This is a genomic window from Actinokineospora terrae, from assembly GCF_900111175.1.
Classification (GTDB): domain Bacteria; phylum Actinomycetota; class Actinomycetes; order Mycobacteriales; family Pseudonocardiaceae; genus Actinokineospora; species Actinokineospora terrae.
Window position 1 is genome coordinate 287150 of the sequence record NZ_FOGI01000009.1, and the last position, 55264, is coordinate 342413.

Below are 55264 nucleotides of genomic sequence, written 5' to 3' on the forward strand. Positions count from 1 at the left end.
CCGACGGCGTGGTGGTCGGCGCCGATCGCGCTCGTAGGCATCGCCGTGCTGTGGGCAGCAGGTCGCCCTATCGCGCAGAGGCTGCGCCAACAGGCTTAGAACGCAAGAAGGCCCTCTCCTGGAACGAGGAGAGGGCCTTTCGCCGAGGGTCAGCCCGCGATCATGCGGCCTGCCGACTTGAGGTGCTCGCACGCCTGCGTGATGCGCGCGGCCATCGCCTGCTCGGCCACCTTGAGGTAGCTGCGCGGGTCGTAGACCTTCTTGTTGCCCACCTCGCCGTCGACCTTGAGCACACCGTCGTAGTTGGCGAACATGTGCGCCGCGATCGGCCGGGTGAAGGCGTACTGGGTGTCGGTGTCGATGTTCATCTTGATGACGCCGTAGGTCAGCGCCTCGTGGATCTCCTCCAGCAGCGAGCCGGAGCCGCCGTGGAAGACCAGGTCGAACGGCTTGGCGTCGGCGCCGAGGCCGAGCTTCTGCGCGACGACGTCCTGGCCCTGCTTGAGGATCTCCGGGCGCAGCTTGACGTTGCCCGGCTTGTAGACGCCGTGCACGTTGCCGAAGGTCGCCGCGAGCAGGTAGCGCCCCTTCTCGCCGACGCCGAGCGCGTCGACGGTCTTGAGGTAGTCCTCGGCGGAGGTGTAGAGCTTGTCGTTGATCTCGTTGGCGACGCCGTCCTCCTCGCCGCCGACGACGCCGACCTCGATCTCCAGCACGATCCGCGCCGCGGCCGCCTTCGCCAGCAGCTCGGCGGCGATCTGCAGGTTCTCCTCCAGCGGCACCGCGGAGCCGTCCCACATGTGCGACTGGAACAGCGGGTTCTCGCCCTTGTCGACCCGCTCCTGGCTGATCGCGATCAGCGGGCGGACGAAGCCGTCGAGCTTGTCCTTGGGGCAGTGGTCGGTGTGCAGCGCGACGTTGACCGGGTACTTGGCCGCGACCACGTGCGCGAACTCGGCGAGCGCCACCGCGCCGGTGACCATGTCCTTGACCTTGGTGCCGGAGGCGAACTCGGCGCCGCCGGTCGAGACCTGGATGATCCCGTCACTCTCGGCCTCGGCGAACCCGCGCAGCGCGGCGTTCAGCGTCTCCGACGAGGTCACGTTGATGGCGGGGTAAGCGAACTCGTTCGCCTTGGCCCGGTCCAGCATCTCCGCGTAGACCTCGGGTGTGGCGATGGGCATCGTGCTCCTCCTCGGGGTGGCCTGCGCCGTTCTGGCGCATCCTACGAGCAGCGGGGCCCTCCCGTGTTGGGCAGACTGGTGCCATGGCCACGGCTACCTGGAACGGCGAGGTCATCGCCGAGAGCGATGACACCGTCGTCGTCGAAGACAACCACTACTTCCCCGTCGAGTCGGTGCACCAGCACTTCCTGCGCCCTTCGGAGACCACGACCGAGTGCGGTTGGAAGGGAACCGCCAACTACTACACCTTGCACGTCAACGGTGAGGACAACCCGGACGCGGTCTGGTATTACGCCGAGCCCAAGCCGGAGGCGGCGCAGATCAAGGGCCGGGTGGCGTTCTGGAAGGGCGTCGAGATCACCGGCTGAGATAGTTCGCTGACCGGCGAACCGATCCGGGGTAGGTTCGCCGCATGACGCGAATCGGCACCACGGAACTCGAGGTCTACCCGCTCAACCTGGGCACGAACGTGTTCGGGTGGACCGCGGACAAGGCGGCGTCCTTCGCCGTCCTGGACGCTTACGCGGCGGCGGGCGGCAACTTCGTCGACACCGCCGACATGTACTCGCAGTGGGCGCCAGGCAACTCCGGTGGCGAGTCGGAGACCATCATCGGCGAGTGGCTCGCCTCCCGGGGCAAGCGCGACGAGTTCGTGGTGGCGACGAAGCTGTCGGCACTTGAGGGCTTCAAAGGGCTTTCCGCGGCGAACGTCAAGGCCGCCGCGGAAGGCTCCCTCAAGCGGCTGGGGACCGACCACATCGACCTGTACTACTCGCACTACGACGACGAGAGCACTCCGATCGAGGAGACCCTGACCGCGTTCGACGCGCTCGTGCGCGAGGGCAAGGTCCGCCACATCGCCGCGTCGAACCTCTCCGCGGCGCGCATCGAGGAGTCGCTGGCGATCTCCGACCGCGAGGGCCTGGCGCGGTACGTGGCGGTGCAGCCGCACTACAGCCTGATCGAGCGCGCGGGCTACGAGACCGAGTACGCCGCTCTCGCCGCCAAGGAGAACCTGGCCGTCCTGCCGTACTGGTCACTGGCGCGCGGCTTCCTCACCGGCAAGTACCGCGACGGCGGGTCCGCGGTCGACAGCCCCCGCGCGGGTGCGGCCTCCGCCTACCTCGACGACCGCGGCCGCCGGGTCCTCGCGGCACTGGACGAGGTCGCCGCCGCGCACCAGACCTCGGTGGCGGCTGTGGCGCTGGCGTGGCTGACGGCCCAGCCGAACGTGGTGGCACCCATTGCGAGCGCCCGCACGCCGGAGCAGCTGACCGACCTGATCGCCTCGGTCGACCTGAAGCTCGCCTCGGACGAGGTCGACACGCTGACCGCCGCCGCCGAGGCCTGACAGGTCCGAGACCCTGCTCGCCGGAGACGCCTGCTCGATGGGGCGGACTTGTTTTGCGCGGGGTGGCACCCTCCGTAAGTTCGCCGCGCGTGGGGAGGGCCGCTTTTCAGGCCCCGCCTTTGTGCTCTTCCCAGGAGGGTGCAGGGGCCCCGCGCAAAACAAGTTCGCCCCATCGAGCTGACCCGCCCGGGCCTGACCAGCTCAGTCGGCGATCTCGAGCATCGAGCGGTACCCCAGTACGACGAGTAAGTCGCGGGCGCGGATGAGGACCTCCGGGTCGTCGCCCGCGCCCGTTGCCGTCAGGGTGGCGGTCAGGTCTGCGCGTTGTTCGGGCACGTGGACGTCTTCGGCGACCTCGGCGTCGACCACGAAGTCCTCCTCGCGTCGGCGCAGCACCCGTCTGATCTCGGTGGTCAGCGCGGCGTAAGCGTCCACCGCCGCCGTCGTAGTGTTCGACGTGCTCGCTGCGGCACCAGCCAACAACGCCGTCACGACCAACTCCACCGACACCGGTATCACTCCTCCCGCCACCCGCCCCCTCGTCCCCGCCCGGCATCGTGCCCGGCTTGGCAGGTGAGCCAGCCGCTCACTCTCAGCGCATCGACCATCACATCGACGGACCCCGGTCGGGGGTTACCGGCATGGCGAAATACCTGTTACTCGCGGTAGCTTACTCCGGGTAGGGTGCGGTACGGTCGCTGCCGGAACCCGGTCTTGGAGGCACCCATGGGCGTGACGAACCTGTTTGCCCGCACGCAGAGCGTCGCGGGGAAGGTCATCCTGATCACCGGCGCCGCCCGGGGCTTCGGCGCCGGTCTGGCCCGCCGGTTCGCCGCGGCGGGGGCCGAGGTCGCCCTGGTCGGGCTGGAACCCGAGGAGCTCGCCGAGGTCGCGGCCGACTGCGGGCCCAACGCCGCGGTGTTCGAGGCCGACGTGACCGACTGGGCCGCGCTCGAGGCGGCGGTCAAGGGCACCGTCGAGCGCTTCGGCGGGATCGACATCGTCATCGCCAACGCGGGCATCGCCGCGGCCGGGTTCGTCCGCTCGATCGACCCGGCCGCCTTCGAGCGCACGATCGAGGTCGACCTGCTGGGCGTCTGGCGCACCGTCCGGGTGACCCTGCCGCACGTCATCGAGCGCAAGGGCTACGTGCTGGTGGTGTCGTCCATGGCCGCGATCGCGCACGCACCGGCGATGGCCGCCTACGCCGCCGCCAAGGCCGGGGTGGAGGCGTTCACCAACAGCCTGCGCGCCGAGGTGCGCCACCTGGGCGTCAAGGTCGGCGTCGCGCACCCGAGCTGGATCGCGACCGACCTGGTCAACGGCGCCGACGAGCACCCGGTGTTCGGCCCGCTGCGCGCGGCGATGCCCGGCCCGATCGGCAAGACCTACCCGGTGTCGGTGGCGCTTGACGCGCTGGCGGCCGGGGTGCTGCGCCGGGACCGGACCGTGCACGTGCCCGGCTGGGTCGGCCTGCTCAAGCTGGTCCGCGCGTTCCTGCCACCGATCATCGAGATCGGCGGGCGGCTCACCGGCAACATGGTCGCCAAGGCGGACAAGGCGGCGCTGGCCGACATCGCCGCGCGCGGGGCGGAGGTCTCGTCGCGGCCGGTCGGCGCGGGCGGCGCGGCGGCGGTCCGGGCCGGGTAGTCAGCCGGCAGAGTGGCCGCCGTGTCCAGGCGCGAGCAGATCACGATGACCCCGGCCGAGATCGCCGAGTTCCTCGACGGGCAGCGGACCGCGAACGTGGCGACGATCGGGCGCAACAACCGGCCGCACGTGGTGCCGCTGTGGTTCGTGCCCGAGGGCGGCGCGCTGCTGTCGTGGACCTACGAGAGTTCGCAGAAGGTCGCCAACCTGCGCAGACTCGCCCAGGCGAGCGTGCTGGTGGAGGCGGGCGAGTCCTATGAGGAGCTGCGCGGCGTGCTGATGGAGTGCGACGTCGAGGTGATCACCGACGCCGACGGGGTCGTGCGGATCGGCGCCGCCATCACCGAGCGGTACGCCGGGAACCCGGAGGTCGCGGTCGCGGCGGGCCAGTTCATCCGGACCCAGGCCGCCAAGCGGGTGGGGCTGCGGTTCACCCCCACCCACGTGACGTCCTGGGACCACCGCAAGCTCGGCGGCACGTACTAGCTAGTCGAGCGCGGCGGGCGTCCCGAGCACGATGTTCCACTCCCGGATGACCCGCGACTCGGCCACGTCCTGGAGCGTGTACGGGTCGGCGGCGAGCAGTTCGTCCAGCTCAGCGCGGTCGGCGGCGCGCAGCACCACGAACCCGCCGGTGCCGTCGGCCCACGGTCCCGCCGCCAGCACCCGCCCGGACTCGACCATCGGCCGCAGGTAGTCGCGGTGGGCTGGGCGGGCCGCGGCGAGCCGGTCGGCGTCGTCGGCGTAGCGGGTGTCCACGGTGAACCAGGTCATGGCGCCATCATCGCAAGCGCAGGTCGGACGGTGTGCCCGCGGGTCTCGGCCCGGTAAGGTCAGCCCGTGGCAGGGGAAGACAACCAGGCAGGTGCCCCGCAGTCGACGGGGCAAGGCGGCGCGGAGCAGACGGTCGAACAGACCCTGACGCGGCTGCGGGCGATCGACACCAAGGGCACGCCGCCACCGCGGCCGGACGCCCCGCTGACGCTGGAGGACCTGTACCGCACGCACCGGATGCGGTTGATCCGGCTGGCGCTGCTGCTGGTCGACGAGCCCGCGACGGCCGAGGACGTGGTGCAGGAGGCGTTCACCGGGCTGCACCGCAACTGGGGCGGCCTGCGCGACTCGGCCGCCGCGGTGGGCTACCTGCGCACGGCGGTGGTCAACGGTTCGCGCAGCGTGCTGCGCAGGCGCAAGACGGCGCGCGAGTACACCCCGCCGCACGCGGTCAACGCGCGGTCGGCGGAGAGCCTTGCGATGCTGACCGCGGAGCACCAGAGCGTCGTGCGGGCGCTGTCCCAACTGCCGCCGCGGCAGCGCGAGGTCCTGGTGCTGCGCTACTACGGGAACCTCACCGAGGCGGAGATCGCCGAGGCGGCCGGTATCTCCAAGGGCACCGTGAAGTCGACCGCCAGCCGGGCGTTGGAGGCGCTGCAGAAGATCATGAACACGCCGTAGGCGTACTCCTACTGGGCGAAGTTGGTTTAGACCATTGCGGTATAGACCAATACACTGCCACTGTGCACTGTCGCGTGCACGGACGCTCGGAGGACCATCAAATGGCAGGACGGCTCATCGCAGGAGGCAGACTCGTCACCGCGGAAGGCGTGGTGGACGACGGCTGGCTGCTGGTCGAAGACGGCTACATCTCCGCCCTCGGCAGCGGTGAGCGTCCGCGCGCCGACGAGACGGTCGAGGCGGACGGTGCCTGGGTGGTCCCCGGTTTCGTCGACATCCACTGCCACGGCGGCGGCGGCGAGCCGTTCATGAGCACCGACCCGGCCAGGGCCAGGGTCGCGGTCGACACGCACGCCCGCAGGGGCACCACCACGCTGCTGGCCAGCCTGGTCTCCCGCCCGGTCGACGAGCTGGTCGAGCAGATCTCCGCGCTGCGCGAGCTGGTCGAGGACGGGCTGCTGGCGGGCGTGCACCTGGAGGGCCCGTTCCTGTCCGCGGCCCGCTGCGGCGCGCACGACCCGAACATCCTGCGCGCGCCGGACACCGACTCGGTCGCGACCCTGCTGCGCGCTGGCCGGGGCGCGGTCCGGATGGTCACCCTCGCCCCCGAGCTGGAGAACTCCGTCAACGCGGTCCGCCAGCTCGTCGACGCGGGCTCGATCGCGGCGATCGGGCACACCGACGCCACCGAGGCCCAGGTCATGCCCGCGGTCGACGCCGGGGCCACCGTCGCCACCCACCTGTTCAACGGCATGCGCCCGCTGCACCACCGCGAACCCGGCCCGATCGGGGCGCTGCTCGACGACGAGCGGGTGACCGTCGAGCTGATCTGCGACCTGGTGCACCTGAGCCCGACCATCGTGCGGCTGGCCGCCAAGCACGCGGGCCTCGGCCGGACCGTGCTGGTCACCGACGCCATCGCCGCTGCGGGCGTCGGCGACGGGTCCTACGACATCGGCGGCCTGGAGGTCGTGGTCAAGGACGGCGTGCCGACGCTGGCGGGCGGGACCTCGCTGGCGGGCAGCACGCTCACCATGGACGTCGCTTTCCGCAACCTCGTGCAGGGCTGCGGCCTGTCGGTCCCCGAGGCCGTCGCCGCGACCTCGACCCGCCCCGCGGCGCTGCTCGGCCTGGCCGACACCACCGGCAAGCTCGCCAAGGGCATGTCCGCCGACCTGGTCGTGCTCAACGCGGGACTGCACGTCGACTCGGTCATGCGCAGGGGCTCCTGGGTGGGTTAACGTCGCGGCATGACCGCGGCCGACCCGGAACGCCTGCTCACCGACGCGCTGCGCGCGCAGGCGGCCAGGACGCCGATGGCCGACCTGGTCGACGACGACACCGAGGTCCTCGCCGCCGCCCGGGCCGAGCAGGACCTGCCGCCCCGGGCGTGGTGGGTGCTGGGGCTCGCGCTGCTGCTCGGGCTCGCCGCCGGATCGCTGGTCGGGTTCCTCACCCTGCTGCGCTGACCCCGCGGGGGGCCGAGCCCGCGAACGACACTGTGTGTGATCGGCGGCACTGCCAGCACAAACCCGGCACAGCCTGGTCAAAGGCCTGCCCTGTACCGTTGCCGAGTGCGCGCGGACCTTCCTGTGAACCAGGCCCTCCTGCCGGAGTGGTTGAACCCCGAGACCCTGCTCCACGGCCTGGGTCCCTATCTGCTGCCGGTCGTCTGCCTGATCATCTTCGCCGAGTGCGGGCTGCTGCTCGGGTTCTTCCTGCCCGGCGACTCGCTGCTGTTCACCGCGGGCCTGTTCGTGGCCAAGGGCTACATCTCCACCCCGCTGTGGGTGATCTGCGTCCTGCTCACCATCTGCGCGTTCGTCGGCAACGTGGTCGGCTACTACATCGGCCTCAAGGCCGGTCCGGCGATGTTCAACAAACCGGACTCCAAGCTGTTCAAGCGCGACCACGTGGACAAGACGCACGCCTTCTTCGAGAAGTACGGCCCGCGCGCCATCGTGCTCGCCCGGTTCGTGCCGATCGTGCGCACCTTCATCACCGCGATCGCCGGTGTCGGCCGCATGGACCAGCGCAAGTTCTTCACCTTCTCGGCCATCGGCGCCGTGCTGTGGGCGACCGGCCTGACCGTGCTCGGCTACTTCCTCGGTCAGATCGACTTCATCCACAACAACCTGGAGGCGATGCTCATCCTCATCGTCTTCATCTCGGTGCTGCCGATCATCTTCGAGGTGCTCAAGGCCCGCCGCGAGCGCAAGCACGCGGCAGGCCCCGGCAACTAGCCATTCACACCGCCGCCCACACGTGCTGGGCGGCGGTCACCGCGGCGGCCTGGTAGGGCGGCAGCGGCCTGCCCTCCGGGACCACCTCGATCGGCCACTTCTCCTGCCGCGACACCCACAGCCGCGAGCTGATCGCGCTGTGCGCCCGCAGCTCGTCCGCGCCGGGCGGCACCTGCACCAGGTACACCCAGGTCGCCGGGTTCGCGGCGTCGGGCAGCGGCTCCCGCCACACCCGGCGCACCCCGCGCCCGCCGGTGCCCGCGGCCTCACCCGCGATGACCCGGTCGGCGCCCGTGGGGTCCGGGGCGTCGGCCGGTCCGGTGGGGCTGAACCGGTAGGCCGGTGGCGGTGCGGTCGCCACCACGGCGACCTCGGCCAGTTCCGGGTCGTTGGGGTCGACGAGCAGGCGGCGGATCAGCCCGGCTTCCTCCTCGGTGATGCCGACCCCCTCGTACTGCAGGTTCAGCAGCAGCGCGGAGAGCGCCATCTCGTCCTCGCCTGCGAAGAACTGCGACTGGACGATGCTGACGACGTCGTCGGTGAGCCTGCCGGAGAGGCGTCGGCACACCTCGGTGGCGGTGGCGTGTTGCGGTTGGTCCATCGTGTCGAACCGTCACTTCTCGTTGTCCGGGCCGTGGTCGAACTCGGTCACCTGCCCCCCGAGGTGAGACGCCGAGGTCCGGACAACTGTAGTGAGACCGGCCGCCGCGCAGGGCGGTTACCGGCCGCCGTCAGCCCTTCAGCCCAAGTCGAACATCGAGCCGGGGTTGAACAGGTTCCCCGGGTCGAGCGCGGCCTTGATGGCCCGGTGCGCGCGCAGGCCGACCGGGCCGATCTCGCGGGCCAGCCACTCGCGCTTGATCTTGCCGACGCCGTGCTCGCCGGTGATGGTGCCGCCCAGGCGCAGGCCGAGGTCGAGGATGTCGGCGAAGGCGCGCTCGGCGCGGGCGAACTCGTCGGCCGAGGCGGGGTCGTAGACGATCGTGGGGTGCATGTTGCCGTCGCCCGCGTGGCCGACGACGGCGATGCGCAGGTCGACCTCGGCGCTGATCCGCTCGCAGCCCGCGATCAGGTCGGTGATCCTGGTGCGCGGCACGCAGACGTCGTCGGTGAGCCAGGCGCCGTAGGTCTCCAGGGCGGTGAGCACGGCCCGCCGCGCGGTCAGCAGCAGCGCGCCCTCGGCCAGGTCGACCGTGGTGTGCGCGAGGGTGGCGCCCGCGTCGAGGCAGATCCGCTCGATGGCCGACAGCTCCTTGGCCGCCGCCTCGCCACCGGCGTCGGACTGGCAGATCAGCAGGGCCGCGCTGCCCCGGCCCGCGCCGAGTTCGGTCTTGAGGTGCGCCTCGACGGCGGCGATGGAGGTCGCGTCCATGATCTCCATCAGCGACGGGACGATCCCCTCCCGCACGACCTGGGTGACGGCGGCGCCCGCGGCCGAGGTGGTGCCGAAGGCCGCGACCAGGGTGCCAGGGGCCTGCGGCAGCGGGCGCAGCGCGAGGGTGGCCCGGGTGATCACGCCGAGGGTGCCCTCGCTGCCGACGAACAGCTTGGTCAGGTCGTAGCCCGCGACGCCCTTGACCGTGCGGCGGCCGGTGTCGAGGACCTCGCCATCGGCGAGCACCACCCGCAGGCCGAGCACGGAGTCGGTGGTGACCCCGTACTTCACGCAGCACAGGCCGCCCGCGTTGGTGGACACGTTGCCGCCGATGGTGCACCAGTCGTAGCTCGACGGGTCTGGTGGGTAGAACAGCCCGTGCTTCTCGACCGCGGCCCGCAGGTCCAGGTTGACCACGCCGGGCTCGACGACCGCGAGCCGGTTGTCCGGGTCGACCTCCAGGATCGCGTCCATCCGGGTCGTCACCAGCACGACGCAGCCCTCGATGGCGTTGGCCGCGCCGGAGAGCCCGCTGCCCGCGCCGCGCGGGACGATCGGCACGCCGTGCGCGGCGCACGCCCGGACCACGGCCTGGACCTGCTCGGTCGTCCTGGGCAGTACCACCGCCAGCGGCGTCCCGAAGGGGGCGAGCGGCATCATGTCCCGCTGGTAGCCGGGCAGCACGTCGGCGTCGGTGATCACCCCGTCGTGGTCGAGGGCCGACCGGAGCCGGGCCAGCAACTCCGTGGATGTCACCGAGGCGTGCACACCGGCAACCGTAGGCGATCGTCCTACCGCTGACCTACAGTTGATGTGTTGGGTGTCACTGTCGATGCCGGGTCGGGGGTGTGGGATGACCGAGCTACCGGGGCCGAGTGTGCAGGCCAGGGCGCTGGCGCGGTACCTGCGCACCTGCGCGCGCCCGGTCGCCGAGCGGCTGCGGCTGCGGGGCGGTCAGCTGCGCGTGGTGCGGGAGGCCTTCGACACCGTCGGCCTGACCCCGCTGCCCAGGGGCACCCGGGTCCGCGCGGTGTCCGAGCCGCACGGCTACGGCGACGTGACCGGCCTGATGCTGACCGCGCGCGACGCCGACGAGCGGGCCGGGGTGGTGCTGTACCTGCACGGCGGCGGGTTCGTGCTCGGGTCGCTGCGCAGCCACCGGCACATCGCGGCGGCGTTGTCGCAGACCAGCGGCCTGCCGGTGCTGCTGCTGGACTACCGGCGCGCCCCGGAGCACCCGTACCCCGCCGCGGCCGACGACGCGCTCGCCGCGTTCCACTGGCTGCTCGACCAGGGCTACTCGGCGGACCGGATCGTGCTGGCAGGCGACTCGGCGGGCGGTCACCTGACCGCGGGCCTGCTCGCGGCGCTGACCAGGCAACGCGCGGCGATGCCCGGCGCGGTCGTGCTGTTCTCCCCGTTCCTGGACCTGACCTGCGCGCGGCTCGACGAGCAGGACGCGCTGTGCCGCGACCCGTACATCCCGCCGGACCGGGCGCGCGAGGTCGCCGCGATCTACGCGGGCGAGCTCGGGGTCGACCACCCGCGGCTGGACGTGCTGCGGGGGTCGATGCGGCGCTGGCCGCCGACGCTGGTGCACGTGGGGGACGCGGAGTGCCTCTTAGCCGACGCGCGCCGCCTCGCCGACGCGATGGCCTCGGCGGGCGCCCACTGCGACCTGCGGGTGTGGCCGGGCCAGGTGCACGTGTTCCCGGCGTTCTACCCGATCGTCCCGGAGGGCCGGGTGGCGCTGCGGCAGGCGGGCGAGTTCCTGCGCGGGGCCCTGGTCAGGACCCTCGCCGCCTGAGAGTTGCACCTCGGGCCGAGCAGGAACATGCTTGGCCACCGCAACCAGTTGTGTCGATCAGGGCTGCCCGCGCCCGGCGGGCCCACCAGCAGCACACCAGCTAGGGGATCCAGCATGACCGCAGCGACGGCCGAGAACACCCCGGCCAAGCACGCCGCGCCGACCGAGGCAGGCCTGACCCACCGGCAGATTCTGGTGATCATGTCGGGGCTGATGCTCGGCATGTTCCTCGCCGCGCTGGACCAGACCATCGTCGGCACCTCGATCAGGACGATCGCCGACGACCTCAACGGGCTGAGCCTGCAGGCGTGGGCGACCACGGCGTACCTGATCACCTCGACCGTCTCCACCCCGCTCTACGGCAAGCTGTCCGACATCTACGGCCGCAAGCCGTTCTTCCTCACCGCGATCTCGCTGTTCATCATCGGGTCGCTGGCCTGCACCCTGGCCACCTCGATGTACGAGCTCGCGGCGTACCGGGCGTTCCAGGGCCTCGGCGCCGGTGGCCTGATGTCGCTGGCGCTGACGATCATCGCCGACATCGTGCCGCCGCGGGAGCGGGCCAAGTACCAGGGCTTCTTCCTGGCGGTGTTCGGCACCTCCAGCGTGCTCGGCCCGGTCATCGGCGGCTTCTTCGCAGGCCAGGGCGAGATCCTGGGCATCACCGGCTGGCGCTGGGTGTTCCTGGTGAACGTCCCGATCGGCATCATCGCGCTGTTCGTGGTGATGAAGGTGCTCAACGTCCCGCACGAGCGCCACGACCACCGCATCGACTACTTCGGTGCGGTGTTCCTGTCGATCGCGGTGGTGCCGCTGCTGATCGTCGCCGAGCAGGGCAGGGAGTGGGGTTGGGACTCGCAGCGCTCGCTGGTCTGCTACGGCATCGGCTTCGTCGGCCTGGTCGGGTTCCTGCTCGTGGAGCGGGCGATGAAGGACGAGGCGCTGATCCCGCTGCGGCTGTTCCGCACCTCCACCTTCGCCATGACGATCATCGCGGGCACCATCCTGGGCATCGGCATGTTCGGCGGGATCACCATGATCCCGCAGTACCTGCAGATCGTGCGCGGGTTCACCCCGACCGAGGCCGGGCTGATGATGGTGCCGCTGATGCTGGGCATCATGTTCGCCTCGGTGGTGTCCGGGCAGATCACCTCCAAGACCGGCCGCTACAAGGTCTTCCCGATCATCGGGTCGCTGCTGCTGATCGGCGGGCTGCTGCTGTTCCACCTGGTCGACGTGGAGACGCCGATGTGGCAGCCGATCGTCTACATGGTGGTGTTCGGCCTCGGCCTCGGTTTCTGCATGCAGACGCTGACGGTGGCCGCGCAGAACTCGGTGGAGATGCGCGACATGGGCGTCGCGACCGCCGCGATCACGTTCTTCCGCCAGCTCGGTGGCACGCTCGGTGTCGCGGTGTTCCTGTCGCTGCTGTTCAGCACGGTCGCCGACAACATCGCCAACGCGTTCCGGTCCGCGGCGGGCAACCCGCAGTTCCAGGCGGCGCTGGCCGACCCGGCGGTGCGGGCGAACCCGGTCAACGACCCAGTGTTCTCGGCGCTGCGCGGCGGGGGCGGCGGTGTCCTGCAGGACTCGTCGTTCCTGCAGCAGATCGACCCCCGGCTGGCGCGGCCGTTCCAGGAGGGCTTCGTCGAGTCGATCCAGCTGGTGTTCCTGGTCGGCGCGGGCGTGATGGTGCTGGCGTTCCTGGTGTCGCTGTTCATCAAGGAGATCCCGCTGCGCAGCGGCGCGTCCCCCGCAGCGATCATGGAGGGCGGCGAGGCGCTGCTGCCGGACGAGGCCAAGGAGAGCCTCGCCGGGGACGAGCGGCCCGCCGACGACGAGCCCGCGGCCGAGGGCAAGCCGGAGACCAACGGGAACGCGGAGTCCAACGGGCACAACGGGTACCACGCGTCCGAGCCGACCGCGCTGCGCGGTGAGCTGGTCGGGTTGCGCGGGCAGGTCCGCCACCCGGACGGGACGGTGGTGCCGGGTGCGGCGCTGACGCTGCTCGACCCGGGCGGCAGGCAGGTCAGCCGGGTCGGGTCGGACGGCACGGGGGAGTACCTGCTGGACGCGCCGAACCCGGGGTCGTACGTGCTGATCGCCTCGGCGCCGGAGCACCAGCCGAAGGCGACCACCGTCAAAGTCCGATCCGGACAGTCCACTTTGGATGTCGTGCTGGCCGGGGCGACGGTGGTGCACGGGTTCGTGATGACCGCGGACGGGCACACCGCGGTCGGACTGGCCCAGGTGACGCTGACCGACCCGCTCGGCGAGGTCGTGGAGACCCAGTCGACGGCGTCGGACGGCAGCTTCCGGTTCGTCGGCGTGCGCCAGGGCGAGGTGACCCTGGTCGTGGTGGCGGAGGAGTTCCAGCCCGCCGCGATCCCGCTGGCCGTCCCGGACTCCGGACCGCTGCGCCAGGACGTGGAGCTCGTCGGTGCCGCGGCGCTGGAGGGCATGGCGCGCACCGGTGACGGCGCCGTGGTGCCGAACGCGCGGATCACCGTGCTCGACTCGTCCGGCGAGGTGGTCGCGGTGACCAACACCGACGAGACCGGCTGGTACTCGATCGACGCGCTGGCCGAGGGCGACTACACGGTGATCGCCAGCGGGTACTCGCCCTCGGCGCACGAGGTGAGCCTGCGCCGCGGCGACGCGGGCACCCGCGACGTGGTTCTCGGCTACGACGAGTGGAAGTAGCCGAGCACGAGCAGTCCGAACAGCAGCAGGTCGGGACCGCGCAGCACTTGGAACACGAGCCCGACCGGCAGGTAGAGCCCACCGACGTCGGTTGAGACACCCGCCGTGTAGTCGATGTCGGGTCGCGACACGGTCCGCACGACGGCCCACGCGACCAGTGGGACGGCGAGCGGGACGAACGGGAATCCGAGCAGCACGACCGTGGCCCCCCACAGCGCGGCGGCCACGGTCAGCACGGCGAACGCGGCGAGTTTGAGCACCCTGGTGCTCGTGGGCACCCATCGCCGCAAGCCCGCTGTCCGGACCACCTCGGCCAAGCCGCCCGCGAACGGGACGGTCGAGAGGTACGCGCCGAGGCCGACCCACCAGATCGAGCCGACGACCGGGAAGGCGTGCCGCAGCACCGGGATGGCCAGCAGGACGAGCCCCGCGAAGGGCAGTGCTGAGCGTCGGGCCAGCGCCCCGGCGACGGCGAACCTGAGCGGGTTGGTCGGACGAACGCGGATCGGACGTGCGGGCGGCAAGAGGGCCAGGGCATCACCGAAGGCGGCTGAGACTGACCGCAAGATCCGCGCGTTCCAGCCACGGACAAGGACATCGCGCCGGACTGGTCGTCCGCTCGGGACTGCGGCGACGACAAGAACCGCCACAACAGCCCACAGCACTACCGGTCCCGCGAACAGGACTCCGGCTAGAGCCAGTAAGAACGGTCCGCCTAGCTCGACCCAGCTTTGTGGACGGTTGGACCATCGGTAGCCGAAGAGGGCGGAGGCGGCGATAAGAGCACCCGCCAGCGGCAGGTTGTCCGGCCACCCCAGGATCAAGCCCGCCGACACGAAGACGTAGGCGACGGCAGCGAACCGCGCGACCACGGCCGTCCACAACCGGCGACGGAGCAGTCGATCACGATCGTGGTGGTCGTCCCACGTGAGCTGGGCGGGATTGGTCCAGACGTGGTTCCGGCGCAGCAGCGAGAAGACCGCGATGGCCAGGCTGACCAGCAGGACCGCCGTGGTCGAGCCCGGCGCGATGGCGTGCGCGCCGACGAACCGCTCGCGCAGGGCATCGGCCTTGTAGAACGGCAACGCCGCCAGGCCGAGCAGCACGAACAGGACCAGCGCGGAGTCGGACAGGCGGGAGAGCCACCGCCTCACAGGTCGATGACCTCGTCGGCGACCGCGTCGACCAGCGGCGGGAAGTGGCTCGCCAGCACCACCGCCGACCCGGCGCCCTTGGCGGCGTTGACCATCTGCTTGAGCCAGTCCCGGCCCGCGGCGTCCACCGCCCGCTCCGGCTCGTCGAGCAGCAACACCTTGTGCGGCTTGGTGAGCGCGCCGAGCAGCAGCAACCGCCTGCGCTGGCCTGCCGACAGCCCTCTAGCGGGTACCTCGGGCAGGTCGTGGGCGGGCTGGCCGCCGCCGAGCAGGTCGAAGTGCTGGCCCGGGGTGAACTCGTCGAACACCGCCGAGTCGTCGAACAGGACCGAGACGTCCCGGCGGAACGCGGCGTCGGTCTCATCCGGGGTGCGGCCCGCGACTTCGACCGTGCCCTCGGTCGGGTCCTGGACGCCGTAGAGGCACCGCAGCAGCGTCGACTTGCCCGAACCGTTCTCCCCGGTCAGCGCCAGGCAGCGGCCCCGGGCGACGGCCAGGTCGAGGTCGCGGAACAGCCACCGCTCGTCGCCGACGAGCACGCCGATCCCCTCGGCGGAAACGATCACATCCGACACACCGGGCCAACGTCCGGGCGCACCGCGGGGTTCCGCACCGTCGGGTGAGCACCACTGGCGTTTCGCCTCAGCCAAGGGTCGGTGAATACGGCGTGGATCGTCTGCGCGGTGGCCGTTCACCGCCGTACCCTACGGCCGTGAACACCGCACTCGGCGTGCTCGAATCGGCAGGCCCACTGCTGGTGTGGGCCATCGTGCTCGGATTCGTCTTCGCCGAGTGCGCCTTCATCGTCGGCCTCTTCCTGCCCGGCGACTCGCTGCTGTTCGCCGCGGGCGTGGTGCTCGCCCAGCACGACCACGAGCACCAGGCGTGGTGGCTGTCCGGCACGGCCACCGTTGTCGCGGTCGCGGGCAACCAGCTCGGCTACTACATCGGCGCCAAGGCGGGCCACGCGATCATCACCAGGGTCGGCGGCCGGGTGCTCACCCAGCACAACCTCGACCGCGCCCGCGACTTCCTGGACCGGCGCGGCTTCTTCGCCATCGTGGTCGCCCGCTGGATCCCGTGGATCCGCACGCTGGCCCCGCTGGTGGCGGGCGCGGCGAAGATGGACGCGCGCCGCTTCGCCCTCGCCACCACGGTCGGCGGCCTCGCCTGGGTACCGACCCTCGTGCTGCTCGGCTACTACGCGGCAGGCCTGCTGGAAGACCTGCCCTGGCTGCAAACGGTGGCGGTGGTCGGCAGCATCGCGTTCTTCGTCGGCGGGACCGTGTGGGGGATCTGGCGCTACCGGCAGGAGATGCGCAGGCCGGTGGACACGGTGTCGGTCACGGAATAGCCGGTTACCCCACCGCGGCCGGGCAGGCCAAGACGAGGCGGATGCCATCCGGGTCGCGCAGGGCGACGCCGTCCGGCGTGTCGGAGTAGGGGACGCCGTACTCGGTGAGGCGCGCGGGCCAGGTCCCGGCGTCCGGCACCGAGAAGGTCAGGTGGTCGAGGCCGGGGCGGCACTCGTCGAACGGGGCGTGCGCGCCGTGCGGGTGCTGGACCAGGGTGAGGGTGACGCCGAGACCCCGCAGCCGGACCGTGCTCTGCCCGCCGTCGTGGTCGGTGCGGCTCTCGGTGGCGAACCCGAGCACGCGCTCGTACCAGGGGACGCTGCGGTCCACATCGGTGACGGTCAGGGCGATGTGGTGGACGCCGGTCAACGCGGACATCGACTATCCGTCCTTCCTTGACCCGTTCGGGGGCGGGCCGTCCGCCATAGTGCCCCAGCCGGGTGACGCCTTGGCTACTGCTTAGTCGACCTTTCGAACAACGAGGTTTGCCAACGAGGTGGTCCCGGCGACGAGCCGCGCGTTGCGCTCGTCCGAACCGTCCGTGCGCGCCGTCGCCTCCGCCGGGGTCCGGCCGTAGGCCATGTGGCGTGCTCGGAGCCGGTCCCGGCGAACGTCCTCGCCCGGGTCGACGAACCAGCTGTCGGCCAGCAGCGGCCGCACCCCCGGCCACAGCAGCAGGTAGTTCCCCTCGGTCACCACGAGGGGAACATCACACCCGATCGGGACCGCGTTGGCGATCGGTTCCTCGATCTCGCGGCGGAACTCGGGGGCGTAGACGACCGGGTCGGTGTTGGCCCGCAACCGGCGCAGCAGGTGGACGTATCCGTCGGCGTCGAAGGTATCCGGGGCGCCCTTGCGGTCGGCGCGGCCCAGGCGCTCCAGCTCGGCCTGGGCCAGGTGGAAGCCGTCCATGCCGACCAGCGCGGCCCGCCAGCCGAGCGCGTCGACCAGCCGTCGCGCCAGGGTCGACTTGCCCGCGCCCGGTCCACCGGCGATACCGAGGATCCTGCGGTGGCCGGGCACCGCCAGAGCGGTGGCACGGGCCACTAGCGCATCCCAGTGCATGGGCGCTACCTCCCGGTATGTAGTGTGCCCGCAAGCGTTTGCCACCCGAGCTGGAGCGTGCACGCAGTGGCCACTATGGAGGACGTCGCCAAGCTGGCGGGGGTCTCGATCAGCACCGTCTCACACGTGGTCAACGAGACCAGACCGGTGGCGGGGGCGACCCGCGAGCGGGTGCTCGCCGCCATCGAGTCGACCGGGTACACCGGCAACGCCATCGCCCGCTCCCTGGTCACCGGCGGCACCAAGTCCATCGGGGTGGCGATGTCGCTGCTGGCCAACCCGCACCTGCCGCAGCTCATGCACGCCATCGACGCCGAGGCCACCGCGGCCGGGTACACCGTGCTGCTCGGCGACACCCTCGACGCCGAGGACGGCGAGCGCGCGGCGGTGCGCAAGCTGCAGGCCCGCCGGGTGGACGGCATGCTGCTCACCCCGGCACCGGGCGACACGTCCACCCTGGAGCAACTGGCCCGCACCGGGGTGCCCGCGGTGCTGGTCGACCGGGTGTCGCACAAGATCAAACTGGACCAGGTCGGCCCGGAGAACATCCAGTCCACCTCCACCCTCGTCCAGCACCTGGCCACCGCGGGGCACCGCAGGATCGCCTTCATCAGCGGCGTCGAGTGGATGAGCGCCAGCGAGGAGCGCACCCTCGGCTACCGCCTCGGCCTTGGCCGCGCGGGCCTGCGCTGGGACTCCAACCTCGTCGCGGGCGGCGGCGCCACGCACGAGGACGGCGTGCTCGCCATGCGCCGCCTGCTGACCGTGCCCGAGCGCCCCACCGCCGTCATCACCGGCAACGGCGCCATGACCGCGGGCGCGTACCGGGAGGCCCGCGCGCACGGCCTCACCATCGGCACCGACCTCGCGATCACCGGCCACGACGAGGTCGACTGGGCCGAGCTGGTCAGCCCGGCCATCACGACCATGACGCACCCGGTCGACGAGATCGGCCGCACGGCCGTCCGCCTCCTGCTGGCCCGCCTCCAGGACCCCACCAGGGCGCCGGAGACGATCCTGCTGGCGCCCACCCTCAACCACCGGTCGTCCTGCGGCTGCCGGGCGGCCTGACCGGTCCGCGGAGCCGGTCAGTCCAGGGTGAACGGGTCGTAGGTGATGTGGTCGAGCGGGGTGCCCGCCACCAGCATCCGCGACACCGTCGAGCGGATCATGGTCGGCGAGCCCGCCACCAGGACCTCGCGGTCCTCCCAGGTGCCGTGCTTGGTCACGATGTCGGCCAGCGTGCCCTGCTCGAACCCGACCGCCTGCTCCTGCTCGAGCACCGGGGTCACCGTCAACCACGGGTTGGACGCGGCGATGTTCTGCAGGTGCGGCAGGTCGTAGAGGTCGCTGCGGACCCGGCCGCCGTTGAACAGGTGGACCCGGGGGTTGTCGCCCCACTGGGCCAGGTCCTCGATGATGGCGCGCATCGGCGCGATGCCGGTGCCACCCGCGATCATCAGCACGTCCCGGCCCGCCTTGCGGTCCACGCTGATGCGGCCCATCGGCGGCCCGATCCGCCAGGTGTCGCCGACCTTGGCGTGCGCCACGATCGAGCGGCTGACCCAGCCGTTCTCCACACCGCGGATGTGGAACTCGAGGATGCCGTCCGAGCGCGGGGCGTTGGCCGGGGTGAAGTAGCGCCACAGCCGGGGCCGTTGCGGCACCTCGACGCTCACGTACTGCCCCGGGTGGTACGGCACGGGGAAGTCCGGTTGCACGCGCACCACGGCGAGGTCCCAGCCGAGGCGCTCGTGGTCGACGATGCGGGCGGGCCACGACGCGGGGCCGTCGTCGGCCGCCGCGGCGTCGAGCATGGCGCGGGCCATGATCGTGTACGCCTCGGCCCACGCGCGCTCGACCTCGTCGGTCCACGCCTCACCGGAGAAGCGCTTCACCGCGCCGATCAGCGCGCTGCCGACCGCCTCGTAATGGGAGCTGATCACACCGAACTTGCGGTGGTCGCGTCCGAGTTGGTTCAGGAACGGCGCGAGGTCGTCCGGGCGGTCGACCATCTGCACCACGTGCACCAAGGCGCGCAGCAGCCTGGAGCGCTGCACCTGCATGTTCGCCGGGAACATCTCCCGCGCGCTTGGCTCGATGCTGAACAGCATCCCGTAGAAGAACTGGGCCACCTGATCGGCCTGCGGTTCCACCGCCGCGAAGCTCTGCCGCACCAACCGCACCATGTGGCTGACGGCGGTGGGCGACTCGATTCGGTACTGCGAGGCCGGAATGGGGCTCACCACTGCGTTGGCTGTCATGATCGGGGTGTCGACTCCACCTCTCGGGCTTTCACCGTGCGCTCGACGGTACTCGTGCATCCCATCCCCCGACGGTGTCGACAGTAGACCGGATTTGGCTTGGTGAATGCGTAGATCACACCTTCGTGTCATTCTCGCTGACTCCCCGTACAGGGCTCTCCTTCCAATGGGGTACATCGTCCGAGCGCTCTACGCATTGCCGCGCGGGCGTGCCACCGTGGTGCCCTGTGTCCACCGACCAGCACCCCACCGACCTGCTCCGGCTCGGGTTCGCCGAACCGCCGCCCGCGACCCCGCCGGAGGACCGACCGCGCGAGCCGGTCCGGCCGCGGCAACCGGTGCTCGACCGGCTCACCACCCCGATGGTGGAGTTGATCACCCGGATGGACCGCGCGTTCCTGGCCACCGCCGACGCCGACGGCGAGTGCGACTTCGCGCTGTGCGCCGGGCCGCCGGGGTTCGTGCACGTGCTCGACGACCGGCGGCTGGCCTGCGCGCTGCTCGACCCGGCGCCGCGGCTGGCCACCCTCGCCGCCAACCCCCGGATCAGCGTCGTGCTGGTGGACGGGCGGCGCGGGCTGCACGTGAACGGGCACGCCGGGGTGGTCGACGACACGTGGCTGCGCGCGGCGCACTCCTGCCTCCCGCCGCGCTTCGCGGGCTCGCGGTGGGTCGTGGTGCTGGTCGATGAGGCCTACCTGCACACCGGCCCGTTCGCTGGATGAGACCCTTGAGCCACGCGGCCCCGGTGCCGGGGATGTCCGGTTAGCGATCCGCTGGCCGGTTCGAAGGAGGAACGCGCGTGGCGGAGGTAGGTGCGGGTACCGAGGGGCGGGAAACCGCTGCCCAGGACCTGGAGCGCGAGCTGTCGAAGCTGTTCGGCCGGGCGCGCAGCCTCTCGCTGACCTTCGCGGCCCGGGTGCACCCGGGGTTGGACAGCGCCTCGTACGCGCTGCTGGTGCACCTGAGCGGGATCGCGCCGGTGCGGGCCGCCGACGTGGTGGAGCTGACCGGGCTCGACAAGTCGACCGTCAGCAGGCAGATCGCGCGGCTGGAGGAGCTGGCCCTGGTCGAGCGGGTGGCCGACCCGTCCGACGGCAGGGCGCGGCTGGTGCAGCTGACCGGGACCGGCGCGGCCCGGCTGGCCGAGGTGCGCGAGGACCGGCGCAGGCAGCTGCGGGCGACGCTGGCCGACTGGTCGACGGTGGACATCGAGGAGTTCTCCCGGCTGCTCGGCAGGCTCAACAGCGACCTGTGACCGCCGTCTCGTAGCCCGTTGTTAACCCGGCTTGACCGACCGCACTCGGTGATCGAATAGCCGCTGGTCACCACCCGCGCGGCCGCCGCCCCGGCGGGGTGAGCCGCGGTGTGGACCGATCCGGTGATCGCCTGTGGACAAGCACCTGGGGATTGTGGATAAGTGGATTACTTGTGTGGATAGCCGCACTGCGACATGTGGGTGACGGCCCTACCGGGCGACGCGGGTGCGCGTTCGGGTTGTCGTACGCCTGGCGTTCACCCGCGCGGGGTGATCTGGGTCAAGATGTACTTGAGCGGAACTGGCTCAACTTTTCTGACGTTGTGCACGGTGACAGCAACAGGCGTTGGTGAAGACCCTGAGGTGGGAGATGGACGCGTTCAACCCGACGACGAAGACCCAGCAGGCGATCTCGAGCTCCGCGCAGGCGGCGTCGGCGGCGGGCAACCCCGACATCCGGCCGGTGCACCTGCTCACCGCCCTGCTCGACCAGGGCGACGGCCTGACCACCCCGCTGCTCATCGCGGTGGGCGTCGACCCGAACGTGGTCCGCAAGGAGCTCGAGCCGCTCACCAGGTCCCTCCCGTCGGCCACCGGCGCCACGGTGTCCTCGCCGGGGCTCTCGCAGCAGGCGCTGCGCGCGATCACGCACGCGCAGAAGCTGGCCACCGAGATGGGCGACGAGTACGTCTCCACGGAGCACCTGCTGGTCGGCCTGGCCGCCGAGGGCGGTGACGTCGCCCAGCTGCTGAGCAGGCACGGCGCCACCCCGGACGCGCTGCGCGAGGCGTTCGCGAAGGTCCGCGGCTCGGCCAGGGTGTCGAGCCCCGACCCGGAGGGCACCTACCAGGCGCTGGAGAAGTACGGGGTCGACCTGACCGCGCGGGCCCGCAAGGGCGAGCTGGACCCGGTGATCGGCCGCGACGCCGAGATCCGCCGGGTCGTGCAGGTGCTCTCCCGGCGCACCAAGAACAACCCGGTGCTCATCGGCGAGCCCGGCGTCGGCAAGACCGCCATCGTCGAGGGCCTCGCCCAGCGGATCATCGCCGGTGACGTGCCGGAGTCGCTGCGCGGCAAGCGGGTGGTCTCGCTCGACCTGGGCTCGATGGTCGCCGGGGCCAAGTTCCGCGGCGAGTTCGAGGAGCGGCTCAAGGCGGTGCTCAAGGAGATCACCGACTCGGCTGGCCAGGTGGTCACCTTCATCGACGAGCTGCACACCATCGTCGGCGCTGGCGCGACCGGCGAGGGCGCGATGGACGCGGGCAACATGATCAAGCCGATGCTGGCCCGCGGCGAGCTGCGGATGGTCGGCGCGACCACCCTCGACGAGTACCGCCAGCACATCGAGAAGGACGCCGCGCTGGAGCGCCGCTTCCAGCAGGTGCTGGTCGGCGAGCCGTCGGTGGAGGACACCGTGGGCATCCTGCGCGGGCTCAAGGAGCGCTACGAGGTGCACCACGGCGTGCGGATCACCGACAGCGCCCTGGTCGCCGCCGCCACGCTGTCCGACCGCTACATCACCGCCAGGTTCCTGCCGGACAAGGCCATCGACCTGGTCGACGAGGCCGCCTCCCGGCTGCGGATGGAGATCGACTCGCGGCCGGTGGAGATCGACGAGGTCGAGCGGGCGGTGCGCAGGCTCGAGATCGAGGAGATGGCACTGTCCAAGGAGGACGACCTCGCCTCCAAGGAGCGGCTGTCCGCGCTGCGCGCCGAGCTGGCCGAGAAGCGCGAGGTGCTCTCCGCGCTGACCGCCCGCTGGCAGAACGAGAAGGGCTCCATCGACCGGGTCCGCCAGCTCAAGGAGCAGCTGGAGGCGCTGCGCGGCGAGTCGGAGCGGGCCGAGCGCGACGGCGACCTCGGCAGGGCCGCCGAGCTGCGCTACGGCCGGATCCCGGCGCTGGAGAAGGACCTCGACGCCGCCACCGCGGCGACCGCGGCCGCCGACCAGGCGGTGATGCTCAAGGAGGAGGTCGGGCCGGACGACGTCGCCGAGGTCGTGTCCGCGTGGACCGGCATCCCGGCCGGGCGGCTGCTGGAGGGCGAGACGCAGAAGCTGCTGCGGATGGAGGAGGAGCTCGGCGCGCGGGTCATCGGCCAGGCCGAGGCGGTGCGCGTGGTGTCCGACGCGGTGCGCAGGGCCCGCGCCGGGGTGTCCGACCCGGACCGCCCGACCGGGGCGTTCCTGTTCCTCGGCCCCACCGGCGTCGGCAAGACCGAGCTGGCCAAGGCGCTGGCCGAGTACCTGTTCGACGACGAGCGGGCGATGGTCCGGGTCGACATGAGCGAGTACTCGGAGAAGCACTCGGTGGCCAGGCTGGTCGGCGCCCCGCCCGGGTACGTCGGCTACGACCAGGGCGGCCAGCTCACCGAGTCGGTCCGCCGCCGCCCGTACACGGTGGTGCTGCTCGACGAGGTGGAGAAGGCGCACCCGGACGTGTTCGACGTGCTGCTCCAGGTCCTCGACGACGGCAGGCTCACCGACGGCCAGGGCCGCACGGTGGACTTCCGCAACACGATCCTGGTGCTGACCTCGAACCTGGGCTCGCAGTCGATCACCGACCCGGCGCTGGACGACCGCGGCCGCCACGACGCGGTGATGGCCGTGGTGCAGCGGCACTTCAAGCCCGAGTTCCTCAACCGCCTCGACGACGTGGTGGTGTTCCACGCACTGGCCACAGAGGAGCTCACCGCCATCGTCGACATCCAGGTCGCCAAGCTCGCCCGCCGCCTCACCCACCGCAGGCTGACCCTGGACGTCACCCCGGCCGCCCGCGAGTGGCTCGCCCTCAACGGCTTCGACGCCGTCTACGGCGCCCGCCCCCTGCGCCGCCTGGTCTCGTCGGCCATCGGCGACCAACTCGCCAAGTCCCTGCTCGCAGGCGACATCCGCGACGGCGACACGGTGACTGTGGACGCGATCGCCGACAACTCGGGTCTGACGGTCACCAGCACGGCCTGATTCCTTTCCCGCACCAGCCACCCCGGGCTCCCCGGGGTGGCTGGTGCCGTTTCCGGGCTCGGCCGTACCGAATGGACGATCGGATTCGCCGCGCCACCATCATCGATCGGGTCGCCCGCGAATTGCTCCGCCCCGGCGCTTCCGGATAGTCGCCCACCATGCCCCATTCGACTGAATCCGACGTCGGCCCGGCATTCCCCGAGTGCCCGACCTGCGGATTCCTCTGTCCACAATGCTCGACTTGTCCACAACTCCCGCCACCGCGCTATCCCCGCAACCGTCGCCCGATAGAATGGAGCCGGGGCCGCCCCCCGGAGAGGGTGGGGGCTGGGGTAGGCGGGGACGGCCTCCGGAACTGCGGACGAGGCGGCGCGGGTGGGCGGGGGCGGGGCGGGTTTCTGCGACACCCCGGGCCAAGTTGGCCCGTGATCTTGAAGACGGGGCTGTGGCGACTACGCTGCCCTACGTGGGCGTTCCCGCGTGGGTGTGGTTCGGTGTCGCGGTCGTCGCGGGTGTCGCGGGCGGCCTGTTCCTGATGCGCGATCGGGCGGTGTTGACCTCCCGGAACCGGGAGCGGCGCCGCTGGGCCGCCCTGCGCGGGTGGCAGTTCGCCGAGACGGATCCGGAGTTGCCGCGCCAGTGGGCCGGGGGTGCGGTCGCCTACTACGGCGACGGCACGGCCAGGGACGTCGTGGCGGGGACGACCTTCACCGCGGACGGCAGGCGCAAGGTCTACGTGTTCGACCTCGAGGCCGGTGGCCGGGTCAACGTGGTGATCGTGGCCGTGCAGTGCCGCAGGACGCACCCGGTGGTGCTGGAGCTGTGGGTGCCGAGCACCCCGTTCCAGCGGGAGCACATGCCCGAGCTGCTCGGCCCGGTCGGCCAGCGGTACGCGTTCGTCTCCGACATCGGGGCGGCGCGCGCGCTGATCACCCCCGACCTGGTCGACGCGACCGAGGACATCGGGCAGGACATCGCCGTGGCCTGGATCGAGGCCGGCTGGGTGCTGGCCGCGGCCGCGCCGGGGTCGAGCCCGTCGCGGTTGGAGCGGTTGCTGCGCGGGATCGGCGAGATCGCCGACGTGGTGGACCCGTTCGACACGCCCGAGGTGCCCGCCGCGGTCGAGGACCGGCCGGTGGACGAGCCGCAGCCGAGCGGGAAGCCGACCGACCAGTAGCGGTTCCGACCCCGGTTACCACTTAGTAGGTTGATCGCATGCCTACCGCGCTCATCACCGGGGCCACCGCAGGGATCGGCGCCGCCTTCGCCAGGCGGCTGGCCGCAGACGGGTACGACCTGGTGCTGGTGGCCAGGACGACCGAGCGGCTCAAGCAGGTCGCGGCCGACCTGACCAGGGCGACCGGGGTGTCGGTGCAGACCCTCACCGCGGACCTGTCGACCACCAGGGCGCGCAAGCGGGTCGAGGCCCGCCTCGCCGAGCCGGAGCGGCCGGTGGACCTGCTGGTCAACAACGCGGGCTTCGGCACCAGGGGCGCGTTCGCCGAGGCCGACCCGGACTGGCTGCAGAACCAACTGGACGTGAACGTGACCAGCGTCATGCGGCTGACCAGGGCGGCGCTGCCCGGGATGATCGAGCGCGGGCACGGCGGGGTGATCAACGTGTCCAGCATCGCCGGGTTCTTCCCGGTCACCGGGCCGTCCTACGGCGCGACGAAGGCCTACGTCACGGCCCTGTCCGAGGGATTGGCCGCCAACCTCGCGGGCACGGGCGTGCGCGTCGTGGCGTTGTGCCCCGGGTTCACCCGTACCGAGTTCCATGAACGCGCCGGTGACGACATAGACGGGTTCCCCGAGTTCTTATGGCTAGAGGCCGACAGAGTCGTCGCGGACGCCCTGGCCGACCTCCGACACAACCGCGACCGGTCGGTTCCGGGCATCCAGTACAAAACGCTGCTGGGTGTGACGAAACTCCTGCCCAGGGGCCTGCTGCGGTTCCTCTCCCAGCGTGCCTCGGCGGGCCGCGACCGGGGTTAGGCTCCCCGCCATGACGAATCCGCAGCCCGGGTGGTACCCCGATGGCCCCGGCGCAACGTCCCTGCGCTGGTGGGACGGGAACCAGTGGACCAACCAGACCCAGCAGGCCCCGCCGCAGCAGCCGCGCAGCGACGGCAGCGGCTGGGAGATCCCGCTCGGCCAGGGGCCGACCGACCCGAACAAGATCAGGGACCAGCAGCGCAGGGCCGGGGTCGGCCAGGCGGGCCAGGGCGGCGGCACGCTGTTCAGCGAGCCGGTGCTGGTGGTCAACCAGAAGGTCAAGCTCATCGAGATGAGCAACGAGTACTCGGTGTTCGACCAGCACGGCCGCCAGATCGGCTCGGTGGCCCAGGTCGGGCAGAGCGCGCTGAAGAAGGCCGTGCGGTTCCTGGGCAGCTACGACCAGTTCTTCACCCACAAGCTCGAGGTCCGCGACGCCAACCACCAGACGGTGCTGCGGCTGACCCGCCCGGCCAAGTTCGTGAAGTCCCGGATGATCGTCGAGCGCGGCGACGGCACGCCGGTCGGCGAGATCGTCCAGCAGAACGTCTTCGGCAAGATCCGCTTCTCGTTCCTGGCAGGCGGCCACGAGATCGGCGGCATCCAGGCGGAGAACTGGCGGGCCTGGAACTTCGCCGTGCTCGACCACACCGGCGCCGAGGTCGCGCGCATCACCAAGACCTTCGAGGGCATCGCGAAGACGATGTTCACCACCGCCGACAACTACGTGCTGCAGATCCACCGGCAGCTGCAGGACCCGCTGATCAGCATGGTGGTCGCCTCCGCGCTGACCGTCGACACCGCGCTCAAGCAGGACAGCAGGGGCTTCGGCTGATCGACACCGCGCGGTCGGGGGAGTCCGTGGTCCGGGAGCGTTGTCAGTGGACCGGGTGGGCATGAGAGGCTTGCGCCTCGTGCGAACCGCTCCGTCTGTCGACCCCGCTGCCCAGGGCGAACTAGCCCGCCTGGTGACCGAACTCGCCGTCGTGCACGGCAAGGTCACGCTCTCGTCCGGCAAGGAGGCCGACTACTACGTCGACCTCCGCCGGGCGACCCTGCACCACGCAGCCGCCCCGCTCATCGGGCGCCTGCTCCGCCAGCTCACCGCCGACTGGGACTACGTCGCCGCCGGTGGTCTCACCCTCGGTGCTGACCCGGTCGCGCTGTCGATGATGCACGCCGCCGCGGCCGCCGGTGAGGTGCTCGACGCGTTCGTCGTCCGCAAGGACGCGAAGGCGCACGGCATGCAGCGCCGGATCGAGGGCATCGAGGTCGCCGGTCAGCGCGTGCTGGCGGTGGAGGACACCTCGACCACCGGCGGCAGCGTGCTCACCGCCGTCGACGCGCTGGCCGAGGCCGGTGCCGTCGTGATCGGCGTGGCCACCGTCGTCGACCGCGACACCGGTGCCCGCGAGGCCATCGAGGCGCGCGGCCTGCCCTACCGGTCCCTGCTCGGCCTGGCCGACCTGGGCTTGGTCGACGGTGACTGACCAGGGTTAATTCCGGTTGATCTCCCCCAACTCCGGGTACCGTGGGAAGTGCTCGCCGAGTTCTCGGTGGTTGGGGAGGTGCCCGGTGTTCGGTCTGCTCGCCGCCGCGACGGTCGTCGTGCACTTCGCGGCACTGCTCTACATCGGTTTTGGCGGTTTCCTCGCCTGGAAGTGGCCCAAGTCGATCTTCGTCCACGTTGTCTTCGCGATCTGGGGCGTGCTCGTCAACTCCACCCCGGTCCAGTGCCCGCTCACCGCGGTGGAGAACTACTTCCGCGACAAGCAGGGACTCGGTCCGCTTCCGGGTGGCTTCAACGAGTACTACGTCTACGGCACGCTGGTCCCCGAGGGGCACGTCGACCTCGTGGCCGCTGTCGCCCTACTGGTGCTCGTCTTCTCGTATGTGGGTGCGTATCTGCTGTGGCGGAATCGGAAAAGCCTGATGGTGCCGGTGAAGTAGGCCCCACCGAGTGGGTGTTCGGCGAGCCGGTCGGGGTCGGCCCGTGGCCTGGTGAGTGGCCTGCGGGGGCGCACTACGACCCCGACCTGCTCGCGGACGGCGACCGCCGCAACGTCGTCGACGCCTACCGCTACTGGCGCCGCGACGCGGTCGTCGCCGACCTCGACCGGCGCAGGCACGGCTTCCACGTCGCCATCGAGAACTTCCAGCACGACCACAACATCGGGACCGTGGTCCGCACCGCCAACGCCTTCACCGCCCGCGCGGTGCACATCGTCGGCCGCAAGCGCTGGAACCGCCGCGGCGCGATGGTCACCGACCGCTACCAGCACATCCACCACCACCCGACCGTCGAGTCCTTTGTGGAAACCGCCCGCCTGCTCGGCTTGGCGGTCGTCGGCGTCGACAACACCCCCGGCTCGGTCCCGGTGGAATCCGCGTCACTGCCCCGTGACTGCGTGCTGCTCTTCGGCCAGGAAGGCCCCGGCCTCACCGACGAGGCCAGAGCAGGCGCCGACCTCCTGGTCTCCATCGCCCAGTTCGGCTCGACCCGCTCCATCAACGCAGGCGTAGCCGCAGGCATCGTCATGCACGCCTGGATCCGCGAACACGCCGACCTCACCCAAGCCTGGTAGCCGCCCGCCGCAGCCCCGAATGGTCTTGGGTGTGGCGATCAGGCCGGTGGCTGACGCACCATGGAGTATGGCTGGGCTGTGGGCGGCGCGCGCGGGAATTGCTGAGGAGGCGGTTCGGGCGCGGTTCCTGCGGCGGGTGTTCGCGCTGCCTGGGACGCGGTTGGGGTTGCCTCGTGTCGGTGGTCGGCTGCACTGGCGGTGGAACTACTGGTGGCAGGCGCATCTGCTCGATTGTCTTGTCGATGCCAGGTTGCGGGAACCGGATGCCGAGCGGGACAAGGTGATCGCGGCGCTGGTGCGGGGTATCCACGTGCGCAACTTCGGAGTGTGGACGAACCGCTACTACGACGACATAGCCTGGCTCGGGTTGGCGCTACAGCGGGCGGGTGGGTCGGAGCGGGCTCTAGCCGCCATCGAGGCCCGATTGCGTTCAGGGTGGACAGACGATCTGGGCGGTGGGATTTGGTGGCGGAAGGGGGACACGTTCAAGAACGTCCCCGCCAACGCTCCAGCCGCGATCTTCCTCGCCCGGCGGGGTGACCATGCCTGGGCGATGGCCGCGCTCGACTGGATGGACCGGACGCTGGTCGACCCGGGGACCGGGTTGCTGTGGGACGGGGTCCGGGTCGGTGGCGAGGTGGTGGAGACGATCTACACCTACTGCCAGGGCGTGTTCATCGGTACCGCCGTCGAACTGTCCACACCGGACCTCGCGGCGCGCACCATCCGCGCGGTCCGCAGGCACGTGGCCACCGCGCACGTCCTGCCCGGCCAGGGCACCGGGGACGGCGGCCTGTTCGCGGGCATCCTCGCCCGCTACCTCGCCCAGTCCGCGCTCCGGCTGCCCACCGCCGAGGCGGACACCGCGCGCCGGCTGGTCTTCGCCTCCGCCGACGCGCTCTGGCGCCACCGGGTGATCACCGCCGACGGCCCGTTGTTCGGCACCGACTGGACCACTCGGGGCAGCCGGGAGCGCGACCTGTCGGTGCAGTTGTCGGCCTGGATGACCCTGGAGGCGGCCGCGCTGCTCGCCCGCGCGGGCGGAGCTTCGCCGAACGGGGTGTGATCCCGCCCGATCGCGGGTATGTCGGGGCCACTTGCCGCCCCAGTTGGGAGGAGTTGACCCGATGTCCGACGACCTCGGCCTCACCGGTGACCTGGACACGTCCGTCCCCGAAGACAAGCAGCGCCGCGCCGCCAGGGTGGTCGCGGGCATCGCCGCCGACGCCGCCGAGTGCGCGATGCTGCTCGACATGCTCGGCCTCTCCGCCGAACTCGGCGGCAAACGTGAGCACCACCGCGCCGCGTGATGTGTAGGCCTCCGCGACCTCGGGTAGGCCTTGGGAGAACCCCGACGAAGCACGAGGAGGCTGATCGAGTTTGAGCACGATCATCGAGACCGTTGACGTCGCCGTCCCCGTGTCCACCGCGTACAACCAGTGGACCCAGTTCGAGTCCTTCCCCGCCTTCATGGAGGGCGTGGAGCAGATCCGCCAGGTCGACGACCGCAACACCCACTGGGTCACCAAGATCGGCGGCGTCACCCGCGAGTTCGACGCCACCATCACCGAGCAGATCCCGGACGAGCGCGTGGCCTGGAAATCGGTCGACGGCCCCGAACACGCGGGCGTGATCACCTTCCACCGCCTCAACGACCGCGAAACCCGCGTCACAGCCCAGATGGACATCGACCCGGAGGGCTTCGCCGAGAACGTCGCGGACAAACTCGGCATCATCGACCGCCGAGTGAAGTCGGACCTCAAGCGCTTCAAGGACTTCATCGAAGACCAAGGCACAGAATCCGGCGCCTGGCGCGGCGACGTCCCCGCCCCCGGCCAGGTACCCCCGCCACTGTAAGACTTCCAGTAGCTCGACCCGAGCCCCCCTGAGCAACCACTCACGGGGGCTCGGTGCTGTGACAAACCTTCATTACAAATCGTCCTAGGCCCCAACAGACGTTGGCCGACAACCGCTCCTCGGAGTCGCTGGTGCCAACCCGGCTCGATGGGGCGGACTTGTTTTGTGTGGAGGAGCAGTGCCCGTAGCGTCGTCCACGCGGCAGGGCCTGCTTTTCGGCCCCTGCTTTGTGGTCCTGCCACGGGTACTGCCGGGGCCCCGCACAAAACAAGTCCACCCCATCGAGCAAAGCTCAAAACTCGCGCCCAGGCCAATGCCGAAGGCGAGGTCTGTCCGTCGACGGCGAAGCCGAGCACGAGAGCCGGACAACCCCCAGCTCAAGATCAAACCGCCCAACGCAAAAGAGGCCGACCCCCACCGGGACCGGCCTCCACCACCCACAACCCCACCTACCGCTTCTGCGGCCGCCACACCACCAACGCCGTCTGCTGCCGCACCGGCACCAAATCCCGCCGATACGACTTGTGCACCGCAGCAGCCGCCTGCTCAGCCGCCGCGTAAGCCGACGCCAGTTCCTCAGTCAGCTCAGCCACCCGCACCCGCAGCGCATCAACCTCATTCTCCAACTCGATGATCCGCTTGATCCCAGCCAGGTTCACCCCAGCCTCCTGCGACAACCGCTGCACCTCACGCAGCAACGCGATGTCGCGGATCGAGTAGCGCCGACCACCCCCCGACGTGCGGCCGGGGGAGACCAGCCCCTGGCGGTCGTAGCTGCGCAGGGTTTGGGCGTGCAGGCCGGAGAGCTGGGCGGCGACCGAGATCACGAAGACGGGGGTGTCTTCATCGGTGCCGGGGGGGAACGGGTTCACGACTGCCTCGCCTTCTGGACCAGTGCGGTCAACTCCGGCCTGGGGTCGAGGTCGGCGGTGGCCTTGGCGTAGGCCTCCAGGGCCGCCCTCGCGTCGTCGTCGAGGTCGTTGGGGACGGTGACCTGGAGGGTCACCAGCAGGTGGCCGGACTGGCCGTCGCGGCGTTGGACGCCCTTGCCGCGCACGCGCAGGACGCGGCCGGATGCGGTGCCGGGGGCGACGTTGAGCGAGACCACGCCGTCGAGGGTGGGCACGGTGAGCGTGGTGCCGAGGGCCAGTTCGGTGAAGCTGACCGGGACCTTCAGCGTCAGGTCGTTGCCGCTGCGGCCGAACACCGGGTGCGGGGTGACGTGCACGCGGACGTACAGGTCGCCTGCCGCGGCGCCGCTGCGGCCCGGTTCGCCCTGGCCCGCGAGGCGGATGCGCTGCTCGTCCTCAACGCCCGCCGGGATGCGCACGGTCAGCGTGCGGGTCTTGGTGTTGACGCCCTCGCCGCCGCAGTCGGGGCAGGGGTCGTCGATGATGCGGCCAGTGCCCCGGCAGTCGCGGCACGGCTCGCTGAAGGCGAACGCGCCCTGGCTGCGGCTGACCAGGCCGACGCCACCGCAGGTGACGCAGGTCTTGGGGCTGCTGCCCGGCCGGGCGCCCGAGCCGTGGCAGGTGTCGCACGTGGACGGACTGGACAGTCGCAACGGGACGGTCGCGCCCCTGACCGCCTCGACGAAGTCGAGCCGGACATCGGTCTCCACGTCGGCGCCGCGCCGGGGCCTGGTGGCACCGGCGCTGCCGCTCTTGGCGCGGTTGAACAGGTTGCCGAACAGGTCGCCGAGCCCGCCGCCACCGCCGCCGAACCCGCCCTGCTGGCCGCCGAACGCGTCGCCGAAGTCGTACCCGCCCCCGCCGCCGAACCCGCCGCGCAGGCCGCCGGAGCCGAACATCGAGCGGGCCTCGTCGTACTGCTTGCGCTTCTCCGGGTCGCCGACCACCCCGTACGCCTCGGACACCGACTTGAACCGGGCCTCGGCGTCGGCGTTGCCGGGGTTCGCGTCGGGGTGCAGCTCGCGGGCGAGCTTGCGGTACGCCTTCTTGACCTCGGCGTCCGGGGCGTCGGAGGAGACGCCCAGCTCGCGATAGAAGTCCTTGTCGATCCAGTCCCTGGCACTCACCGGACGTCCCCTCCTCTCGTGCTAGCCCTGCGCCGCGGGTGCGGCTTCCGCGTCGGTGACCGCGACCAGCGCGGCCCGCACGACCCGGTCGCCGATCCGGTAGCCGCGGCGCAGCACCCCGGTCACCGTGGGACCGGACACCTCCGCGGAGGTGTTGTGCTGCACGGCCTCGTGCACCGACGGGTCGAACGGCTCGCCCTCGTGGCCGAACGGTTCGAGGCCCGTCTTCTGCAGCGAGCTGGTCAGCTTCTCCGCGACGGCCTTGAACGCGCCGGTCAGGTCGCCGTGCGCGGCGGCCCTCTCGACGTCGTCGAGCACCGAGAGCAGGTCGGTGACCACGGCGGCCTTCGCCGACGTGACCACCTGCTCCCGGTCCCGCTCGACCCGCTTGCGGTAGTTGGCGTACTCGGCCTGCAGGCGCTGCAGGTCCGCGGTGCGCTCGTCGAGCTGGACCTTCAGCGCCGCGGCCGGGTCGAGCTCCGGTTCCGGGTCGCCATCGACGCTGCCGTCGACGACCAGGCCGGGCTCGGCCTCCGGGGTGGACGGGGCGTGCGTGCCCGCGGGCGCGTCGGCCCCCTGGCGGGCGTCCTGCGCCGGGACCTGGGGCTCCTCGGAGAGGTCGCCCGTGTGCTGCTCGCTCACGCGGTCACCTCACCTGCGATCGGGGTCGAGGTCACTTCTTGTCCTTGTCCTCGTCGACGATCTCGGCGTCCACCACGTCGTCGGCGGTGTCGGCCTTGGCCTGGCCCTGACCCTCGTCCTCGGCGCCACCGGCAGGCGCGCCGGAGTTGGCGTAGAGCGCGGAACCCATGGTCTGCGACTCGGCGGCGAGCTTCTCCATCGCGGCCTTGATGGCGGCGATGTCGGTGCCCTTGAGCGCCTCGTTCGCCTCGGCCAGCGCGGCGCCGACCTTCTCCTTGGCCTCGGCCGGGATCTTCTCGTCGTTGTCCTTGACGAACTTCTCGGTCTGGTAGACCAGCGACTCGGCCTGGTTGCGGACCTCGGCCTCGTCGCGGCGCTTGCGGTCCTCCTCGGCGTGCGCCTCGGCGTCGCGGACCATCCGGTCGATGTCGTCCTTGGGCAGCGCGGAGCCGCCCGTGATCGTCATCGACTGCTCCTTGCCGGTGCCCAGGTCCTTCGCGTTGACGTGGACGATGCCGTTCGCGTCGATGTCGAAGGTGACCTCGATCTGCGGGACCCCGCGCGGGGCAGGCGGCAGGCCGGTCAGGTCGAAGGTGCCGAGCTTCTTGTTGTCCGCGGCGAAGTCGCGCTCGCCCTGGAACACCTGGATGCCCACGGTGGTCTGGTTGTCGTCGGCGGTGGAGAAGATCTCCGAGCGCTTGGTCGGGATGGTGGTGTTGCGCTCGATGAGCTTGGTGAACACCCCGCCCTTGGTCTCGATGCCCAGCGACAGCGGGGTCACGTCGAGCAGCAGGACGTCCTTGACCTCGCCCTTGAGCACACCGGCCTGCAGCGCGGCGCCGACCGCGACGACCTCGTCGGGGTTGACGCCCTTGTTCGGCTCGCGGCCGCCGGTCAGCTCCTTGACCAGCTCGGCGACGGCGGGCATCCGGGTGGAGCCGCCCACCAGCACCACGTGGTCGATCTCGCCGACCGAGACGCCCGCGTCCTTGACCACGTTGTTGAACGGGGCCCTGGTGCGGTCGAGCAGGTCGGCGGTGATCCGCTGGAACTCGGCGCGGGTCAGCGTCTCGTCCAGGAACAGCGGGTTCTTGTCCGCGTCCACGGTGATGTAGGGCAGGTTGATGGTGGCGCTGTTCGAGCTGGACAGCTCGATCTTCGCCTTCTCGGCCGCCTCGCGGATGCGCTGCAGGGCCATCTTGTCCTTGGTCAGGTCGATGCCTGCCGAGGCCTTGAACTTCTCCACCAGCCAGTCGACGATGCGCTGGTCCCAGTCGTCGCCGCCGAGGTGGTTGTCGCCGCTGGTCGCGCGGACCTCGACGACGCCGTCGCCGATCTCGAGCAGGGACACGTCGAAGGTGCCGCCGCCGAGGTCGAAGACCAGGATGGTCTGCTCCTTGGCGCCCTTGTCCAGGCCGTAGGCCAGTGCGGCCGCGGTCGGCTCGTTCACGATCCGCAGCACGTTGAGGCCCGCGATCTGCCCGGCCTCCTTGGTGGCCTGGCGCTGGGCGTCCTCGAAGTACGCGGGGACGGTGATCACCGCGTCGGTGATGGTCTCGCCGAGGTAGGCCTCGGCGTCGCGCTTGAGCTTCATCAGCACGCGGGCGCTGATCTCCTGCGCGGTGTAGGCCTTGTCGTCGATCGCGTCGGTCTTCCACCCGGTGCCGATGTGGCGCTTGACCGAGCGGACCGTGCGGTCCACGTTGGTGACGGCCTGGTTCTTGGCGGGCTGGCCGACCAGCACCTCGCCGTTCTTCGCGAACGCCACGATGGACGGGGTCGTCCGCGAGCCCTCCGAGTTGGCGATCACCGTCGGTTCACCGCCCTCGAGGACGGCGACGACGGAGTTGGTCGTCCCCAGGTCGATGCCGACCGCTCGCGCCATGGTTTCCTCCTGCTAGTGCTTCGCCTGTGGTGTCCGGCCCACTGCGGGGCCGGGCAAAGTTGAGCCTACCGGACTGAAGTTCCTAACTTGAGTCCGCCCCGCTCAACCTTCCTGCACCCACAACGAAGCACCCCGGTCGGTTGTTCCCGGCGTGAGCGCCACCACTGAACCGGGTGACGACGACGGCTGCACGGCCTCCGGCTCGACACTGACCTCGACCGGCTCCGGGGCGCTGACCTGAGCGTTCACCACCGAATCCACGACGTGCAGCACCGACGCGCGCATCCCGGCCGCGGTCACCTCGGCCCGCACAGCGCGCTGCAGGTCCGCGGCGACGCTCGCCAGCAACACGTGTGCAAGGGCGTCCCGGTCGCCCGCCGCCTCCGCCTCGGTGAGCAGCGCGGCGACGTGGCCGTGCCAGTAGCGGTAGGCCGCGATCCGGTACCGGGTGCCCGGGCGCGCCGTCTCGGCGAGGTGCACCAGGTCGAGGTGGTCGGTCAGGAAGGTCAGGTACGCGTCGAAGAAGGCCACCAGCCGCGCCGCCGGGTCTCCCCCCGGACCCAGCGGCGCCGCCCCCTCGGCCACCCGCGCCCGCAGCCCGCGCTCCCCGTCGTCGAGCAGCGCCGCGGCCAGCCCCGACTTGTCGCCGAACCGCCGGAACAGGGTCCCCTTGCCCACCCCGGCCGCCGCGGCGATCTGGTCCATCGTCACCTTGTCCACCCCGCGCTGGGCGAACAGCGCGCGGGCGGCGACCAGGATGCGCCGCCGGTTGCGCGCCGCGTCGGCCCGCTCGTGGACCACCGCGCCGACGCCGTGCGCCTGCTCGGCCTTGCCCCCTTGCGCTGCGAGAACCTGCTCCGCCATCAGCCGAACCTCACCGTCACGTCGCCGCTGTCCGCGTTGAGTTCGAGGTGGTTCGGCGAGTCGCGGTAGTCGCCGATGCCGTTGTCGACATCCCCGCTGTCGGTGTGCGCGCTCACCCGGTACTCCCCTTTCGGGACGGTGACCTGCACCGACCCGCTGTTGGTGGTGGCCTTGACCCCCGCGGCCTTGGACAACCGGACGGTGACGCTGCCCGACTGCGCCGACGCGTCCACCGCGCCGTCGACGCCCTGCGCGTCGACCGAGCCGGATTCGGAGCGCAGGGTGGCGGCGCCGACGTCGCGGGCCGAGATGCCCCCCGACTCGGCCTCGACGGCGACCTTCCCCTTGACGTCGACCAGGTCGACCGAACCCGACTCGGCCTTGACGTTCACCGCGCCGGACACCCTGCGCACCTTCACCTCCCCCGAGCTGACCCGCAGGTTGACCGTCGACGCCCCCTCGACGTCGACGGAACCCGAGTCGAGGCCCCCCGAGACGGTCACGCCCTCGGGCACGACCACCTCGTAGTCGACCCAGCAGTTGCGCACCTCGCACTCCCGCAGGACCAGCACGTCGCCCTCGACCCGGTGCGTCACCCCCGGCCGTCCGTCCAGGTAGGACACGGTGCGGTGCACGCTGGCCGACGGGCCGACCCGCAACCGCACCGAACCGGCGGAGCTCTCGATCCGGACCGCGTGGATCGTCCCGCCGACCGAGGCGTCATCGCTGAACCGCTTCGTCGCGATACCGCAGGCGGCCAGGGAGGAGAGCAGGACCGCCACCCCCACGGCGGTCACCCCCAGCACCCCTCGCCGTGACCGCCCCGCCACCACACCGCTTGCCATGACACCCCCACCGGAACCGCACATCACCAGGAGAAACCGCTACCGCGACGCTAGGACCGCAGACCGGTTGCCGGGATCCGGGACGCCCCCGACCCTGCCCTGAAGTTGTCCCTACCCCCAGGTGGTACACCGTCCCGTTTCCGCTGGTCAGCGTCCCCCGACTACCCTCACCCGAGACTAGGGTCCCCGGCGTGCGCCGACATCGGACCCGGGTCTTGGTTCGGGTAAGACTTTGGTCCTAGGCGGCTTCAGCGCAGCGGGGCGAGCAGGTGCTCCACGACCGGGAGCAGCTCGGCGGCGGTCGGCGGCTCGTCGTCGATCAGGCCCTGGGTGAGCATGCCGTCGAGCGCGGCGAGGAAGGCGCGGAAGCCGACCTCGTCCGGCTGGCGGCCGAGGCTGGTCAGCACGTCGATCCACAGCCGCGCGGCCGGTCGCAGCTCCGGTCGGCGGGCGGCGAGCAGGTACAGCTCGAACTGCGCCCTGGTCCGCCCGCGCCGCGGTCCGAGCGCGTCGGCCAGCACCTCGGCGACCGCGCCTGCCGGGCCGCTGCCCTTGATCCGGCTGGACTCGATGAGGTCCCTGGTGCGCGCGGCGAGTTCCTCTGCCGAGTGCACGAGTGCGGCCACGACCAGGTCGTCGAGCGCGGCGAAGTGGTAGGTGATCGACGCGGGCGGGATCCCCGCTTCCGCCGCGACCGACCGGTGCGACACTCCGGCGACGCCGTCGCGCTCGATCACCAGCAGCGTCGCCCCGATGATCTCGCGCTTGCGCCGGTCGCCCCTGGTCCTGCGGCCGTCGACCCTGCGGTAGGTCCTCACGTCGGGCCGAGCCGGGTGATCGCGGGGAAGATGGGCGGTGGCACCGCGCCAAACTACCTGAACAAACGTCCAGGAAGTTACCGAGGTGTGCGCCACACTTGACCGACTTAGGCTTCTCAAAGTCGGTTACCGGCCAGTAAGAACGCGTAGGGTCCACCCACCCGCACCCCGACGACGGAAGGGCACCACCACATGGGCGCCGTGCAGCTGGCACTGGGGTTGGTCGCGGTCGCGGTCAGCCTGGTCGCGTGGGGCATGTTCGTGCGGACCGTGGCGCGGATGGTGGCCGTCATCCGACTCGGCCAGCCGGACGCGACCCGCGCCGGGCCGTTCGTGCCGAGGATGAAGACGCTGGTCACCGAGTTCGCCGCGCACACCCGGATGAACAAGTTCCGGCACGTCGGGCCGTGGCACTGGCTGGTGATGTGGGGCTTCCTGATCGGGTCGGCCGCGCTGTTCGAGGCCTACGGCGAGGTGTTCGTGCCGACCTGGGGCTGGCCGGTCCTCGACCACTGGAACCTGTGGCACCTGCTGATGGAGCTGCTCGGCGTCGGCACGGTCGTCGGTGGCGTGGCGCTCGCGGTCATCAGGCAGCGCAACCACCCCCGCCGCGCCGACCGGCTGTCGCGGTTCCAGGGGTCGAACCAGTGGCAGGCGTACTTCGTCGAGGCCGTGGTGATCTTCGAGGGCATCGGCATCCTGGGCGTGCGCGCGGGCAAGGCGGCGCTGGGCGCGCACGAGCTGCCGACCTGGGCGGCGTTCGTGACCAACCCGCTCGGGCAGCTCCTCCCGGCGAGCCCCGACCTGGTGTCCGCGCTGGCGTTCATCAAGCTGATGGGCGCCATGGTGTGGGTGTACGTGGTCGCCAAGTACATGACCATGGGCGTGGCCTGGCACCGGTTCAGCGCCTTCTTCAACATCTACTTCAAGCGCGAGGACGACGGCGGCGTGGCGCTCGGCCCGCTGCGGCCGATGATGTCCGGCGGCAAGCCGCTCGACTTCGAGGAGGCCGACCCGGAGAAGGACGTCTTCGGCGCGGGCAAGGTCGAGGACTTCACCTGGAAGGGCTGGCTGGACTTCACGACCTGCACCGAGTGCGGCCGCTGCCAGTCGCAGTGCCCGGCGTGGAACACCGGCAAGCCGCTGTCGCCGAAGCTGGTGATCACGCAGCTGCGCGACCACGCGTACGCCAAGGCCCCTTACCTGCTCGCGGGCGGGCGCAGGGACATGGCGGGCGACGAGGTAGGTCTAACGGGGGACAACCCGTACGCGGGCATCGACGTGCTAGCCATCGCCGAGTCCGAGCGGGCTCTTATCGGAGACGACGGCGGGGTCATCGATCCCGAGGTGCTGTGGTCTTGCACTACCTGTGGCGCTTGCGTCGAGCAGTGCCCAGTGGACATCGAGCACGTCGACCACATCGTCGACATGCGCCGCTACCAGGTGCTGATCGAGTCGAACTTCCCGTCCGAGCTCGGCGGGATGTTCAAGAACCTGGAGAACAAGGGCAACCCGTGGGGCCAGAACGCCAAGGACCGGCTGGCCTGGACCGAGGACCTCGAGTTCGAGGTGCCGGTGTTCGACGGCGAACTGGCCGACGACACCGAGTACCTGTTCTGGGTCGGCTGCGCGGGCGCGTTCGAGGACAGGGCCAAGAAGACGACGCGCGCGGTCGCGGAACTGCTGCACACCGCCGAGGTGAAGTACACGGTGCTCGGGCCAGAGGAGACCTGCACGGGCGACCCGGCGCGGCGGGCAGGCAACGAGTTCCTGTTCCAGATGCTGGCGCAGCAGAACGTCGAGGTCATCAACGCGGTGTTCGAGGGGCGCGAGGCCGGTAAGCGCAAGATCGTGGTGACCTGCGCGCACTGCTTCAACACGATCGCGAACGAGTACCCGCAGCTCGGTGGCAACTACGAGGTCTTGCACCACACGCAGCTGTTGAACAAGTTGGTGCGTGAGCGTCGACTGGTTCCGGTGGCACCGGTTTCCGAGGACGTCACCTATCACGACCCGTGCTACCTGGGTCGGCACAACAAGGTCTACGAAGCGCCACGCGAACTCGTTGGTGCTTCCGGTGCGCGGTTGCGCGAAATGCCTCGGCACGCGGATAGGTCTATGTGCTGCGGTGCGGGCGGTGCGCGGATGTGGATGGAAGAGCGCATCGGTAAGCGCATCAACGTCGACCGGGTTGACGAGGCTCTGGGGACCGCCCCGTCGAAGATCGCGACCGGCTGCCCGTTCTGCCGCGTGATGCTGACCGATGGGGTCACCGCCCGGCAGGCGGACGGTCTCGCGGGGCAGCACGTCGAGGTCGTGGACGTCGCGCAGTTGCTGCTGTCGGCGGTGCGGCGGGGCAAGGAGCCGCTGGACACCCCGACCGACGAGGTCGGCACCGGGACACCGTTGCCGGACGAGGACAAGTAGCCGGTTCTCGACAGCGCCCCCGACCTGCCCTGGTCGGGGGCGCTTCTCGTATCGCGGGAAAGTTGTTCCGATATCCAGGAACACTTAGCTACGTTAACTACATGGGACGACGCTGGTGGATCTTGGCGATCGCGGTCGCCGCGCAGGCCGCGGTGACCAGTCTGGTCTACGGGTTGCCCTTCCTGCTGCCGCAACTGCGGGCCGAACTGGGGTTGTCGCTGACCGAGGGCGGGACGCTGGCGGTGGCGCCGGTGCTCGGGGTGCTCGTCGCGCTGATCGCGTGGGGCGCGGCGACCGACCGGTTCGGCGAGCGGATCGTGATGGGCATCGGCATGGCGGGCACCGGGCTCGCGGGCCTGGCCGCCGCGGCGACAACCGGGGTGGCGGGGCTGGTCGTGCTGATGATCGTGGCCGGGGTGTTCTCGGCGTCGATCACCTCGGCCAGCGGGCGGGCGGTGCTGGGATGGTTCGAGGCCTCCGAGCGCGGGCTGGCGATGGGGATCCGGCAGACGTGCACGCCCATCGGCGTCGGTTTCGCCGCTCTAGTACTACCGGCCGCAGGGGAGGCTTGGGGCTACCGCGCGGCGCTTCTCGTACCTGCGGCGTTATGCCTGAGTTTGGCGGTTGTCGTTGCCCTGTGGCTGGTGGACCCACCACGCCCGGCAGCGCGCACGGTCACCGAAACCCGGTCGCCCTATCGGACTCCGACGCTGTGGCGGGTGCACACCGCTAGCGCGCTGCTCGTGGGGCCTCAGTTCATCTCCAGCACGTTCGCGTTGACCTACCTGGTCACGGAACACGGGTGGAGCGCGGTCACGGCCGGCGTCGTACTGGCGATCGTCCAGATCTTCGGCGCGGCGGGCCGGATCGGGGCGGGGGTGTGGTCGGACCGGGTGGGCAGCCGGATGCGACCGATGCGGATCATCGCGGTGGCCGTGGCGGCGGCGCTGATGATCTGGGCGTTCGGCGGGTCGTCGTGGGTGGCCGTGGTGGGGCTCGTCGCGGTGCTGGTCATCTCGGTGACCGACAACGGGTTGGCGTTCACCGCCACGGCAGAACTAGCGGGCCCGTTCTGGGCAGGGCGCGCGTTGGGCATCCAGAACACGGGCCAGAACGCCATGGCACTGGCCATCGCACCACTGTTCGCGGTAGTCGTAACCGCCTTCGGCTGGCCGTTAGCCCTGTCCCTGGCGGCAGCACTACCTCTGGCCGCCGCCCTGATCACCCCGGTCGGTCAGCGCTTGGTGTCGACCCGGTGAAAGTTCAGGTAGGCCTTCGAGGGCGTCGGCCCACGCTGCCCCTGGTAGCGCGACCCGGCTTCCTTCGACCCGTACGGGAACTCGGCGGCGGACGACAGCCGGAACAGGCAGAGCTGCCCGATCTTCATCCCCGGCCACAGCGTGATCGGCAGGTTCGCCACATTGGACAGCTCCAGCGTGATGTGCCCGGTGAACCCCGGATCGATGAACCCCGCCGTCGAGTGCGTCAACAACCCCAACCGCCCCAACGACGACTTCCCCTCCAACCGCCCCGCCAGGTCATCAGGCAGCGTGACGGCCTCGAACGTCGACCCCAGCACGAACTCCCCGGGGTGCAGCACGAACGGCTCATCATCCTCAGCCTCAACCAACGACGTCAGGTCGTCCTGCTGCTGCCTGGGATCGATGTGCGTGTACCGCGTGTTGTTGAACACCCGGAAGAACCGGTCCAACCGCACGTCAACACTCGACGGCTGCACCATGAGCGGCTCGAACGGCTCCACCCCCAGCCGCCCCGAGGCCAACTCTTCCCGCAGGTCACGATCGCTCAGCAACACCCCCACACCCTAACCACGCCACCTCCCCGTGACGCGCCCACCCAGGCCGTGTAGGCTAGCGGCGATCTTCCAGATCGCTGCGGATGTAGTTCAATGGTAGAACATCAGCTTCCCAAGCTGAATACGCGGGTTCGATTCCCGTCATCCGCTCAACCAGGGCTACCCATGTCCAAGGAATACTTGGACCTTGTGGTTTCGCCTTTTGCCCTGGGGGCCGAGCCCCCAGACCCCCACGGTGCGGTGATCGGGCTGAGTGGGGGCGTGCGATAAGCGTGCAACTAGTCGCTCCGGTGCTCGTCGGCGAGTTTCGACAGCTGGTCCGCGATGGCCTGGTCGGCTTCTTGGGTGGCGCGTTGGTAGATCAACGCGGCGCGCATGTCGTCGTGACCCATCCTCGCCATGAGGTCCTTGGTGCTCACCCCGACCCGCGCGACCCAGATGTTCCCGGCATGGCGGAGGTCGTGGAAGTGGACACCCTTCATCCCCAGGCGGGTGACCAACTGAGTCCACTTGACCCGCTGGCTGAAGTTCGACCGCCGCATGTGCTTGCCGTTGTCGGCCGGGAACAGGAGCGCCTCGCTGCCCGCATCCACCCACTCTTCGAGGTGCTGGACCAGCTCAGCTCGAACCGCTGCCGGGACGATCAACGTCCGCACCCCTGCCCGTGACTTCGGTGGCCCCACGACCACGCCCCGTCGCGCGACCTCAGTGACGGCCTGGCGCACGTGCAGCCGGCTCCCGTCCGGCGCCACATCCCCGCGCCGCAATGCGACGACTTCACCCCACCGCAGCGTGCAGAAGGCCGTGACCAGGATCAACGTCCGCAACCGGCGCACCGGCATGGCATCGGCTAGCTCGAACACCTGCTTCACGGTCAGCACCGGCCGCTCGCTCGGTGTCTCCTGATCAGCGCCCCGCACCCGGCAGGGGTTCTTGACCAGGATGCTGTCCTCATCGACCGCCGTATTGAGCACCGCCCGCAGCAGCCGATACGCCTTGGCAGCCATCGTCTGCGAGACACCAGCGGCCAAGAGATCCACCCGCCACTGCCGCACCGCCGCCGGGGTGAGCTTACCCATCGGGAGGCGACCGACATACGGCTCTATGTGCTTTGCGAGCAGCCAGCGGTAGAGGTCGACCGTTCGTGGACTCAGACGCGGCCGCTGCGTGATCCATTGATCCGCGTAGTCGCCGACGTGGATCTTCGCCTTGGCCGGATCCGCCCATTCCCCGGCCATCATCGTAGTTTCGAGTCTGGCGAGGTACTGCTCCGCAGCCGTCTTGTTCGGGAACGTCTCAGGCGCGTTCCTCCGCTTGCTGTCCGGCCCCAGGTAACTCACCTGATAGCGACCTGACGGCAACTTCCGCATCGCACCGAACCGCCGTCGCCGCTTGCCCGCCATCAGGCTGCCCTCTGCATGGACACCCACACCGATCCCACCGTGACCGGCTCCACACGCCCCTCCGCCAGGAACGCGTCCAGGTCGGCGACGGCGAACCGCACGTGGACGCCGACCTTGTAGAAGGCCACCCGCCGCTCCGCCACGAGCCGCCGCACGAACCGGACCGACGTGTTCAGGTACTCCGCCGTCTGGTCCACTGTCAGGTACTGGTGTTCCATCGTGTCTCCCCTGGTCAGGCCGCTAGTGGTGGAGTTGCTGAAACATCGGCTGCCAGTAACGCGGCGTCGTATTCGGCTCTCCAGCGGATGCGTTCGCTGATTGCGTGCATCAGGAGGTGCACGCGCGGGGGGACGGAGAGATCACCGGGTTTGACCTTGTGCCACGTCTCCTGTGACCGGTCAGGTTCGGGTTTGACGATGCCGACTGCGGCTAGGGCTTGGGTGACGAAGGCTTTGCGGTCTTGGCGGTGGTCGGCGAGTGTCTTGCCGGACCACTTGCGGGAGACCAGGACTCGGCGTCCTGGTAGTCCGAGGGTGGTTCGGCGGTGTGCTCGTGCTCGGCAGTGGCCGAGGGTGGTGCGGCTGTTCGCGCCCAGGGGTTGGATGCCGTAGAGCAGCCAGACCGCGCACCGGGGCGAACAGGGTGTGATGGCCAGTTCTGCGTGGAGTCGGTCGTGGTGTTGTCGTTGCCGTTCGGTGTGGGCCTCGATTACCTCGCCCGTGGCCTTGGTGAGGTACTTGGTCAGGTACCCGATGTGCCGCCCGGCCTCCTCGCTGCCGCCGAGGATGCCCTTGGAGTGCACCTGAGCCCCGAAGGTCGCCACGTGCGCGGGGGCCTGGACCTGGTCGAGCGCGTCGCCCCAGGGCGTGAGGGGTTGCCGGGTGTCTGGGTCGACGAACCGGCCATCGACCCAGACCGGGAGCCGGTCACTGTAGATCGGCTCGTCGTGGGGTGGCCACCAGACTTGGAGGTAGGTGGCTGCGGTGACCTGTCGCAGCACCTCGTGCGAGATCGAGCCCCGCACCGCCGCGTGCAGGTGCGGTGCCACCCGCCGCTGGGGCTCCACCGTGGCGAAGTACTGCACGTCCCACCCGACGACGCGGCGAAGGTTCTGCCACCACCGATCGACTAGGGAGGCGAAGTGCACCGCGTCCCGAGCCGCCCGCCGATAGTCGTACCGGTCAGGATTGACCGGAGTCCCGTCATCGCGAACAGGGCCGTAGCTGTCACAGGTGAGCGTGACGAACATCGACGGTCGGAACCCGCCCGCGTACTCGCGCCCCACTGTGCGCCGTTCCACCTTGCGCCGGGGCAGGTTCGGCGCGTCCTGCCGCCTCTTGGTGGACCGTGTTGGAGCCCGCTTCGGAGATGCATCGGGGGAGAGGAGCCGTCCCCGGACGCCGAGCTGGTGGAGCTCATCGTCCAGGGAACGGATCTCTTCCCGCAGGTCATCAGCATCCGCGCCCACCGCCGTCTGATACTCGGCGACCAGGTCGGCGCGCCGTTCCATCAACGCCAGCTGCTCAGGTGAGGGGTCCGCGACGACCGTGACAGGCTCGGCGGTGAGGTGCCAGCCCTCACGGCACTGGGTCATCCTCAGCGCCCGGGCCTTGCGCGCACAGGGCAGGCACACCGACTCCACTGTCGATCCGCACGGCACACCCACGTATCGGGTGCTGCCGTCGGCGCGGTCGGTGACTTCCATGGTGAACGGCCGCACGCACACCCCGTGCTGTTCGGCCGTTGCCCGCACCACATCCGCCGCTAGTGGCCCTCTATCCAGGGTGATGATCTCTGCTGTCATGCGGTGGCCTCCGAGGCGTGCATTCGGAGCCAGTGCAAGACCCAGTCGCCGGTCCGGTCGGCGGTGATCCCGTGTAGCTCGGTGGGGTCCAGGGGTGCGATGACGGTGACCGGTGTGCCGTCAGCGAGGTGGGTGTAGGCGCGGGCCTGGGGGTTGTCGTCGCAGTAGCGCAGCACGAGCGTGGCGTGGTCGAGGGTGTCGACCCAGGCCAGGAGCCGCGCGCAGGCCTGCGGCTGGTCGGGGGCCGAGACGTAGACCTCCACTCGTCCCTGTCCGAGGTTGGCCGAGTAGACGCCCAGGGTGCCCACCGACAGGTGCGGGTGGCGGTCCAGGTGCTCGCGCACGGAGCTGGCCACGTGGTCGATCTGTCCCCACAGGACGGTTCCGGTGTTGTCCAAGGTCGCGGTCATGCTGCTTGTCCTCCATGCGTTGTGTTTTCAGGAAAGGGAATGACGGTCGCCGCTGTGCCGGTGATGAAGTGGCGCAGCTCGACCAGGTTCGAATCAGTCACGTTGAACGCCCGCGCCCGCACCGGGTCGCGTTGTCCGTCCTGCTTGACCCAGGCCACACCGGGTGTTGCCTCGGGGATCTCGTGTGCGGTCGCGCCCCGTGCCCTCACGCCGTCACCGAGGACCATGTCCACCTGGGTGTGCTCGTCCAGCCGCATCGCCACCCTGGTCGGGAACAGATGCCGAAACGGGACAACCTCTTTGCGCGGGTCCTGCACAAACCCCAGCACCGCCAGGCCGGGCGCACGTCCTTGAGACGCGATGGTCTGCAACGCCCCCTGCGCACGCTCCCGCAGCCGTTTGTCAGGCTGGTAGGCGATCAGGTCCGCCAACTCATCGACCACCAGCACCGTGAACGGGTCACCAGTCTCTGGGGACCACCCGCGCCGCACACCGCGATATGACCCAGCGCGTTCCCGCACGTCAGCGGCGGTCTGTTCCAGCAGGGTCACCGCAGCTTCCCCGCCCTCGAACACGACCCGGTCGAACACCTCCGGCACCTGCCCGAGTTCCATCCCGCCCTTCGGGTCGACCCCGACCAGTCGCACCGATCCCGCTTTGACCATCGGCGCCAACGCCCACACCACCGACCACAACAACGAACCCTTACCGGCGCCGGTCACGCCCACCGTGAGCACGTGATTGCCCAGCAACCGCACCCGCCACGGCCTGCCTGTCTCAGTCCGCCCCACCGGTACGCGCCGCAGATCCACGGCCTGTCCCAGCCCGGGAAGCGCCACCGGCTGGGCCAACGGGTCGGAGTGCACCAAGTCCAGTTCGATGGTCCCCGGCTTGATCACCCGGACCCGACAAGAGCGAGCCCGGAAAGAGTGCGCCAACCCGGAGGCCCGCGCTTCCCACTGCTCCGGCGCCTGCCCTTTCACCATCCGTACCCGGACCCGGTCCCGCCACCCTTCCGAGCGTGTCCGCCGCAACCGGGGCAGGTACTCACGGGCCTTCGCACGCGCATCGAGATTGGCCAGCCGCATGACGGTGCGCCACTGCCACGCATACACCGCGACCCGCCGGAACTCCGTACGTGCCCACCACATCCGGACGCGGAAACAATCGGTGGCCCGCCACCACCACACGAGCATGCCGATTCCAGCCACCGTGACCACGGACCCCGCGATCCACGGCCCGCATCACACCCACACGCCAACCCCGAGCGCGAAAGCCACCACGGTCGCCGGGTAGTACCAACTCACCCGCAACGCCCGCGCCGCCAACCACACCGCGACCCACGCCGCCGCGACTGGCAGCAGCGCGACCTTTGCCTTGCCAGGCAACAACGTCCACCACGGCAACCGAGGCCGTGACACTTCCAACGGCGCCGGATCAACCCACCTACCCACGACACATCACCACCCGATGCGGTACCTGAAACGAGATCGCCAAGACCCTGGCCACAACACCTACGATTTCCACGTCTGCTCCCTCACGAGCCGACAGGCACAGAAGCGGGCACTTGGGGGCACACCACGTGACCCGCTTCTGTGCCCCACAAACGAAACGTTCAACGAGAACGACGAAGTTCGTCGACTTTCCGATGCAGATCCTCGACAAGACTCATCAGGCGCGCCTGATCTTCCACCCACGCCACGAAGAACTCCTGTGAGTGATCGTCCGGCAGTTGTGCCGGCTTAGGGACAACCCCGAGCGCGACATCCAGCAAGTGCGACGGATGCAGCCCTAGTGCGACCGAGAGCGCCTCAAGCGTGCGAGCGCTACGCCGCCGCCGGTTGGTGTCGTACTGCAACTCCCGCACGATCGCCTGCGACACATTCGCCCGCTCCGCCAGCTGCCGCTGCCGCCACCCCAACACCACCAGTCGATCGGTGATCACCTTCGCCACACCGGCCCACCCCGCAGGCTCCCCGCGCTCCAACCCTCAGTCCTTGTCCCTGAACTGGAACACCTGAAGCCACCGACACGCCTCAATCACCCCATACGCGGTGGCGTCAAGGTTGTCGATCGCGGAACCCTCGCCGAAGCTCTCCTTGGCGAAGCTTTCCTTAACCTCTCGCGCGTGGTTGATGAGGTCATCAAGATCGGAAACCAATGTCGGCACGAACGCCGGCCAGCCCTGCCCCATCTCCACCGCCCGAGCCCGCACCTCCGCCGTCGTCTGCGGTGCCCTGGACAACATGAACTGATCCCCCGCCACCGGAGCTACCTTCAGCACGTTCCGCGCACACCCCATCCGCCTCACCTTCCCGATAGCGGCGAGAACACGTCCGCTCTGACGGGGAGTTCGCCTGACAACCGCCGCGACGGGTCAGCGAAGAACCCCGTCTGAGCAGCCGCCCACGTCGACCACTCCCGCCCCTGCGCGTCGAACGCCTCCGCTGCCGTCACCAGCCCGGCGACCAACCACCAGGGGCACCCGGGTACGGCGGCCATCTCCCGCCACAACGCCCCCACGTCCTCGGATGCCTCCGCCACACCTTCCGGCCCTGTCCAGCCGTACCGGGCGTAGACCGCCTCCCACCGCTGCACCAACACCGGCGGCATCGTAGGCACACAACACGACGCGTACCCCATGCCCTACGCCGCCTTTCCAGACGGCTCCGACTTCCCCCGCACCCCACTCGCAGCCTCGGCGAACCCCGCCGCCCGGTAGTTGAACGACAAGTACTTGAACTCCCCATTCCCCGACACCCGAGGCTCCGCCGTCAACCCCACCAATTCCACCGGCCGCATCCCCGGCAACGCCTCAGCAGTAGTCGGCACGGGCTGCACATCTGCCAACAACGTCACCTCAAACGACGCCCGCTTGGCATTCGTCTCACCCGGGTCAGTGACCGTCGCCTTCCACTGCCTCTGCCCACTCACCTCATCAATCCGCTGCCGCGTCGGCCGGTTCGCCGCCCTGTCCTCCCGAGACTGGTACTCCGTGTCCGGCCCCACCTGCCCTACCAACACCAACCCCTGCGGAAACGCCACCGCGAACTCCACCGGGAACCGAAACCCCTTCGGCATCGCCATCGTTGCCTCCTCCACCGACCTGGCCACAAGTGGCCCTTGCCACCAGCAAATATAGTGGCATAGGCCACCTGTGGCGAGGAGGTCACCCGAACGTGTTAACGATGGGCTGCTGTCAGTCGATCAAGTAGACCTGGTCAACAGCCCAAGCGCCGGGAGGGTAGGCGGCCTCCGCGTACTCCAACGGCTTGTCGTCCTGGTCGTAGACGGTGTGCCGGTACGCCAACACAGCTGCATCGGTGCCAGACAGCCCGAGCGTCTCGCGCTCCTCATCCGTCGCCGCACGAGCCGCGAACTGATCGCGAGCATGAGACGCGGTCCGACCAGTCACCGACTCGACATAACCCACCGAGCCCATCCTGATCCGCTCGGCAACGAGCAGGTTCGGCGCGACCTCGGCCAGACTGCCGTCCGCCCAAGAGATCGACATCTCCACCGGCAGGTCAGCATCGTTGTGCGTGACCCGAGCACGACGAATCACCTGGTCACCGACACCTACGCCCAACGCTTCCGCTACGTGGTCAGGAGCTGCGACCAGCTCTGCGGACTTGATCACCGCATACCAACCAGGCGCGTAGATCTTGCCGAACTGCCGCACCCGCGCGTACCGCTCCCGAGCCCTGACCGCCACCTTCTGCGTCAGTACGTACGTGCCCGAACCCTGCCGCCGCTCGACCAAGCCCTGCCCCTCCAGCGAGTTCAACGCCTTCTCAGCAGTCGGCCGCACAACCTCCCACTCCTCCGCGATCTGCCGCTCAGACGGCAACTTGTCACCCGGCTTGAGGTCGCCACGGGTGATCTGGTCGCGGTAGTGGTTGGCAATCTGGAGGTACTTCGGCAGTACCTCCTGGATCTTGGGCATCACAACACCTCACTCACTGGCCTATGTCACCAGCCAGCGTAACCACGCCGTCACGAGCCGCACAACGTGCATGACCGATGGGGTCTACCTCGCATCTTCATCCTGGATGATGCGAGCACACGATCGCTACCACGGTGATCGTGACTGACGACGCCGCGCGTGTTGCCACCTTCTCCTGACATCGCCTTCCGACCCTCGGACCGCGCATAGCTCCGATTTCTAGAGCTTGGTGACACACACCGACGACTGCTACGAGATCGTCGCCAAGGACTACCTTGCGACCACCTTCATTTTCGACCATTCCCAGGCGAGGCGCTATCCTGCCCGCCTCCTACCTCCGCTCGACCCGGCAAGGGGCGCTTGCCGGCTAGTCAATTAACTCCACACGGTTGCAGAACACATTGCTCCAGATTCCGACACCTATCTACTCACGAATTTGAGCGTTCAGTTGCGCGAAGAGTCGGTTGGCGATACGATCTGTCCACTTGGAATGTGGGTCACTAGTAGAATCGTTGTCGACCGGACAAGGTGTTAGAATGAACAGATCCCGCCGCCGAAAGAATGAAAGCAATCGCATCGCTAGGCGTGCGGCGAAAATTCGACGCCAATCGCATAAGAATGACCCCGGAGTGTCAGACACTTTCGGCCTGAGCAGGGAAGCTCGGATTATCGCTTCGGGGGTCCGGTCGGTATTTACCCCCCATCAGCCGATCAGGGACATCAGTCTTCTCTTTGGTCGAGCAGATCAGGTGGGGAGCTTGGTCCAGACACTGAATACGCCTGGTCAACATGTCCTTCTCTATGGGGAGAGAGGTGTTGGCAAAAGCTCGCTGGCAAATATTGTGTCTAATGTGTTACTTCAGGCCATGCAGCCAGAACTATTCGTCAAGCGTTGCGATCAGGCTGACGTTTTCGAGACGATTCTCCAGAAACCCCTCGCGGCGGTCGGGCATGATCTAAGTCTGACAGCGGTGAGCGATACGCAGTCGAAAACCCGGAAAGCCGGAATCCAGGGAGGGCTGTTTCAGGGAGCACAGGAGTCGAAAACGGACGTTGTCCGTACCTTTACTGCCTACAACGCAATATCGCCTTCTTCTGCTGCGGATGCGCTGAAAGAGTTGGATGGATTGCTACTCATAGATGAGTTCGATGCCGTCAAGAGCGAAGAGGAGAAACGTCGAGTTGCTGAACTCATCAAGCAACTTAGCGACTATGGCTCACCTTTCAAGATAATGGTCGTGGGAATCGCAGAAACCGGCGACCAACTTACTGCGGCCCATCCGTCGGTTCAGCGATGCCTTCGCGAGACTAAGCTGAGCAGGATGAGCAATGCGGAGTTGCGGCCCATTATAACAACCGGAGCGCAGGTCCTAGGAATCACGTTCCAACAAGATGTAATCGAATCCATTCTCCGACTCAGTGCAGGGTATCCACACTTCACACACCTCCTCGCCTTAAAGTGCGCGGAGGATGTTATCGGCGACAACCGGTCCACGGTTTCCGCAGCCGACCTTACGAGGGCAATGTCGGGCGCGGTCACCGATGCCGAAGGAACCCTCACTAGAATCTATGATGAGAGTGTCAGGTCGGCCAGTGAGATGTATCGCGAAATACTCGCCGCAGCCGCCTCTTTGGAAACCGAGGAGTTTGCTTCGGCTGACCTAAGGTCGGCGATCGAGTTGAGGACTGGTCAGGAAGTATCCCAAGGATCGTTGAACAACTACTTCACCCGACTTATGTCAAGCGATGGAGGAAAAATACTTCGTCGCATCACTCAAGGGCGTTATCGTTTTGAAGATCCGCGGATGCGGAGTTATGTCCGGATCGTCAACAAGATGACGTGATCGCATTGTACTTGCTGAAACCGGCTCTATGGGATCAAGGCGCGCCGCTCGCGGCGGCGCGCTGCGTGGGCCTGTCGCCTGGGCGGTGGGGCGGCATCCATCGCGGCGCGGTCCGGCCTGACGCTTCGCTTACGGCCGGACGGCCGCGCGGCGCGGCCTGGGACGGGGAAGGGACGCGAGCCGCCGCGACCGGCGCGCGAGCAGGGGAGGACGGCGAGGAGTCAGCCGGTTGGACGCTGCTTGGCGAGGTGGGGCGCTGGGACGGTGGGTCTATGGCAGACGACGAGGTGGGGAAGCGGCAGGGACCGGCGGAGGGTGAGGTGCCTCGGTATGGGTCTGGAGGGGCACCTCGGCACCTGTTCACGAGACAGCAGCTCGCGGATCAGTTCGGGCTGTTTCCGGGTGGGCCGGTCCGAGGAAGCGTGGACTCGCAGTACGGCCCGGTGGCGCTGTACGCGGTGAACGAGGCAGAGCTTCCTAGGCACCCCGACGCCCGAGGGTGACTACGGACAGCGGTGACTGTCAAGGCGGGACGGAGTACCTTGACAGTCACCGCTGTCCGTGTGATTGGGCTTCGTGTCGGGGTGCAGGGGGCGGAGTGGGTACCAGGTTGAGTCGTGCGATTGGCGTGCGATGAGGGGTGGTCACAGGCGGGTAGCTGGGGATAGGGGTGAACAGCTCCGGCGCAGGTCAGCACTGGTGTACGGGGTGTGCGCAGCAGATTCCCAAGCTGAATACGCGGGTTCGATTCCCGTCATCCGCTCAACCAGGGCTATTCATGTCTGCGGAGTGCGCAGACGTTGTGGTTTCGCCATTGAATCTGGGGGGCGACCCCCCAGGCCCCCACGGTGCGGTCGGCGGCGGAATCAGCGGGGTTCGCTTGACCTTCGGTCGTCGGATCAAGGTGTGTAACCAATGGGGCTGTCGCCTACGGTGCGGTCGGCGGCGGAATCAGTGGGGATTCGTTCGAACCTTCGATATGGCGTTGTTGGTTGTGTGGCGGTGGGTGGGCCCGGGGAGGGGTGGGCTCCCCGGGCCGGCTGGGGATGGGGTTACTGCTGGATGGACCAGGTTTCGGGGGCGGTGTAGCCGTTGGCCCACATGCGCTCGATGGACTGGCGCTCCTGGGTGTTCGGGCTGGCGTTGTGGCAGGAGGTTCCGGCGCCGCCGCCGGACATCAGTTCTGAGCACGGGCCCTGGTAGTGGTCCTTGAGGCCGAGTGCGTGGCCCGTCTCGTGCGCGGTGATGCGGACCTTGTCGTACTTGGCCATCTGCTGGAAGTCGATGTAGATGGTGCCCTGGCCGTGGCCGTTGGTCACCGCGTGCGAGCCCTGCTGGCCGTAGCTGCCCTCGACGTACCTCAGCGTGGCGCCCGCGCACTCCTTCAGCTGGACGTTGCGCACGGCCTCGTTCCACTTGCCGAGCCCGGCGATGATGTACTGGCGGAACTGCGGCGCGCCGGAGGTGCTGACGCAGACCGTCTTGGCGGCGGCCGCACTCGACGTTTCGGCGGACGCGGAGCCTGCGATCACCGGCATTACGAGAACCGCGACGCTGACCGCGCCGACGAACAGGGATTTGACGGACATCTGGAGAACTCCTTGCCATCGGGACGATTGACAAGGTTCACAGTGACGATGTCCTTTCATCTGCGGTACATGCCAATGAAACATAGGCATCGCCTATACAGAGCCCTCAACGCCCCAACCAGCGCGAATGCGGTCAACCCCGGCGCGACCGAATAGTTCCCATTCACCAGGCACGTTGCCGAAATGTCCCATCTGGTCCCGATTGGGCGAGTTCGCCTTGGTGTCGCGCACTCAGTCCCGGGCAGCGGTGGGTTGGATTTCGCAGGCTTTGTCGACCAGGTAGAGGTGTTCGGTCACGTGGAGGGTGCGGGAGTGGAGGTTTCGGCTGCCGCGGAAGGCGTTGTACTGGGTGGTGAACTCGGTGACCGTGCCCGCCTCGCGGAGCAGGTGGTGCATGGCGGGTGGGGAGATGAAGCCCTCGTTGTTGGCGGAGATGAGGATGAAGCGGGCAGGGATGCGGGCCAGGAGGTCGGCCAGCAGAGCAGGGGCGCGTTTGCGGATGTTGTACGCGGAGCGGCGCCAGGTGGTGGGGATGCCGGAGATCGGGCTGATGTCGACCGGCTCGGTGTAGTTGACCAGCAGGTTGAGCATGAAGTAGTTGGAGCCGTACGGGTGCTGGTTGTACGGCGGGTCCAGGTAGGCCAGGTCCAGCTCGTCCAGCACGTCGGGGAGGGTGTTGGCGTCTTGTTGCAGGACGGTGACCGCGCTGGAGAAGTTGCTGAGTACTGGGGTGCTCAGCCTGATCTCGCCCTTGATGCGCGATAAGGCGTCCTTGCCGCTGCCGCCGAGTCTGCCCACGCCGGTGGCTCTGTCCTTGTAGAAGCCTTTGAAGAGGCCCGCGGTGTTGGTGTGTATCGACGCCGCCGATAGCAGTGGCCCGAGTAAGAGGGGCTGTAAGTGTGGTGGGGCTTGGCGGATCAGGCAGGCGTAGCTGTCTAGTCTTCGGGCGTTGCTCGTTGTGTAGAAGACGCGTTCGCCGGGCTGGATGTGGTCGTCGTCTGCGGGGGCGTAGAGCTTTCGGATGAACCCGTCGCCGGGGGAGAGGTCTACCTGGCGGTTGAGGTCTCGTACGAGCTCCTCCAACGCCGGTAGGTCTACCTCGTCCGCGTTCGTCAGGTAGCACTGACTCACCACGCGGGCGTAGTCCTCGATGTCGTTGACCACCAACATCGACGCGTGCTGCTTGAGCGCACGGGACACGACACCAGACCCGGAGAACGCGTCCAGGATGCGTAAGGGACGACCAAGGTGCTCGCGGACAGTTCGGACTGCCGCGTCGATCGGGGCTAAGAGGCCGCGCTTATTACCGAGGTACGTGATCAGCTGGGTCCGCGGGTAGTCCGGGTTCTCCTCGGCCACACTCAGTGCACGCGGGCGCGGATCTGGCCGCGGATCGCCGGGAGGCCGAACTCGCGCACGGCGGTCAGCACCTCGGCCGACAGGTTCGCGAACGGGCGGCCCGCCTCGATCTTCCACCACAGGTCGCCGATCGGGACGCCCGAGCCGACCAGCATCAGGTTGCCGATGCGCTCCTGCCAGCCCGCGCCGGTGTGGCCCGCGGCGCGGGTGTACGGCCGGATGCGCAGCTGGGAGGCCCACTCGTCGGTGGCGGTGACGCTCAACGACAGGGTGAAGCGGGTGGAGTAGGTGCTCGACTTGGCCGACTGGAGGATGGAGATCTGCCCGACGTGGGCGTTCTCGATCACCCGGAAGTGCCTGCCGTTGCCGGACAGGCCCAACGCCCGCAGGCCGGGGGCGAGTCCGGTCTCGACCATCAGCCGGAACCACTCGTCCGCATTGCGCACCGCGCCCGCTTCCACGTAGCCCCCTGTTTGGGTCAGGCCGCCCACGCTCGGCATCCGACTGGTCACTGGCGGAGTACTCCCCTGACCCTATCCGGCGGACCGCGCCGTTCCTACCCATTCACCGATCTCACGCCGGTTCGTGACCTGGTCGCCAACCACCATCGGGTGATGACGACACACACCGCGACCAACCGGCGATGTATGTAACACAGATCACACCGGCGTTCTCACCCGTGTGGGTGAGGCTGTCGCGGAAATGGCCGGAAATATCGAAACCGCACGTCACGGGCGGCGGATCGGGTCGTCGCACCTACACGGACGGGTGAACAGCTGGAGGAGCCACACATGCCGCGCAGTACCCACCGGGCCTTCGTCGGCAGGCCCGGGGAGGTAGGCCCAACGGTCGCGCTCGTCGACGGCGTCCCCTTGTTCCGGGAGGGGCTGTCCGCGCTCGTGCTGCGCACCCCTGGCCTGCGCTGGCTCGGCGCCACCGACACACCGCAGGGCGCGCTCGGGTTCGTCGAGCGGTTCCGCCCCGATGTCGCGCTCATCGACTCCGGCCTCGACCCGCGCGGACACCTGTCGACCTCCTTGTGCGCGGCGTGCCCCGCCCTCGCCGTGGTGATCCTGGTCCGCGAGGCGCACCGGACCACCCAGTACGTGGCCACCGCGATCACCGCGGGCGTGCACGGCGTCCTGCAGCGCTCCGTCGAGCCACCGCAGGTCGTCGAGGCGATCCGGACCGTCCACGAGACCCGCCGCTACCTCGACCCCGGCCTGGCGAGCACCGTCGCCGCGCCGCGCGCCCGGCTGGCCAGGGTGTCCGACGAGCAGCTGCCGCTGTCGCGCCGGGAGTTCCAGGTGC

General features: G+C 69.5%; 61 protein-coding genes and 1 tRNA gene (2 of these 62 cut by a window edge). 30 read left to right on the forward strand and 32 right to left on the reverse strand.

Annotation, left to right across the window (positions count from 1 at the left end; all coding sequences use genetic code 11):
• On the forward strand, positions 1 to 99 hold the end of the coding sequence (locus tag BMY07_RS22205) for a hypothetical protein (RefSeq protein ID WP_092781915.1). The gene continues 1038 nt to the left of window position 1, outside the view; the window shows 99 of its 1137 coding nt (coding positions 1039–1137); its start codon lies off the left edge, out of view; its stop codon occupies positions 97 to 99.
• Between the two features lie 50 nt (positions 100 to 149).
• Here BMY07_RS22205 and fbaA read toward each other — a convergent pair whose 3' ends face one another.
• Positions 150 to 1184 carry a class II fructose-bisphosphate aldolase gene (gene fbaA / locus BMY07_RS22210; RefSeq protein ID WP_092781918.1) on the reverse strand — a complete coding sequence of 345 codons (1035 nt, stop codon included), beginning with the start codon at positions 1182 to 1184 and terminating at the stop codon, positions 150 to 152.
• Positions 1185 to 1267: 83 nt separating this feature from the next.
• Between fbaA and BMY07_RS22215 the strand changes: the two genes are divergently transcribed.
• Together BMY07_RS22215 and BMY07_RS22220 are read left to right on the forward strand one after the other, a co-directional pair.
• The gene (locus BMY07_RS22215) at positions 1268 to 1552 is read left to right on the forward strand and encodes a DUF427 domain-containing protein (RefSeq protein ID WP_092781921.1); all 285 of its coding nucleotides are present in this window, start codon (positions 1268 to 1270) and stop codon (positions 1550 to 1552) included.
• Positions 1553 to 1596: 44 nt separating this feature from the next.
• Positions 1597 to 2535 carry an aldo/keto reductase gene (locus BMY07_RS22220; RefSeq protein WP_092781924.1) on the forward strand — a complete coding sequence of 313 codons (939 nt, stop codon included), beginning with the start codon at positions 1597 to 1599 and terminating at the stop codon, positions 2533 to 2535.
• Positions 2536 to 2736: 201 nt separating this feature from the next.
• On the opposite strand, the gene BMY07_RS22225 is transcribed toward BMY07_RS22220, so the two are convergent.
• The gene (locus BMY07_RS22225) at positions 2737 to 3045 is read right to left on the reverse strand and encodes a hypothetical protein (RefSeq protein ID WP_092781927.1); all 309 of its coding nucleotides are present in this window, start codon (positions 3043 to 3045) and stop codon (positions 2737 to 2739) included.
• A 216-nt stretch (positions 3046 to 3261) separates the two neighbouring features.
• Here BMY07_RS22225 and BMY07_RS22230 point away from each other — a divergent pair, with 216 nt between their 5' ends.
• Together BMY07_RS22230 and BMY07_RS22235 are read left to right on the forward strand one after the other, a co-directional pair.
• Entirely contained in the window at positions 3262 to 4185 is a 924-nt protein-coding gene (locus tag BMY07_RS22230) for a short-chain dehydrogenase/reductase (RefSeq protein ID WP_092781930.1), read from the forward strand.
• Between the two features lie 21 nt (positions 4186 to 4206).
• Positions 4207 to 4671: a pyridoxamine 5'-phosphate oxidase family protein gene (locus BMY07_RS22235; RefSeq protein WP_092782283.1), complete on the forward strand. Its 465-nt coding sequence runs from the start codon at positions 4207 to 4209 to the stop codon at positions 4669 to 4671.
• Here the strand turns inward: BMY07_RS22235 and BMY07_RS22240 are convergent, their stop codons facing one another.
• Positions 4672 to 4959 carry a YciI family protein gene (locus BMY07_RS22240; protein ID WP_092781933.1) on the reverse strand — a complete coding sequence of 96 codons (288 nt, stop codon included), beginning with the start codon at positions 4957 to 4959 and terminating at the stop codon, positions 4672 to 4674. It abuts the gene before it with no gap.
• 66 nt (positions 4960 to 5025) lie between these two features.
• On the opposite strand from BMY07_RS22240, the gene BMY07_RS22245 reads away from it, so the two are divergent.
• The 4 genes from BMY07_RS22245 (at position 5026) to BMY07_RS22260 (ending at position 7883) form a co-directional block, all read left to right on the forward strand.
• Positions 5026 to 5640 (forward strand): SigE family RNA polymerase sigma factor, encoded by a 615-nt coding sequence (locus BMY07_RS22245; RefSeq protein ID WP_092781936.1) that lies wholly within the window; start codon positions 5026 to 5028, stop codon positions 5638 to 5640.
• Positions 5641 to 5741: 101 nt separating this feature from the next.
• Positions 5742 to 6881 carry an N-acetylglucosamine-6-phosphate deacetylase gene (gene nagA, locus BMY07_RS22250; RefSeq protein WP_092781939.1) on the forward strand — a complete coding sequence of 380 codons (1140 nt, stop codon included), beginning with the start codon at positions 5742 to 5744 and terminating at the stop codon, positions 6879 to 6881.
• Positions 6882 to 6890: 9 nt separating this feature from the next.
• Complete coding sequence (locus tag BMY07_RS22255; protein ID WP_092781942.1) at positions 6891 to 7109, forward strand: hypothetical protein; 219 nt, start codon at positions 6891 to 6893, stop codon at positions 7107 to 7109.
• Between the two features lie 105 nt (positions 7110 to 7214).
• The gene (locus BMY07_RS22260; RefSeq protein WP_092781945.1) at positions 7215 to 7883 is read left to right on the forward strand and encodes a DedA family protein; all 669 of its coding nucleotides are present in this window, start codon (positions 7215 to 7217) and stop codon (positions 7881 to 7883) included.
• 4 nt (positions 7884 to 7887) lie between these two features.
• Here the strand turns inward: BMY07_RS22260 and BMY07_RS22265 are convergent, their stop codons facing one another.
• Positions 7888 to 8484 carry a hypothetical protein gene (locus BMY07_RS22265; RefSeq protein WP_092781948.1) on the reverse strand — a complete coding sequence of 199 codons (597 nt, stop codon included), beginning with the start codon at positions 8482 to 8484 and terminating at the stop codon, positions 7888 to 7890.
• A gap of 138 nt (positions 8485 to 8622) precedes the next feature.
• Positions 8623 to 10026, reverse strand: a complete 1404-nt coding sequence (locus BMY07_RS22270) for an FAD-binding oxidoreductase (RefSeq protein WP_425426336.1) — start codon at positions 10024 to 10026, stop codon at positions 8623 to 8625.
• An 85-nt stretch (positions 10027 to 10111) separates the two neighbouring features.
• On the opposite strand from BMY07_RS22270, the gene BMY07_RS22275 reads away from it, so the two are divergent.
• Together BMY07_RS22275 and BMY07_RS22280 are read left to right on the forward strand one after the other, a co-directional pair.
• On the forward strand, positions 10112 to 11065 hold the full coding sequence (locus tag BMY07_RS22275; protein WP_177215708.1) for an alpha/beta hydrolase: 954 nt from the start codon (positions 10112 to 10114) through the stop codon (positions 11063 to 11065).
• 114 nt (positions 11066 to 11179) lie between these two features.
• Positions 11180 to 13768, forward strand: a complete 2589-nt coding sequence (locus tag BMY07_RS22280; protein WP_092781954.1) for an MFS transporter — start codon at positions 11180 to 11182, stop codon at positions 13766 to 13768.
• Here BMY07_RS22280 and BMY07_RS22285 read toward each other — a convergent pair.
• Positions 13750 to 14922: a hypothetical protein gene (locus BMY07_RS22285; RefSeq protein ID WP_092781957.1), complete on the reverse strand. Its 1173-nt coding sequence runs from the start codon at positions 14920 to 14922 to the stop codon at positions 13750 to 13752. The two genes, BMY07_RS22280 and BMY07_RS22285, sit on opposite strands and share 19 nt — an antisense overlap.
• A complete protein-coding gene (locus tag BMY07_RS22290) occupies positions 14919 to 15497 on the reverse strand; it encodes an ABC transporter ATP-binding protein (RefSeq protein ID WP_245782563.1) in 579 nt (192 codons plus the stop codon). Before BMY07_RS22290 ends, BMY07_RS22285 begins: the two co-directional genes overlap by 4 nt.
• A gap of 137 nt (positions 15498 to 15634) precedes the next feature.
• Between BMY07_RS22290 and BMY07_RS22295 the strand changes: the two genes are divergently transcribed.
• The gene (locus tag BMY07_RS22295) at positions 15635 to 16276 is read left to right on the forward strand and encodes a DedA family protein (RefSeq protein ID WP_092781960.1); all 642 of its coding nucleotides are present in this window, start codon (positions 15635 to 15637) and stop codon (positions 16274 to 16276) included.
• 4 nt (positions 16277 to 16280) lie between these two features.
• Here BMY07_RS22295 and BMY07_RS22300 read toward each other — a convergent pair whose 3' ends face one another.
• Complete coding sequence (locus tag BMY07_RS22300) at positions 16281 to 16655, reverse strand: VOC family protein (protein WP_092781963.1); 375 nt, start codon at positions 16653 to 16655, stop codon at positions 16281 to 16283.
• A gap of 81 nt (positions 16656 to 16736) precedes the next feature.
• Positions 16737 to 17387 (reverse strand): nucleoside/nucleotide kinase family protein, encoded by a 651-nt coding sequence (locus tag BMY07_RS22305; RefSeq protein WP_281245082.1) that lies wholly within the window; start codon positions 17385 to 17387, stop codon positions 16737 to 16739.
• A gap of 30 nt (positions 17388 to 17417) precedes the next feature.
• On the opposite strand from BMY07_RS22305, the gene BMY07_RS22310 reads away from it, so the two are divergent.
• Positions 17418 to 18413, forward strand: a complete 996-nt coding sequence (locus tag BMY07_RS22310) for a LacI family DNA-binding transcriptional regulator (protein ID WP_092781969.1) — start codon at positions 17418 to 17420, stop codon at positions 18411 to 18413.
• Positions 18414 to 18430: 17 nt separating this feature from the next.
• On the opposite strand, the gene BMY07_RS22315 is transcribed toward BMY07_RS22310, so the two are convergent.
• Complete coding sequence (locus BMY07_RS22315) at positions 18431 to 19531, reverse strand: FAD-binding oxidoreductase (RefSeq protein ID WP_092782292.1); 1101 nt, start codon at positions 19529 to 19531, stop codon at positions 18431 to 18433.
• A 302-nt stretch (positions 19532 to 19833) separates the two neighbouring features.
• On the opposite strand from BMY07_RS22315, the gene BMY07_RS22320 reads away from it, so the two are divergent.
• The 12 genes from BMY07_RS22320 (at position 19834) to BMY07_RS22375 (ending at position 30263) form a co-directional block, all read left to right on the forward strand.
• A complete protein-coding gene (locus BMY07_RS22320; protein WP_092781972.1) occupies positions 19834 to 20331 on the forward strand; it encodes a pyridoxamine 5'-phosphate oxidase family protein in 498 nt (165 codons plus the stop codon).
• Between the two features lie 77 nt (positions 20332 to 20408).
• Positions 20409 to 20864 carry a MarR family winged helix-turn-helix transcriptional regulator gene (locus BMY07_RS22325; RefSeq protein ID WP_092781975.1) on the forward strand — a complete coding sequence of 152 codons (456 nt, stop codon included), beginning with the start codon at positions 20409 to 20411 and terminating at the stop codon, positions 20862 to 20864.
• Positions 20865 to 21234: 370 nt separating this feature from the next.
• Entirely contained in the window at positions 21235 to 23826 is a 2592-nt protein-coding gene (gene clpB, locus BMY07_RS22330) for an ATP-dependent chaperone ClpB (RefSeq protein ID WP_092781978.1), read from the forward strand.
• Between the two features lie 466 nt (positions 23827 to 24292).
• Positions 24293 to 25003 (forward strand): type III secretion system chaperone family protein, encoded by a 711-nt coding sequence (locus BMY07_RS22335; protein ID WP_245782564.1) that lies wholly within the window; start codon positions 24293 to 24295, stop codon positions 25001 to 25003.
• Between the two features lie 38 nt (positions 25004 to 25041).
• Positions 25042 to 25821, forward strand: a complete 780-nt coding sequence (locus tag BMY07_RS22340; RefSeq protein ID WP_092781981.1) for an SDR family NAD(P)-dependent oxidoreductase — start codon at positions 25042 to 25044, stop codon at positions 25819 to 25821.
• Between the two features lie 10 nt (positions 25822 to 25831).
• Positions 25832 to 26656: an LURP-one-related family protein gene (locus BMY07_RS22345; protein WP_092781984.1), complete on the forward strand. Its 825-nt coding sequence runs from the start codon at positions 25832 to 25834 to the stop codon at positions 26654 to 26656.
• A gap of 61 nt (positions 26657 to 26717) precedes the next feature.
• On the forward strand, positions 26718 to 27311 hold the full coding sequence (pyrE, locus tag BMY07_RS22350; RefSeq protein ID WP_092781987.1) for an orotate phosphoribosyltransferase: 594 nt from the start codon (positions 26718 to 26720) through the stop codon (positions 27309 to 27311).
• A gap of 85 nt (positions 27312 to 27396) precedes the next feature.
• Positions 27397 to 27771, forward strand: a complete 375-nt coding sequence (locus tag BMY07_RS22355; RefSeq protein ID WP_092782295.1) for a DUF2784 domain-containing protein — start codon at positions 27397 to 27399, stop codon at positions 27769 to 27771.
• Entirely contained in the window at positions 27732 to 28406 is a 675-nt protein-coding gene (locus BMY07_RS22360; RefSeq protein ID WP_092781990.1) for a TrmH family RNA methyltransferase, read from the forward strand. Before BMY07_RS22355 ends, BMY07_RS22360 begins: the two co-directional genes overlap by 40 nt.
• A 67-nt stretch (positions 28407 to 28473) precedes the next feature.
• Positions 28474 to 29472, forward strand: coding sequence for a glycoside hydrolase family 76 protein (locus BMY07_RS22365; RefSeq protein ID WP_092781993.1), 999 nt, complete (start codon positions 28474 to 28476; stop codon positions 29470 to 29472).
• 61 nt (positions 29473 to 29533) lie between these two features.
• Positions 29534 to 29716, forward strand: coding sequence for a hypothetical protein (locus BMY07_RS22370; protein ID WP_092781996.1), 183 nt, complete (start codon positions 29534 to 29536; stop codon positions 29714 to 29716).
• 70 nt (positions 29717 to 29786) lie between these two features.
• A complete protein-coding gene (locus BMY07_RS22375; protein WP_092781999.1) occupies positions 29787 to 30263 on the forward strand; it encodes an SRPBCC family protein in 477 nt (158 codons plus the stop codon).
• 449 nt (positions 30264 to 30712) lie between these two features.
• Here the strand turns inward: BMY07_RS22375 and BMY07_RS22380 are convergent, their stop codons facing one another.
• The 7 genes from BMY07_RS22380 to BMY07_RS22410 form a co-directional block, all read right to left on the reverse strand.
• Positions 30713 to 31135, reverse strand: a complete 423-nt coding sequence (locus BMY07_RS22380; protein WP_092782002.1) for a heat shock protein transcriptional repressor HspR — start codon at positions 31133 to 31135, stop codon at positions 30713 to 30715.
• Positions 31132 to 32301 (reverse strand): molecular chaperone DnaJ, encoded by a 1170-nt coding sequence (dnaJ, locus tag BMY07_RS22385; RefSeq protein ID WP_092782005.1) that lies wholly within the window; start codon positions 32299 to 32301, stop codon positions 31132 to 31134. Before dnaJ ends, BMY07_RS22380 begins: the two co-directional genes overlap by 4 nt.
• 21 nt (positions 32302 to 32322) lie before the next feature.
• Positions 32323 to 32943, reverse strand: a complete 621-nt coding sequence (gene grpE / locus BMY07_RS22390; protein ID WP_092782008.1) for a nucleotide exchange factor GrpE — start codon at positions 32941 to 32943, stop codon at positions 32323 to 32325.
• A gap of 31 nt (positions 32944 to 32974) precedes the next feature.
• Positions 32975 to 34828 carry a molecular chaperone DnaK gene (gene dnaK, locus BMY07_RS22395; RefSeq protein WP_092782011.1) on the reverse strand — a complete coding sequence of 618 codons (1854 nt, stop codon included), beginning with the start codon at positions 34826 to 34828 and terminating at the stop codon, positions 32975 to 32977.
• 102 nt (positions 34829 to 34930) lie between these two features.
• Positions 34931 to 35692 (reverse strand): TetR/AcrR family transcriptional regulator, encoded by a 762-nt coding sequence (locus tag BMY07_RS22400; protein WP_092782014.1) that lies wholly within the window; start codon positions 35690 to 35692, stop codon positions 34931 to 34933.
• Positions 35692 to 36489 (reverse strand): DUF4097 family beta strand repeat-containing protein, encoded by a 798-nt coding sequence (locus tag BMY07_RS22405; protein WP_177215710.1) that lies wholly within the window; start codon positions 36487 to 36489, stop codon positions 35692 to 35694. The genes BMY07_RS22400 and BMY07_RS22405 overlap by 1 nt, the downstream gene beginning before the upstream one ends.
• Positions 36490 to 36785: 296 nt before the next feature.
• Positions 36786 to 37355: a TetR/AcrR family transcriptional regulator gene (locus BMY07_RS22410; RefSeq protein ID WP_092782020.1), complete on the reverse strand. Its 570-nt coding sequence runs from the start codon at positions 37353 to 37355 to the stop codon at positions 36786 to 36788.
• A 192-nt stretch (positions 37356 to 37547) separates the two neighbouring features.
• Here BMY07_RS22410 and BMY07_RS22415 point away from each other — a divergent pair, with 192 nt between their 5' ends.
• Together BMY07_RS22415 and BMY07_RS22420 are read left to right on the forward strand one after the other, a co-directional pair.
• Positions 37548 to 39782 carry a (Fe-S)-binding protein gene (locus tag BMY07_RS22415; protein WP_092782023.1) on the forward strand — a complete coding sequence of 745 codons (2235 nt, stop codon included), beginning with the start codon at positions 37548 to 37550 and terminating at the stop codon, positions 39780 to 39782.
• Between the two features lie 101 nt (positions 39783 to 39883).
• The gene (locus BMY07_RS22420; protein WP_092782026.1) at positions 39884 to 41041 is read left to right on the forward strand and encodes an MFS transporter; all 1158 of its coding nucleotides are present in this window, start codon (positions 39884 to 39886) and stop codon (positions 41039 to 41041) included.
• Here the strand turns inward: BMY07_RS22420 and dcd are convergent.
• Positions 41017 to 41598: a dCTP deaminase gene (gene dcd, locus BMY07_RS22425; RefSeq protein ID WP_092782298.1), complete on the reverse strand. Its 582-nt coding sequence runs from the start codon at positions 41596 to 41598 to the stop codon at positions 41017 to 41019. The genes BMY07_RS22420 and dcd overlap by 25 nt on opposite strands.
• A 79-nt stretch (positions 41599 to 41677) precedes the next feature.
• Between dcd and BMY07_RS22430 the strand changes: the two genes are divergently transcribed.
• Positions 41678 to 41748 (forward strand) — tRNA-Gly (locus BMY07_RS22430).
• Between the two features lie 128 nt (positions 41749 to 41876).
• On the opposite strand, the gene BMY07_RS22435 is transcribed toward BMY07_RS22430, so the two are convergent.
• From BMY07_RS22435 to BMY07_RS22480, 11 genes are all read right to left on the reverse strand, one after another.
• Complete coding sequence (locus BMY07_RS22435) at positions 41877 to 43001, reverse strand: tyrosine-type recombinase/integrase (protein ID WP_092782029.1); 1125 nt, start codon at positions 42999 to 43001, stop codon at positions 41877 to 41879.
• Entirely contained in the window at positions 43001 to 43219 is a 219-nt protein-coding gene (locus BMY07_RS22440) for a helix-turn-helix domain-containing protein (RefSeq protein ID WP_092782032.1), read from the reverse strand. The genes BMY07_RS22435 and BMY07_RS22440 overlap by 1 nt, the downstream gene beginning before the upstream one ends.
• Positions 43220 to 43233: 14 nt before the next feature.
• Complete coding sequence (locus BMY07_RS22445; protein ID WP_092782035.1) at positions 43234 to 44805, reverse strand: replication initiator; 1572 nt, start codon at positions 44803 to 44805, stop codon at positions 43234 to 43236.
• Positions 44802 to 45215, reverse strand: coding sequence for a hypothetical protein (locus tag BMY07_RS22450; protein WP_092782037.1), 414 nt, complete (start codon positions 45213 to 45215; stop codon positions 44802 to 44804). Before BMY07_RS22450 ends, BMY07_RS22445 begins: the two co-directional genes overlap by 4 nt.
• A complete protein-coding gene (locus tag BMY07_RS22455; protein ID WP_245782565.1) occupies positions 45212 to 46435 on the reverse strand; it encodes an FtsK/SpoIIIE domain-containing protein in 1224 nt (407 codons plus the stop codon). The genes BMY07_RS22450 and BMY07_RS22455 overlap by 4 nt, the downstream gene beginning before the upstream one ends.
• Positions 46436 to 46459: 24 nt before the next feature.
• Entirely contained in the window at positions 46460 to 46603 is a 144-nt protein-coding gene (locus BMY07_RS35525; protein WP_245782566.1) for a hypothetical protein, read from the reverse strand.
• A 227-nt stretch (positions 46604 to 46830) separates the two neighbouring features.
• Positions 46831 to 47169 (reverse strand): helix-turn-helix domain-containing protein, encoded by a 339-nt coding sequence (locus BMY07_RS22460; protein WP_245782567.1) that lies wholly within the window; start codon positions 47167 to 47169, stop codon positions 46831 to 46833.
• Between the two features lie 36 nt (positions 47170 to 47205).
• Positions 47206 to 47481: a hypothetical protein gene (locus tag BMY07_RS22465; RefSeq protein ID WP_092782042.1), complete on the reverse strand. Its 276-nt coding sequence runs from the start codon at positions 47479 to 47481 to the stop codon at positions 47206 to 47208.
• Between the two features lie 41 nt (positions 47482 to 47522).
• Complete coding sequence (locus BMY07_RS22470) at positions 47523 to 47819, reverse strand: hypothetical protein (RefSeq protein WP_143073595.1); 297 nt, start codon at positions 47817 to 47819, stop codon at positions 47523 to 47525.
• 42 nt (positions 47820 to 47861) lie between these two features.
• Complete coding sequence (locus BMY07_RS22475; RefSeq protein ID WP_092782301.1) at positions 47862 to 48302, reverse strand: hypothetical protein; 441 nt, start codon at positions 48300 to 48302, stop codon at positions 47862 to 47864.
• Positions 48303 to 48414: 112 nt separating this feature from the next.
• Positions 48415 to 49161, reverse strand: a complete 747-nt coding sequence (locus tag BMY07_RS22480; RefSeq protein ID WP_092782048.1) for a GntR family transcriptional regulator — start codon at positions 49159 to 49161, stop codon at positions 48415 to 48417.
• A gap of 536 nt (positions 49162 to 49697) precedes the next feature.
• On the opposite strand from BMY07_RS22480, the gene BMY07_RS22485 reads away from it, so the two are divergent.
• Entirely contained in the window at positions 49698 to 51005 is a 1308-nt protein-coding gene (locus tag BMY07_RS22485) for an ATP-binding protein (RefSeq protein ID WP_092782051.1), read from the forward strand.
• Positions 51006 to 52057: 1052 nt separating this feature from the next.
• On the opposite strand, the gene BMY07_RS22490 is transcribed toward BMY07_RS22485, so the two are convergent.
• The 3 genes from BMY07_RS22490 to BMY07_RS22500 form a co-directional block, all read right to left on the reverse strand.
• Entirely contained in the window at positions 52058 to 52594 is a 537-nt protein-coding gene (locus BMY07_RS22490; RefSeq protein ID WP_092782054.1) for a snapalysin family zinc-dependent metalloprotease, read from the reverse strand.
• A 231-nt stretch (positions 52595 to 52825) separates the two neighbouring features.
• Positions 52826 to 53953, reverse strand: a complete 1128-nt coding sequence (locus BMY07_RS22495; protein WP_218150726.1) for a DNA adenine methylase — start codon at positions 53951 to 53953, stop codon at positions 52826 to 52828.
• 2 nt (positions 53954 to 53955) lie between these two features.
• Entirely contained in the window at positions 53956 to 54465 is a 510-nt protein-coding gene (locus BMY07_RS22500) for a DUF4304 domain-containing protein (RefSeq protein WP_143073596.1), read from the reverse strand.
• A gap of 279 nt (positions 54466 to 54744) precedes the next feature.
• On the opposite strand from BMY07_RS22500, the gene BMY07_RS22505 reads away from it, so the two are divergent.
• Positions 54745 to 55264, forward strand: the 5' portion of a protein-coding gene (locus BMY07_RS22505) for a response regulator transcription factor (RefSeq protein WP_092782060.1). The gene runs 194 nt beyond the window's last position; the window shows 520 of its 714 coding nt (coding positions 1–520); the start codon lies at positions 54745 to 54747; its stop codon lies beyond the right edge, outside the window.

Excerpts from the sequence above, each read along its gene's own strand:
- BMY07_RS22370 (WP_092781996.1), top strand. The coding sequence starts at position 29,534 with ATGTCCGACGACCTCGGCCTCACCGGTGACCTGGACACGTCCGTCCCC.
- BMY07_RS22220 (WP_092781924.1), top strand. The coding sequence starts at position 1,597 with ATGACGCGAATCGGCACCACGGAACTCGAGGTCTACCCGCTCAACCTG.
- BMY07_RS22215 (WP_092781921.1), top strand. The coding sequence starts at position 1,268 with ATGGCCACGGCTACCTGGAACGGCGAGGTCATCGCCGAGAGCGATGAC.
- BMY07_RS22490 (WP_092782054.1), bottom strand. The coding sequence starts at position 52,594 with ATGTCCGTCAAATCCCTGTTCGTCGGCGCGGTCAGCGTCGCGGTTCTC.
- BMY07_RS22415 (WP_092782023.1), top strand. The coding sequence starts at position 37,548 with ATGGGCGCCGTGCAGCTGGCACTGGGGTTGGTCGCGGTCGCGGTCAGC.
- BMY07_RS22420 (WP_092782026.1), top strand. The coding sequence starts at position 39,884 with ATGGGACGACGCTGGTGGATCTTGGCGATCGCGGTCGCCGCGCAGGCC.
- dnaK (WP_092782011.1), bottom strand. The coding sequence starts at position 34,828 with ATGGCGCGAGCGGTCGGCATCGACCTGGGGACGACCAACTCCGTCGTC.
- clpB (WP_092781978.1), top strand. The coding sequence starts at position 21,235 with ATGGACGCGTTCAACCCGACGACGAAGACCCAGCAGGCGATCTCGAGC.
- BMY07_RS22450 (WP_092782037.1), bottom strand. The coding sequence starts at position 45,215 with ATGACCGCGACCTTGGACAACACCGGAACCGTCCTGTGGGGACAGATC.
- BMY07_RS22475 (WP_092782301.1), bottom strand. The coding sequence starts at position 48,302 with ATGGCGATGCCGAAGGGGTTTCGGTTCCCGGTGGAGTTCGCGGTGGCG.
- BMY07_RS22275 (WP_177215708.1), top strand. The coding sequence starts at position 10,112 with ATGACCGAGCTACCGGGGCCGAGTGTGCAGGCCAGGGCGCTGGCGCGG.
- BMY07_RS22435 (WP_092782029.1), bottom strand. The coding sequence starts at position 43,001 with ATGGCGGGCAAGCGGCGACGGCGGTTCGGTGCGATGCGGAAGTTGCCG.
- BMY07_RS22230 (WP_092781930.1), top strand. The coding sequence starts at position 3,262 with ATGGGCGTGACGAACCTGTTTGCCCGCACGCAGAGCGTCGCGGGGAAG.
- BMY07_RS22365 (WP_092781993.1), top strand. The coding sequence starts at position 28,474 with ATGGCTGGGCTGTGGGCGGCGCGCGCGGGAATTGCTGAGGAGGCGGTT.
- nagA (WP_092781939.1), top strand. The coding sequence starts at position 5,742 with ATGGCAGGACGGCTCATCGCAGGAGGCAGACTCGTCACCGCGGAAGGC.
- pyrE (WP_092781987.1), top strand. The coding sequence starts at position 26,718 with ATGAGAGGCTTGCGCCTCGTGCGAACCGCTCCGTCTGTCGACCCCGCT.
- BMY07_RS22315 (WP_092782292.1), bottom strand. The coding sequence starts at position 19,531 with ATGGTGCGGTTGGTGCGGCAGAGCTTCGCGGCGGTGGAACCGCAGGCC.
- BMY07_RS22345 (WP_092781984.1), top strand. The coding sequence starts at position 25,832 with ATGACGAATCCGCAGCCCGGGTGGTACCCCGATGGCCCCGGCGCAACG.
- BMY07_RS22480 (WP_092782048.1), bottom strand. The coding sequence starts at position 49,161 with ATGCCCAAGATCCAGGAGGTACTGCCGAAGTACCTCCAGATTGCCAAC.
- BMY07_RS22240 (WP_092781933.1), bottom strand. The coding sequence starts at position 4,959 with ATGACCTGGTTCACCGTGGACACCCGCTACGCCGACGACGCCGACCGG.
- BMY07_RS22340 (WP_092781981.1), top strand. The coding sequence starts at position 25,042 with ATGCCTACCGCGCTCATCACCGGGGCCACCGCAGGGATCGGCGCCGCC.
- fbaA (WP_092781918.1), bottom strand. The coding sequence starts at position 1,184 with ATGCCCATCGCCACACCCGAGGTCTACGCGGAGATGCTGGACCGGGCC.
- BMY07_RS22440 (WP_092782032.1), bottom strand. The coding sequence starts at position 43,219 with ATGGAACACCAGTACCTGACAGTGGACCAGACGGCGGAGTACCTGAAC.
- BMY07_RS22300 (WP_092781963.1), bottom strand. The coding sequence starts at position 16,655 with ATGTCCGCGTTGACCGGCGTCCACCACATCGCCCTGACCGTCACCGAT.
- BMY07_RS22445 (WP_092782035.1), bottom strand. The coding sequence starts at position 44,805 with ATGACAGCAGAGATCATCACCCTGGATAGAGGGCCACTAGCGGCGGAT.
- BMY07_RS22400 (WP_092782014.1), bottom strand. The coding sequence starts at position 35,692 with ATGGCGGAGCAGGTTCTCGCAGCGCAAGGGGGCAAGGCCGAGCAGGCG.
- BMY07_RS22255 (WP_092781942.1), top strand. The coding sequence starts at position 6,891 with ATGACCGCGGCCGACCCGGAACGCCTGCTCACCGACGCGCTGCGCGCG.
- BMY07_RS22265 (WP_092781948.1), bottom strand. The coding sequence starts at position 8,484 with ATGGACCAACCGCAACACGCCACCGCCACCGAGGTGTGCCGACGCCTC.
- BMY07_RS22280 (WP_092781954.1), top strand. The coding sequence starts at position 11,180 with ATGACCGCAGCGACGGCCGAGAACACCCCGGCCAAGCACGCCGCGCCG.
- BMY07_RS22485 (WP_092782051.1), top strand. The coding sequence starts at position 49,698 with ATGAACAGATCCCGCCGCCGAAAGAATGAAAGCAATCGCATCGCTAGG.
- BMY07_RS22310 (WP_092781969.1), top strand. The coding sequence starts at position 17,418 with ATGGAGGACGTCGCCAAGCTGGCGGGGGTCTCGATCAGCACCGTCTCA.